Origin of the sequence: Pontimicrobium sp. SW4 (assembly GCF_039954625.1) — a bacterium.
Taxonomy (GTDB): domain Bacteria; phylum Bacteroidota; class Bacteroidia; order Flavobacteriales; family Flavobacteriaceae; genus Pontimicrobium.
Genome location: NZ_CP157199.1, coordinates 402716 through 460386, shown reverse-complemented (window position 1 = coordinate 460386; position 57671 = coordinate 402716). Strand labels below are relative to the sequence as shown.

General features: G+C 33.3%; 42 protein-coding genes, 3 tRNA genes and 3 rRNA genes (2 of these 48 running past the window's edge). 18 read left to right on the top strand and 30 right to left on the bottom strand.

Annotated elements, in window-relative coordinates; translation table 11 throughout:
• Positions 1-337, bottom strand: partial view of a mannose-1-phosphate guanylyltransferase gene (locus tag ABGB03_RS02145; RefSeq protein WP_347924451.1) — the beginning only. The gene continues 743 nt to the left of window position 1, outside the view; the window shows 337 of its 1080 coding nt (coding positions 1-337); the start codon lies at positions 335-337; the stop codon falls past the left edge of the window.
• A gap of 3 nt (positions 338-340) precedes the next feature.
• A complete protein-coding gene (locus tag ABGB03_RS02140) occupies positions 341-937 on the bottom strand; it encodes a SprT-like domain-containing protein (RefSeq protein ID WP_347926361.1) in 597 nt (198 codons plus the stop codon).
• Between the two features lie 82 nt (positions 938-1019).
• Here ABGB03_RS02140 and ABGB03_RS02135 point away from each other — a divergent pair, with 82 nt between their 5' ends.
• The 3 genes from ABGB03_RS02135 to ABGB03_RS02125 are packed head-to-tail and all read left to right on the top strand — an operon-like array spanning position 1020 to position 4736.
• Complete coding sequence (locus ABGB03_RS02135) at positions 1020-2195, top strand: MFS transporter (protein ID WP_347924449.1); 1176 nt, start codon at positions 1020-1022, stop codon at positions 2193-2195.
• A complete protein-coding gene (locus ABGB03_RS02130) occupies positions 2188-3285 on the top strand; it encodes an alanine racemase (protein ID WP_347924448.1) in 1098 nt (365 codons plus the stop codon). Before ABGB03_RS02135 ends, ABGB03_RS02130 begins: the two co-directional genes overlap by 8 nt.
• 2 nt (positions 3286-3287) lie before the next feature.
• Entirely contained in the window at positions 3288-4736 is a 1449-nt protein-coding gene (locus tag ABGB03_RS02125; protein WP_347924446.1) for a sulfatase, read from the top strand.
• Here the strand turns inward: ABGB03_RS02125 and ABGB03_RS02120 are convergent, their stop codons facing one another.
• The 7 genes from ABGB03_RS02120 to porU all read right to left on the bottom strand — a co-directional run bounded on the left by ABGB03_RS02120 (position 4737) and on the right by porU (position 14949).
• The gene (locus ABGB03_RS02120; protein WP_347924445.1) at positions 4737-5420 is read right to left on the bottom strand and encodes an SDR family oxidoreductase; all 684 of its coding nucleotides are present in this window, start codon (positions 5418-5420) and stop codon (positions 4737-4739) included.
• Positions 5413-6396, bottom strand: a complete 984-nt coding sequence (locus tag ABGB03_RS02115; protein ID WP_347924443.1) for a M28 family peptidase — start codon at positions 6394-6396, stop codon at positions 5413-5415. Before ABGB03_RS02115 ends, ABGB03_RS02120 begins: the two co-directional genes overlap by 8 nt.
• Before the next feature lie 130 nt (positions 6397-6526).
• Positions 6527-8146 carry a pyruvate dehydrogenase complex dihydrolipoamide acetyltransferase gene (locus ABGB03_RS02110; RefSeq protein ID WP_347924442.1) on the bottom strand — a complete coding sequence of 540 codons (1620 nt, stop codon included), beginning with the start codon at positions 8144-8146 and terminating at the stop codon, positions 6527-6529.
• A 3-nt stretch (positions 8147-8149) separates the two neighbouring features.
• Complete coding sequence (gene pdhA / locus ABGB03_RS02105; RefSeq protein ID WP_347924440.1) at positions 8150-9148, bottom strand: pyruvate dehydrogenase (acetyl-transferring) E1 component subunit alpha; 999 nt, start codon at positions 9146-9148, stop codon at positions 8150-8152.
• 92 nt (positions 9149-9240) lie between these two features.
• The gene (gene cdd, locus ABGB03_RS02100) at positions 9241-9723 is read right to left on the bottom strand and encodes a cytidine deaminase (RefSeq protein ID WP_347924438.1); all 483 of its coding nucleotides are present in this window, start codon (positions 9721-9723) and stop codon (positions 9241-9243) included.
• Between the two features lie 75 nt (positions 9724-9798).
• Positions 9799-11040: a type IX secretion system outer membrane channel protein PorV gene (porV, locus tag ABGB03_RS02095; protein ID WP_347924436.1), complete on the bottom strand. Its 1242-nt coding sequence runs from the start codon at positions 11038-11040 to the stop codon at positions 9799-9801.
• 63 nt (positions 11041-11103) lie between these two features.
• Complete coding sequence (gene porU / locus ABGB03_RS02090) at positions 11104-14949, bottom strand: type IX secretion system sortase PorU (protein ID WP_347924434.1); 3846 nt, start codon at positions 14947-14949, stop codon at positions 11104-11106.
• Between the two features lie 242 nt (positions 14950-15191).
• On the opposite strand from porU, the gene gldJ reads away from it, so the two are divergent.
• The 4 genes from gldJ to ABGB03_RS02070 all read left to right on the top strand — a co-directional run bounded on the left by gldJ (position 15192) and on the right by ABGB03_RS02070 (position 19224).
• Positions 15192-16874: a gliding motility lipoprotein GldJ gene (gene gldJ / locus ABGB03_RS02085; protein WP_347924433.1), complete on the top strand. Its 1683-nt coding sequence runs from the start codon at positions 15192-15194 to the stop codon at positions 16872-16874.
• A 67-nt stretch (positions 16875-16941) separates the two neighbouring features.
• On the top strand, positions 16942-18222 hold the full coding sequence (gene murF, locus ABGB03_RS02080) for a UDP-N-acetylmuramoyl-tripeptide--D-alanyl-D-alanine ligase (RefSeq protein WP_347924431.1): 1281 nt from the start codon (positions 16942-16944) through the stop codon (positions 18220-18222).
• A 20-nt stretch (positions 18223-18242) separates the two neighbouring features.
• Positions 18243-18569, top strand: coding sequence for a LytTR family transcriptional regulator DNA-binding domain-containing protein (locus ABGB03_RS02075; protein WP_347924429.1), 327 nt, complete (start codon positions 18243-18245; stop codon positions 18567-18569).
• Positions 18570-18684: 115 nt separating this feature from the next.
• Positions 18685-19224 carry a hypothetical protein gene (locus ABGB03_RS02070; protein ID WP_347924428.1) on the top strand — a complete coding sequence of 180 codons (540 nt, stop codon included), beginning with the start codon at positions 18685-18687 and terminating at the stop codon, positions 19222-19224.
• Between the two features lie 100 nt (positions 19225-19324).
• On the opposite strand, the gene ABGB03_RS02065 is transcribed toward ABGB03_RS02070, so the two are convergent.
• From ABGB03_RS02065 to ABGB03_RS02030, 8 genes are all read right to left on the bottom strand, one after another.
• Positions 19325-19399, bottom strand: a tRNA-Val gene (locus ABGB03_RS02065).
• Between the two features lie 62 nt (positions 19400-19461).
• A complete protein-coding gene (locus ABGB03_RS02060; protein ID WP_347924426.1) occupies positions 19462-20679 on the bottom strand; it encodes a folylpolyglutamate synthase/dihydrofolate synthase family protein in 1218 nt (405 codons plus the stop codon).
• Position 20680: 1 nt separating this feature from the next.
• Positions 20681-21529, bottom strand: a complete 849-nt coding sequence (locus ABGB03_RS02055; RefSeq protein WP_347924424.1) for an energy transducer TonB — start codon at positions 21527-21529, stop codon at positions 20681-20683.
• A gap of 12 nt (positions 21530-21541) precedes the next feature.
• Positions 21542-21937: a biopolymer transporter ExbD gene (locus ABGB03_RS02050; RefSeq protein WP_347924423.1), complete on the bottom strand. Its 396-nt coding sequence runs from the start codon at positions 21935-21937 to the stop codon at positions 21542-21544.
• Positions 21938-21940: 3 nt separating this feature from the next.
• Positions 21941-22645 carry a MotA/TolQ/ExbB proton channel family protein gene (locus tag ABGB03_RS02045; protein ID WP_347924421.1) on the bottom strand — a complete coding sequence of 235 codons (705 nt, stop codon included), beginning with the start codon at positions 22643-22645 and terminating at the stop codon, positions 21941-21943.
• 53 nt (positions 22646-22698) lie between these two features.
• A complete protein-coding gene (nhaD, locus tag ABGB03_RS02040) occupies positions 22699-24093 on the bottom strand; it encodes a sodium:proton antiporter NhaD (protein WP_347924419.1) in 1395 nt (464 codons plus the stop codon).
• Between the two features lie 18 nt (positions 24094-24111).
• Positions 24112-25338, bottom strand: coding sequence for a Glu/Leu/Phe/Val dehydrogenase dimerization domain-containing protein (locus ABGB03_RS02035; RefSeq protein WP_347924417.1), 1227 nt, complete (start codon positions 25336-25338; stop codon positions 24112-24114).
• 151 nt (positions 25339-25489) lie between these two features.
• Entirely contained in the window at positions 25490-26554 is a 1065-nt protein-coding gene (locus ABGB03_RS02030; RefSeq protein WP_347924415.1) for an anhydro-N-acetylmuramic acid kinase, read from the bottom strand.
• Between the two features lie 92 nt (positions 26555-26646).
• Between ABGB03_RS02030 and ABGB03_RS02025 the strand changes: the two genes are divergently transcribed.
• Complete coding sequence (locus ABGB03_RS02025) at positions 26647-27789, top strand: acyl-CoA dehydrogenase (RefSeq protein WP_347924413.1); 1143 nt, start codon at positions 26647-26649, stop codon at positions 27787-27789.
• Between the two features lie 55 nt (positions 27790-27844).
• Here the strand turns inward: ABGB03_RS02025 and ABGB03_RS02020 are convergent, their stop codons facing one another.
• The 7 genes from ABGB03_RS02020 to ABGB03_RS01990 all read right to left on the bottom strand — a co-directional run bounded on the left by ABGB03_RS02020 (position 27845) and on the right by ABGB03_RS01990 (position 37994).
• On the bottom strand, positions 27845-30277 hold the full coding sequence (locus ABGB03_RS02020) for a helix-turn-helix domain-containing protein (RefSeq protein ID WP_347924412.1): 2433 nt from the start codon (positions 30275-30277) through the stop codon (positions 27845-27847).
• Positions 30278-30391: 114 nt separating this feature from the next.
• Positions 30392-30499: ribosomal RNA gene (gene rrf, locus ABGB03_RS02015) — 5S ribosomal RNA — on the bottom strand.
• 155 nt (positions 30500-30654) lie between these two features.
• A 23S ribosomal RNA gene (locus ABGB03_RS02010) occupies positions 30655-33482 on the bottom strand.
• A 278-nt stretch (positions 33483-33760) separates the two neighbouring features.
• Positions 33761-33834 (bottom strand) — tRNA-Ala (locus ABGB03_RS02005).
• 99 nt (positions 33835-33933) lie between these two features.
• Positions 33934-34007: transfer RNA gene (locus ABGB03_RS02000), tRNA-Ile, on the bottom strand.
• A 90-nt stretch (positions 34008-34097) separates the two neighbouring features.
• Positions 34098-35621, bottom strand: a 16S ribosomal RNA gene (locus tag ABGB03_RS01995).
• The 16S, 23S and 5S rRNA genes sit together here with 2 tRNA genes alongside, the layout of an rRNA operon.
• A gap of 405 nt (positions 35622-36026) precedes the next feature.
• Complete coding sequence (locus tag ABGB03_RS01990; protein ID WP_347924410.1) at positions 36027-37994, bottom strand: putative porin; 1968 nt, start codon at positions 37992-37994, stop codon at positions 36027-36029.
• A gap of 142 nt (positions 37995-38136) precedes the next feature.
• On the opposite strand from ABGB03_RS01990, the gene ABGB03_RS01985 reads away from it, so the two are divergent.
• The 5 genes from ABGB03_RS01985 (at position 38137) to ABGB03_RS01965 (ending at position 45104) form a co-directional block, all read left to right on the top strand.
• Positions 38137-38736: a ribonuclease HII gene (locus tag ABGB03_RS01985; RefSeq protein ID WP_347924408.1), complete on the top strand. Its 600-nt coding sequence runs from the start codon at positions 38137-38139 to the stop codon at positions 38734-38736.
• 37 nt (positions 38737-38773) lie between these two features.
• Positions 38774-41137, top strand: a complete 2364-nt coding sequence (locus ABGB03_RS01980) for a ribonuclease HII (RefSeq protein ID WP_347924406.1) — start codon at positions 38774-38776, stop codon at positions 41135-41137.
• A gap of 145 nt (positions 41138-41282) precedes the next feature.
• A complete protein-coding gene (locus tag ABGB03_RS01975) occupies positions 41283-42839 on the top strand; it encodes an OmpA family protein (RefSeq protein ID WP_347924404.1) in 1557 nt (518 codons plus the stop codon).
• A 125-nt stretch (positions 42840-42964) separates the two neighbouring features.
• Positions 42965-44014 carry a nucleoid-associated protein gene (locus tag ABGB03_RS01970; RefSeq protein WP_347924402.1) on the top strand — a complete coding sequence of 350 codons (1050 nt, stop codon included), beginning with the start codon at positions 42965-42967 and terminating at the stop codon, positions 44012-44014.
• Between the two features lie 157 nt (positions 44015-44171).
• Positions 44172-45104: a hypothetical protein gene (locus ABGB03_RS01965; protein ID WP_347924400.1), complete on the top strand. Its 933-nt coding sequence runs from the start codon at positions 44172-44174 to the stop codon at positions 45102-45104.
• Positions 45105-45243: 139 nt separating this feature from the next.
• Here the strand turns inward: ABGB03_RS01965 and ABGB03_RS01960 are convergent, their stop codons facing one another.
• Positions 45244-45741: a hypothetical protein gene (locus ABGB03_RS01960; RefSeq protein ID WP_347924398.1), complete on the bottom strand. Its 498-nt coding sequence runs from the start codon at positions 45739-45741 to the stop codon at positions 45244-45246.
• A gap of 329 nt (positions 45742-46070) precedes the next feature.
• Here ABGB03_RS01960 and ABGB03_RS01955 point away from each other — a divergent pair, with 329 nt between their 5' ends.
• A complete protein-coding gene (locus ABGB03_RS01955) occupies positions 46071-46565 on the top strand; it encodes a hypothetical protein (RefSeq protein WP_347924397.1) in 495 nt (164 codons plus the stop codon).
• A 56-nt stretch (positions 46566-46621) separates the two neighbouring features.
• Here the strand turns inward: ABGB03_RS01955 and lipB are convergent, their stop codons facing one another.
• Positions 46622-47326, bottom strand: a complete 705-nt coding sequence (gene lipB / locus ABGB03_RS01950) for a lipoyl(octanoyl) transferase LipB (RefSeq protein WP_347924395.1) — start codon at positions 47324-47326, stop codon at positions 46622-46624.
• A gap of 112 nt (positions 47327-47438) precedes the next feature.
• Entirely contained in the window at positions 47439-47597 is a 159-nt protein-coding gene (locus ABGB03_RS01945) for a YqaE/Pmp3 family membrane protein (protein ID WP_136844972.1), read from the bottom strand.
• 143 nt (positions 47598-47740) lie between these two features.
• Here ABGB03_RS01945 and lysS point away from each other — a divergent pair, with 143 nt between their 5' ends.
• The gene (gene lysS, locus ABGB03_RS01940) at positions 47741-49435 is read left to right on the top strand and encodes a lysine--tRNA ligase (RefSeq protein WP_347924393.1); all 1695 of its coding nucleotides are present in this window, start codon (positions 47741-47743) and stop codon (positions 49433-49435) included.
• A gap of 132 nt (positions 49436-49567) precedes the next feature.
• Here lysS and ABGB03_RS01935 read toward each other — a convergent pair whose 3' ends face one another.
• Positions 49568-50131: a hypothetical protein gene (locus ABGB03_RS01935; RefSeq protein WP_347924391.1), complete on the bottom strand. Its 564-nt coding sequence runs from the start codon at positions 50129-50131 to the stop codon at positions 49568-49570.
• 386 nt (positions 50132-50517) lie between these two features.
• On the opposite strand from ABGB03_RS01935, the gene ABGB03_RS01930 reads away from it, so the two are divergent.
• The 3 genes from ABGB03_RS01930 (at position 50518) to ABGB03_RS01920 (ending at position 53008) form a co-directional block, all read left to right on the top strand.
• Complete coding sequence (locus tag ABGB03_RS01930; protein ID WP_347924389.1) at positions 50518-50928, top strand: nuclear transport factor 2 family protein; 411 nt, start codon at positions 50518-50520, stop codon at positions 50926-50928.
• A gap of 93 nt (positions 50929-51021) precedes the next feature.
• Positions 51022-52485, top strand: a complete 1464-nt coding sequence (locus ABGB03_RS01925) for a serine hydrolase domain-containing protein (RefSeq protein WP_347924387.1) — start codon at positions 51022-51024, stop codon at positions 52483-52485.
• A complete protein-coding gene (locus ABGB03_RS01920) occupies positions 52478-53008 on the top strand; it encodes a pyridoxamine 5'-phosphate oxidase family protein (RefSeq protein WP_347924385.1) in 531 nt (176 codons plus the stop codon). The genes ABGB03_RS01925 and ABGB03_RS01920 overlap by 8 nt, the downstream gene beginning before the upstream one ends.
• A 49-nt stretch (positions 53009-53057) precedes the next feature.
• On the opposite strand, the gene ABGB03_RS01915 is transcribed toward ABGB03_RS01920, so the two are convergent.
• Together ABGB03_RS01915 and ABGB03_RS01910 are read right to left on the bottom strand one after the other, a co-directional pair.
• On the bottom strand, positions 53058-55850 hold the full coding sequence (locus tag ABGB03_RS01915; RefSeq protein WP_347924383.1) for a M14 family zinc carboxypeptidase: 2793 nt from the start codon (positions 55848-55850) through the stop codon (positions 53058-53060).
• Positions 55851-55874: 24 nt separating this feature from the next.
• Positions 55875-57671 carry the 3' portion of a M1 family metallopeptidase gene (locus tag ABGB03_RS01910; protein WP_347924381.1) on the bottom strand. 198 nt of this gene lie beyond the right edge of the window, so the window shows 1797 of its 1995 coding nt (coding positions 199-1995); its start codon lies off the right edge, out of view — the gene reads right to left on this strand; its stop codon occupies positions 55875-55877.

Here is a 57671-nt window from a genome sequence, read left to right as displayed (position 1 = left end):
CCACTATCATAACAGCATCAGGATTTTCCTTTTGTATTTTTAATGCAGCAAATAAAATGCATGGTGCTGTATTCCGCATTGCAGGTTCTAATACTACTTGTCGTTTAGTCACTTTAGGTAATTGCTGAAATACCAAATCGTTGTAACGCTCGTTGGTAAGAATAAAGATGTTTTCTTCAGGAACGATGTTTGATAAACGACTAAAGGTTTTTTGAATTAAGCTTTCTCCAGTTCCTAACATATCGTGAAACTGTTTAGGAAATTCTTGGGTACTTACTGGCCAAAATCGCGAACCTACTCCTCCAGCCATTAAAATGGCATAATTATTTTTATTCATCTATTAATCTAATAATTCAACTTCTGCATTCGGATTGAAAAGATACAACTTTCCTGTATTAACCTCAATACATTCAAAACGTTTTACACGTTTATTCCCTTTTTTAAATATTCTCTTATTATGTAACTTAAAAGTGCTACCAAAAGGCACTTCAAAAACAAATGTTTTACCGTTAGGCTCATCAAAGTGTTTTAAAGCTAACGCTAAATTAGCATCAGTATCACTACTTGCTTTTGGATTTTTAAAATGCTTTGCTAAAAGCGGTAATAAACTGTTTGGAAAAATTTCAGGATTTAAAAAAGGTAACATTATATGTTGAAAAACGTATTTCCATTCTTTCCCATGAGGTTTTATATCTCTTCCATACTCTTTATATGTTTCAAAATGTGCAATTTCATGGAGTAGTGTGATTAAAAATCGATATCTGTTTAAATTTGAATTTATGGTAATTTGGTGTTTACCGTTAAGCAAACGTTTATAATCGCCATGACGTGTCTTACGTTCATTCTTCACTTTTACAACCAAATGATCATGTTCTAACAACCTAAGAACTTTAGGTAAAGCTGCACTTGGAATGTAATCTTTTAATTTGTCTCGCATCATGACAAAAATAAAAGTTTAAATTGCTCCAGCATAATAAAACACATATTTTAGTAAGCGTTAAAACCTTTATATATAACTAATGAAATCAAAAATAATTCTTCCAATAATTGTGTTTTCACAATTTTGTTGCACCTCATTATGGTTTGCTGGAAATGGTGTTATGGCAGATTTGATTTCAACGTTTAATTTAAACGAAAGTGCTTTGGGACACCTTACCTCAGCAGTTCAGTTTGGGTTTATTAGTGGCACATTCGTTTTTGCTTTATTAACTGTGTCTGATAGATTTTCACCATCAAAAGTCTTCTTTTTTTGTGCTTTAATTGCCGCTGTTTTTAATTTAGGAACCATTCTTGAAAACAACTCCTTTTTCTCTTTATTCATTCTTAAATATTTCACTGGTTTTTTCCTCGCTGGTATTTACCCTGTTGGCATGAAAATAGCAGCAGATTATTATGATAAGGGTTTAGGGAAATCGCTTGGATTTTTGGTTGGCGCATTGGTTGTTGGGACTGCTTTTCCGCATTTATTAAAAGGATACTCTTTTGGATTTTCGTGGCAATATATTATGGTTTTTATTTCGATATTAGCACTATTTGGAGGTCTACTTATGTTGTTATTTGTTCCTAACGGACCTTACAGAAAGGCAAGTCAGAAATTAAAAATAAATGCATGGTTAAAAAACTTTAAAGACTCAAAATTTAGGTCAGCTGCTTTTGGGTATTTTGGGCACATATGGGAACTGTATGCATTTTGGGCATTTGTTCCAGTGATATTAAGTCTTTATAAAGAAAACAATCTTGAATCTACTTTAAACATTCCGCTCTGGTCATTTATAATTATTGGTGTTGGAGGATTATCTTGTGTTATTGGTGGTTATTTATCTTCCGTTTTTAAAACTAAAAAAGTAGCGTTTACTGCTTTATTATTATCATGTCTTTGCTGTTTGATATCACCATTTATTCTTATAACGAATTCAGAATTCATTCTACTCAGTTTTTTAGTTTTTTGGGGAATGGTAGTCATCGCCGACTCACCTTTGTTTTCAACTTTGGTAGCACAAAATGCGATTCCAAAATATAAAGGTACTGCCTTAACCATAGTGAACTGTATTGGGTTTGCCATTACAATTATTAGCATACAATTATTAAATTATTTACATTTAAAATATAATTCAAGTTTCCTATATATGATACTAGGCATAGGTCCAATTTTGGGTCTTATAGCGTTATCTAGAAAACCAATAACACATGATTAGCAAACCCACTTTATTACTCGATGAAACAAAATGCAAAGCCAATATTGTATTTATGGCTGAACGTGCCAAACGATTTAATGTTGAACTACGCCCACATTTTAAAACACATCAATCCTTAGAAATTGGTAGATGGTTTAAAGATGCTGGCGTTTCTAAAATTACAGCGTCCTCATTAGATATGGCTAGTTATTTCTCTAAAGAGTGGAACGATATCACCGTAGCTTTTCCTGTGAATATTTTAGAAATAGACACCATCAATGATTTAGCAAGTAGAGTTACCTTAAATATTTTAATAGAGTCTAAAACAAGTTTAGAGTTTCTAAAAATCCATTTACAACATCCTGTTAATTTTTACATTAAAATAAACATTGGCAACAATAGAGCTGGATTATTGCACTATGATACCGAAAGTATTGATACACTATTAGAAATTTCAAAGAACAGTGATAAACTGAATTTTATTGGATTTTTAAGTCATGCTGGACAAACCTATAAATGCAGAAGCAAAGCAGATATTATTAGAGTGCATGAAGAAGCCAAAAAGAAATTGGTCACCTTAAAAAATCAGTATATAACAAACTATCCAGAAATCATAGCCTCATACGGAGATACACCCAGTTGCAGTGTTTCTGAAAATTTTGAAGGCATAGACGAAATCCGTCCAGGAAATTACGCATTTTACGATATGATGCAAGTACAAATTGGCTCTTGTAATGTCAATGATATTGCTGTGGCTTTAGAATGTCCTATTGTTGCTATCCACCCAAAACAAAGTGAAGTGGTTATTTATGGTGGAGGTATCCATTTATCGAAAGACCGAATGGAAGATGAGAGCTTTGGAACTATTTATGGCAACATAGCCAAAAAAACAAGTAATAGTTGGAATGAGCTTATAGCCAATACCTATGTTCGTGCCATTTCGCAAGAACATGGTATTGTAAAAGTACCCGAAAGTGATATTACAAAATACAAAGTTGGTGACACACTCTTGGTGTTACCAGTGCATAGCTGTATGACTGCCAATTTAATGAAACACTATACAACATTAGAAGGCAAGGGTATTACAATGATGAACAATCTTAACAATTAATTATGATGAAAAAATATTTAATTATAATACTCTTAACCGCTACTTACTTTTCATGTTCTAATGATAAAAGTATAACTAAGAAGCAAAATTTTGTTTTTATTCTTGTTGATGATTTAGGTTGGACAGATTTAGGATATTCTGGCAGTACCTTTTATGAAAGCCCAAATATTGACTCTTTAAGTACTCAAAGTATTCAATTTACCAATGCTTATGCATCGGGATCAGTTTGTTCGCCATCTAGAGCTTCAATAATGACTGGAAGACATCCAGCTAGAGTAAATATAACCGATTGGATTCCTGGAAATAATGCAAAAAAAGAAAAACTGTTAGGTCCAGAAGATTTAAACGAACTCCCACTTAATGAAGTAACATTAGCGGAAACCCTGAAAAACAATGGTTACAACACTTTTTTTGCAGGAAAATGGCATTTGGGTTCAGAAGGTTATTTTCCAACTGATCAAGGGTTTGATGTTAATATAGCTGGAGGACATATGGGACAACCACCAGGAGGCTACTATTCTCCTTATAAAAACCCTAAGTTAAGTGATGGCCCAGATGGTGAATATTTAACCGACAGGCTAACTAACGAATCAATTACATTTTTAGACTCTACATCAAACGATCCTTTCTTTTTATTCCTTACTTACTATACTGTACATACACCAATACAAGCAAATAAAAAGCATATTGAAAAATTTAATAAGAAAGCTGAAGCATTAGGAATTGAAGCCCCTAAGCAAAAAGAAGAAAGAGGAGGGCTTACTACATTAACTCAATTTAATCCTGCATATGCCTCAATGGTATACTCTCTTGATGAAAATGTTGGCAGATTAATAAAAGTACTAAAAGATAAAAACCTTTATGATAATACGACCATTATTTTTACTTCTGATAATGGCGGTCTATCTACATTAAAAAAGGAATACAATTTTATAGCACCAACAGCTGTAACTCCATTAAGAGGTGGCAAAGGATGGCTTTATGAAGGCGGTATTCGTGTACCATTGCTTATAAAACCTGCTAATTACAACAAAACAAATAACATTAATAATGAACCTGTAATTGGGCATGATTTTTATCCGACCATTATGTCGATTGCTGATATAAATTTAGATGAAAATCAAACCATTGATGGAAGGGATTTAACGCCTATATTAAAAAACAGTTCTCCTCTTAAAAGAGATGAGTTGTTTTGGCATTACCCGCATTATCATGGTAGTGCTTGGACTCCTGGAGCAGCCATAAGAAAAGGAGATTGGAAGTTAATTTCTTTTTATGAAACTAATACTTTAGAGCTATATAACTTGTCTAATGATGTATCTGAAACCAACAATTTATCTAAAGAGTTTCCTGAAAAAGTAAAAGAATTAAACACTCGTTTAAAAGAGTTGCAACTATCTATGAATGCAAATTCAGCAATACAAAATCCAGATTATATTGAAGAAAAATAACTAAGGCGTCGAACTAGAAACCTGTAGTATTTTTCCATTATAATACTTATTACCATTTAAAGCAAAATCATAAATATAATTTGCTATTTCTAATGCTGTAGTTGGTGCTTGATATCCTGGAAAGGCTTCTTCTAACATTTCGGTTTGTACAGCTCCAAGTGCCAGTACATTAAAAGATATTCCAGATTCTTTATATTCTTCAGCTAGCAATTCGGTTAAAGTAATCACAGCACCTTTACTTGAACTATAAGCAGCTAAACCTGGAAACTTCATACTACCTTGTACGCCTCCCATAGAACTGATAGTAACTACGTGACTATTAGCTTTCATAAATGGCAAGGTAACTCTAGTTAATTCAGCAACACCAAAAACATTGGTTTTATAAATGTATTCAAAATCATCAAAAGTCGTTTCAGCAAACGGTTTATTCAATAAAGCTCCTGCATTATTAATTAAAACATCTACTTGCTTCCAATTTTTCTTGACGAAACTGCTTACTTTTTTATAAGAAACCTCATTACTAAGGTCAAAAGACCAAGTGGTGACATTTTTTAAACCTAAATCGTTAACTGGTTTTTCGTTTCTAGATAATGCCAAAACATTATAACCTTGAGCAGCAAATAGTTTTACCAACTCAAAACCAATACCTCGACTTGTTCCAGTAATGATGATGTTTTTACTCATTTTTTAGCACAACTTCTCTGGTTGGAGCATTCATCATACCTTCAAATGCTGGAATCATTTTAATAATGAAATTGGTCATATGGTCATAGTCCATTTTTTCGGCTTCGTCATCAACATGGTGATAATATTCATAATTTGTAAAATCGAACGTTGAAATAGCATGTGCTGGGATATTTAGTGCTTTAAAAAACGGATAATTATCTGACCTCATAAACAAGTTCATTTCGCTGGCTTTATCAAAAAACCCAACTACTTCTTCACCAGCATATTTGTTGAGAGTTTCGGCAAAATTAGAACGTTTATAACCCGACATATATGCCATTGGTTCATCTTCGGCTCTAGGCACACCAATCATTTCAAAATTAACCATGTTGTAAACATTGGTTCCTTTGTCTTTTAATTTTTTAGCTAAATGATCAGAGCCTTTAAGTCCCATTTCCTCAGCAGCATACAACGTAATAAGAATACTTCTTTTATTGCTTTTTGATTTAGCAAAGTATTTACCCATTTCCATTGCTGTAATAGTTCCTGATGCATCATCATTGGCACCATTTGCAATAGAATCTCCATCTACCTCTCTGCCTCTTCCTATATGATCATAATGCCCACCAAGTATAATGTATTCATTTTTCAATTCTGGGTCGTTCCCTTCTATTAACCCAACAACATTAAATCCATTTACAGATCGCTCAACAATAGTATCACCTTCTTTTACTTTTCGGTTAAACTGAAAGTTATCGCGATAAGTTTCAAAATAAGGCTCAATATTATTTTGTTTAAAATAATCTTCAATATAAACAGCTGCCTTTTCTATCCCAGGTGTTCCGGTTGCACGCCCTTCCAATTCATCGGATGTTAAATATTCCATAGCTGTTTGTATATTTTCTTTAGTAACAACTTCAGAAGGGTTAATTGTTTTATTTCGACATGCCGTGAATAAAATAACTGTAATAAGTGATAGAATAATATTTTTCATATATATGTGTTTTAGCGCTATAATTAATATGTGTTAAAGATAATAAATACTGTCGAGTGAAAAAGTTCTCTTCATAAAAAAACCTGTCTCAGTAGAAACAGGTTTTAGTTATTTTTTATGCATTATCAAACTATACTAACATCGTTACTGGATTCTCAATGTATCCTTTTAATGTTTGTAAGAATAAAGCTCCTGTAGCACCATCAACCGTTCTGTGGTCACATGCCATTGATAATTTCATGGTATTTCCAACTACAATTTGTCCATTTTTAACCACTGGTTTTTCCACAATAGCTCCAACCGAAAGGATTGCCGAATTTGGTTGATTGATAATAGATGTAAAACTATCTATTCCAAACATTCCAAGATTAGAAATAGTAAAGGTGCTACCTTCCATTTCTTCAAGCGTAAGTTTCTTCTTTCTTGCTCTTCCAGCAAAATCTTTTACTGCAGCATTTATTTGTGGTAACGATTGTTCGTTTGCAAACTTAACAACAGGAACAACTAAACCATCTGGAACAGCAACTGCTACACCAATATGTACATGATTGTTCATTCGCATTTTATCATCAAACCATTGAGAGTTGACTTGTGGATGCTGTTTTAATGCTAATGCACAAGCTTTTACTACCATATCATTAAACGATATTTTGGTGTCTGGCAACGTATTGTATTGAGCACGAAACGCCATAGCGTTATCCATATCAAATTCCACATTTAAATAATAATGTGGCGCTGTAAACTTAGATTTTGCTAAATTTTTAGCAATAGCCTTACGCATGTTTGAGTTTGCTACTTCATCAAAATCTTCCTGACCAGATGGCACGAATTTACCTACTGTTGCTTGTGATGATGTTGATGGTGTGAAGTTTTCAATATCACGTTTTATAATTCGTCCGTTTTCACCAGAACCTTTAACTTGAGATAAATTAATTCCTTTTTCATCAGCCATTTTTTTAGCCAATGGTGATACAAATAATCTTCCAGAAATTATGTCACTAGATTGATTATGAGATTTCTCACTTTCGTTCGAAATGACATTTTTTTCTGTTTTTGCTGTATCAATTTGTTTCTCTTCTTTCTTTGGAGCGTCAGCTACATTTCCAGAAGGAATATCGGTTTTAAAATTTTTAGCAATATTAGCAACGTCAGTACCTTTTGGGCCAATTATAGCTAGTAATGAATCTACTTTAGCAGATTCACCTTCATTTAATCCTACATGTAACAATGTTCCAGATTGAAACGACTCAAACTCCATCGTCGCTTTATCAGTTTCTATTTCAGCAAGGATATCACCTTCTTCAACAGTATCACCAACATTTTTTAACCATGTAGCAACGGTACCCTCTTCCATAGTATCACTCAAACGAGGCATTGTCACCACAGTAACACCTTCAGGTATATCTATAGATTCTGTTTGCGTCACATCATTTGAATTTTTATTATCTTCCACTTCTTCTTCTTCTTTTACTTCAGAGCTATAATTATTTAACAAGGCTGAAACATCTTCTCCTTTTTCACCAATTATAGCTAGAAGTTCATCAACCTTAGTGGTTTCACCTTCTTTAACACCAATATGCAACAACGTTCCTTCATGGAATGATTCGAATTCCATAGTAGCCTTGTCTGTTTCAATTTCGGCTAAAATATCTCCTTCGGCTACGCTATCACCAACTTTTTTAAGCCAAGAAGCAACAGTACCTTCCTCCATAGTGTCACTCAAACGAGGCATTGTAATAATTTCTGCCATGACTTATAATTTATGTTGTAAAAATGGATAATCTTCTTGCTCATATACAGCATCATACATTAAACTCTTTTCAGGATAAGGAGATTCGTCTGCAAATTTCTCACATTCGCTAACTAAATCTTTAACACGCTTATCAATTGCTTTTAAATCGTTTTCTGTTGCATATTTCTTTTCTAAAATAATATCCTTTACTTGTGTAATAGGATCTATTTTTTTGTATTCTTCAACTTCGTCTTTCGTTCTATAATGTTGTGCATCACTCATGGAATGCCCACGATAACGATACGTTTTCATTTCTAAAAATGTTGGTCCATCTCCACGACGTGCTCTTTCAATTGCTTCATGCATAGCTTCGGCTACCTTAACAGGATTCATTCCATCTACTGGTCCACATGGCATTTCATAACCTAAACCTAACTTCCAGATATCTGTATGATTAGCGGTTCGTTCTACTGACGTTCCCATGGCGTAACCATTATTTTCACAAATAAATACTACTGGTAATTTCCAGTTCATTGCCATATTAAAGGTTTCGTGTAATGATCCCTGACGTACTGCACCATCTCCCATGTAACACAATGTTACAGCTCCTCTGTCATGATACTTGTCACCAAAAGCCATTCCAGCTCCTAAAGGAATTTGCCCTCCAACTATACCATGTCCTCCGTAAAAACCTTTTTCTTTAGAAAAAATATGCATAGATCCACCTAGTCCTTGAGAAGTTCCAGTTGCTTTTCCATACAATTCAGCCATAACACGTTTTGGATCAACTCCCATACCAATTGGCTGCACATGATTACGATAAGCTGTAATCATTTTATCTTTTGACAAATCCATTGCATGTAAAGCTCCAGCTAAAACAGCTTCTTGTCCATTATATAAGTGAAGGAAACCTCTAACTTTTTGCTGAATATATACTGCTGCTAATTTATCTTCGAATTTTCTCCAAAATAGCATGTCTTCATACCATTTTATATATGTTTCTTTAGTGATTTTTTGCATCGACTAATTTTGGTTTTAATTAAGCGAATTACAAAAGTAATACTTTAGTTATTAACCAAAAAACTGTTAAGAGTTAATTTTAAATGAAAACGTTATAGAACAGACTTATCAAACACTAATGGTAACAGATTTTTAATAGAGTTAGATTTTACAACTTTACCTATTTCTCCCATAAAATAGATTTCGATAGGAGATTCTTGATTTATTTCATACTCTACAATAGCTTGTCTACAAGCTCCACAAGGTGGGATAGGCTCTGACGTTTTATTAATTTGAGAGCCTGCTATAATTGCCATTTTTAGAATTTTGGCATTGGGATGCTTAGCTCCTTTATAATATATAGCAGTTCTTTCTGCACAAAGCCCTGAAGGATACGAGGCGTTTTCTTGATTACTCCCTATTATTACTTCTCCATTATCAAGAAGCAATGCTACACCCACACTAAATTTTGAATAAGGTGCGTAAGCTTTCTCTCTTGCTTCTACTGCTTCATTCATTAAGTTTTGAATAACTTTAGGTAATTCCTCTAAGGCATTATAAACATAAAGCGTAGATTCTATTTTTATTTCCTTCATTACTGACTTTTTTAGACAAAAAAACTATTGTAAAATACAATAGTTTTTTAAAAATCTTAAATATGTTGTTCTTTTCTAATATTCGTTATACTCACCATCTCCAAAGTTAAAGGTTAAAGAAAAACGTAATGTATTTTCTAATGGACTTTGTACTTTAGACGCTGAGAACAAATAAGACATATCTACATTAATAGTTGTGTATTTAAACCCTGCACCAAGTGCAAAGAATTTTCTAGCTCCTTTTTCTTCTGCTTCATTAAAAAAACCTGCTCTTAATGCAAAAGAATCTTGATATTGATATTCGGCTCCTAAAGCCCAAGTAAACTCTTTAAGCTCTTCACTAAATCCTCCTGGAGCATCTCCAAATGATTGAAAAACTCCTGAAATAAAACTAACATCGGTAGATTTACCTGAAACTATTACATTATCTGTTTCGCTAATTAAAGTATCTGTTCCTTCATCGTAAGTACCATTATCATTAGTGTCTTCAAATTCAACCTCTTTACCTAAAACTGGAGGTGTTGGCACTAATAGTTTTGTAAACTCTGCAGTTACTGCTAATTTATTGTATTGATCAAATATAAAATCGAACCCTCCACCAAGTCTTAAGTTAGTTGGAATAAAGTTTTCTCTACCTGCATCGTCATACTTTATCTTTGGTCCTAAATTTTGAATTGCGAATCCACCTCTCCAACGACCATTAAAGTCACTGTAAGCTTGTTCTTCTCCTTGATAGAAACCAGAAATATCAACACCAATAGTACTTGCAGGTGCTGGGTTTTGATCGACTCCAATAATTTTTAAGTCCGAACGCAAATAACGTAGTGCGACTCCCATGGCAAATTGATCTGCTAAACGTAATGTATAGGATAAGTCCATTGTCATTTCATTTGGCTTTGCTATTCTTGGCGTGTCATTTGGACCATCAACTAGTTCAATTTCACCAAGACTAAAATATTTAAAACTTCCTGCAAAGGCACTTCGTTCATTAAGTCTATTAAAATAAGTAACCTGTCCAATAGAAATATCGTTAACTAGCTTACTTAAATAAGGTGTATAGCTTATACCAATTCCAGATTTTGCAGTTGAAAAGGCATATTTTGAAGGATTCCATTGTTGCGAATACACATCAGTAGAAGTTGCAACTCCCATATCTCCCATACCTGCTGCTCTTGCATCTGCTGCTATCAATAAAAATGGGACTCCAGTTGTAATGACCCTACTATCTTGTGAGTAAGGAATAATTTCGGTTAATGTTTGTGCACTACCTTGAACGAAAAAACCTATTGTAATTAGGGCTAAAATGTAGTTTTTCATAAGTAAATGTTGATTTAAGTTGCTGTTTAAACAGCCATAATATGTTGGCAAATATAATTATTATTATAGTATCACAAGTTTTTCAAACTTTTCTACCTGTTTATTTAATTGCTTAGAACGCACTGTTAATTTATATACGTAAACGCCTTTTCCTATTTTTTCTCCAAAGTCATCTCGTCCATCCCAAACAATATCCTTAGATACCGAGCTTGTAGATTTAATTCCTCCACTAGTTTGACCATTTAAGGTCCTAACCAATTTTCCAGAAACTGTGAATACTTGTACTGAAACGTCTAAAACCTCAGAACTATTGTGATTGAACCAAAATTCTGTGTAATTAACAAAAGGATTTGGATAATTCAGCAGATTATCGATAACGAGTGACTCATTTTCGTCGTATACCACAAATTGTATCTCAGACGTCGATGAATTGTTATAAACATCCCATGCTTTAAGGGTTAATGTATGTAATCCAGGTTCTAAATCTCTGAAAGGATAGGTTACCATCCCATTTTGGTAATCATCTACATCTGTTGTATAATAATCATTTAACTTAAACGGATTTGTTTCGTCTCCGTCTAATATTGCTATAATATCGTGTCCTATTCCGCTAGCGGTGTTAATACCATTATCATCTTGTAATTTAGCCAATAATGTAGGTGATTCATTAGTAATTCCTCCAGAAACAAAGCTTTCATCATTCATGAAGAGATTAATAATTGGTCCTTCATTATCTTCTGGTGCATTGTTATTTATTCCTCCAATTTGTATATCAAAATTAGCACCTGCTTGATCTTGTAATGGATTGTCATTTTTAGCATAGAAGCTTATTTTACCATTCCCAACTGGAACACCAATATCTCTAGGGACTACAAAATCAAACTCAAAAATACCATTTGTAACGGTAGCTTGTCCTCTAAAAATGGTTTCTCCAAGGGTTTTATAATCCATAACCACTCTTTGACCTCCGTTTGTGGTTCCGTCGTTTGATAGAGTTTGCCTATCAATTTCTTTATCAAAAATTGTGGCTGTTACCACTCCATTATAATTGGTTAAAACATTTCCTAATTCGTCAACTACTTCGCCTTCAATTTTTGCACGACTAAGAGCTTGTAACACATCCATGTTTCCGGTAACAGGTACATCATTAACTTCGGTAAGTCTTACACTTGGTTTTGGTAACGCTAATTTCATTGCTGGATCGCCAATAAAAAAGACTAAGCGTCTTTGAGAAACTCCAGAAATTCTATTATCATTTTTTGTTTGGCGTAATGCCTCAGCCATTGAAAGATAATCATTAGTTCCAAAAGCAAACAAATACTCTTCTAAAACAACATTAAAAGATACACCAACACTAACAAAAATTTGACGCGTGGTTGTAATTAAACCAATAGCTCCACCTTTTTTATTCCAATATAAAAACTCTCCCGCTGTCTCTCTTAAAGGATTATCAAACTTTGTATATTCACAAGTTACAGTTACAAAACAATTTAGCTTACATATATTTTTAAGCTCTTGAACATTTATTTTATCAAAAATTCGTTCGCCTGCTAAACCATCTTCACCTCCATGTCCAAAATAATTAACTACTAAAGCCCCAACTTCAATATTATCAAAAATTGCTTTGTTTACAGCTGGATACCTTTCGCCTCCTGCTGTTGATTCTTGTACAAATGCATCTGAATGTACTTTTATAGCATTAATAAATGGCTTGTTTTGAGTAACATCATCAGCAATATCGTCGGTCGTTTGCTGTAAAATACCTTCCCATGACTCATCTACATCATCAGAGATAACCATAAAATTATTTCTCCAGCTACCATAAGCTTCTTCTTGATAATATGATTCTACTTTATCAACAAGCTCTCTCGCTCTTTGAGGTGTATCGGCTAAAATTCTTCCTACAGCAATATCTAATTTATCAGAAGAATGCATACTTCCTTCGTTTAAATCCATCATACCATAAAAATCATCAGACACAAAAGAACTTGACAAACTAAAACTATTTATAGAATACCACGATGGAACAACATTAGTATTGTTTGACACTCTATCTTTATAATCGTAAGATGCATCACCAAACAAACATAAATACTTCAATCTATTGTTAGGTGCACTTGCGTTATCGTAGACATATTTTACAAAATTTCTAATTCCAGATACGTCTTGATTTCCAGAACTAAACTCATTATATATATCTTGCAATGTGTAAACCTTGACATTTAATTTGTTTTGATCTCTATTTATTTGCGCTAAGCGCTCTGCTTGACTTAACATATCTTCACGCGCAATTATAATATAATCTACATCTTCAAATTGACCTTGTGCATTTTCAAAAATAGTCCCCTTAATGTTTTGATTTCTAACTCTGGATTTAGATTCACTCTTTGGCGCATAAAAATCTGAAGCATCTAGTGCAATATATTTCTTCTCTTCACCTAGCTGCCCTTTAAAACTCAAAGTAGCCGAAGCGTTATTATTTTCTATTGAAGTAATATTATACTTATCAGTAATATCCCAAACTTCAGTGATATTTGAAGCGTTAGATATATCGTACTGCCCAATTCCTGATAGCAATGGAACATTATTGTTTTTAAACCTGAATTGCTCATTTACACCTGACAAGTTTCTAGTAGCTTCAATAGAAATATAATCTAAAAATCCTTCAGAAGTTGGGTTTCCATTATTATTATAGGTAAGGTTTACCGAGATATTTCCTGATGATACATTAATATCTCCATCAAAAAAATCTTGCGTTGCTAAAATTGGATCATTAATTGCAGGAAAAGTAAAATTATCTACATCAGTACCATTTACTCTTAATCGCATACTTGTTTGCACCTCTCCTACTGCAGCTGCATATACCTTTAGAGTAACAGGTTCAGAGGTCACTATATTTGGTACTTGAAAGTCAAACACTTTATCTGGGTCAAAATCAAATCTATCTCCAAACCAACGTCTTCCTAATTTTGCTAAATTATATTCGTCTAATTCATGGAATTGATAATCATGAAAGGTATCAATGGTTGTATTTACGGCTCCTATAGGCTCAATATAATCCTGTACCTGCTTTGCATTACTTCCAGAATTCACATTTATAAAGTAATATGCCTTATCGGTATATGCATTAATATTAGTATTACTTTCACTATTATATCCTGTTGGTCCTTCTCCGTAAAATAATATATAGTCATTATTATTAAAAACACCATCCTCGCCTCCAACAACTTTTACAGGGTTCTCTGTTAAGTCTAAAGGATAAAATACCGAATTTTCCATTGGCAACATACTTCCTCCTTGTCCAAATACCCTAATAGATCTTGGGTCAATATTATTAGTACTAATACCTAAATCACTTAAAAAGTTTCTAGACAATTTAAATACACCTGTTTTTTCAATATAAAATTTATACCAATCACCTTGACTTAAAACAGAGTTAACAATTAATCTACTCGATGAACGATTTCTATTTGCTTGATTGTTTTTATAGGAAATAGTAAAACTTTTAATTTTTTTATAAACTCCATTATCTATGATAATTGGTGAAATCTCAAAATACACTGCACGCTTACCTCTACTATTAGTATTTTTTATTTCTGATTTAATTTTTTTAGGAATTGTTTCTAATCTTACATCTTTTAATTCACTTTTTGAAATAGTTATATATGATATATTAGAAATTTTCAAGGAGTTTTCATCTACAAAATCACTTGTTTCCCATTGATGAATGTATTTTAAACCACTAACATGATCAAAAGTAAAGTTAGAGTCATTAAAAGAAGGGACTTCTACTCTTGATGACGAAGTAGACAGTATTCTCGTACCATTCCAATCAATAGTAAATTGTTTTTGTTGAGAATAGTTTAGTAATGTGGTTAATAAAACAACTGAAAAAAGGAGTTTCTTCATAAAAGAATTAACGCTTGTTATTTGGGTATAGTATAGCAATATTAATTTTGTTCAAAGTTACAATAATAAATCATGATAAACTGCGTTTTAGAGTAACAAAATTGAGCAGAAACAAGGTTAAAAATCCGATATTCTGTATAAAAAATAGGATGAAATGCACATTTTTTTAGAAAAAACCTTGTGTTATTATCTTTAATTACTATATTGCAACACCAAATATTAAACTGACTTACTTAAAAAGTATGGATATGAAAAACGCCGCAACACTAAGAATAATGCTAGTTATAGCATTATCACTATCAATGTTTAGTTGTAAAAAATCATCTAATTCTAAGAACACTTCTAGAGGAACTGGATGGGCAATTAACTCCAAAGATGGAGGATTTCAATATAACACAAGCTTTAAAGAGCAAGCAACTGCTCCAGGTTTAGCATTTATTGAAGGAGGAACTTTTACTATGGGAAAAGTTCAAGACGATGTGATGCATGATTGGAACAATACTCCTAATCAGCAACACGTCCAATCATTCTATATGGATGAAACCGAAGTTACCAATATGATGTACATGGAGTACTTAGATTGGATTAAAAGAGTGTATCCGCCAGAAGACCCAAATTTTAAAGCTATTTATAATGGTGCGCTTCCAGATACATTAGTTTGGAGAAACCGTCTAGGATATAATGAAATGATGACCAACGAATATTTGCGTCATCCTGGATATGCCGAATATCCTGTAGTAGGTGTTAGCTGGATTCAAGCTGTAGAATATGCAAATTGGAGAACAGATAGAGTTAACGAAATGTACCTTGAGGAATCAGGATACTTAGTTCGTGGCGCTCGTAATACTGCTACTTCTGATGCAAATTTCAATACCGATACATATATTAACGCTCCTAAATTAACTTATGGAGGAAACGATAGTATAACAAAGCCAGAAGGTAGAAGAAAAAGAGTTCAAACAAATGCTGCTGGTGATACTATAAACGTATACGCAAACAGAGGCACAGGGGTTTTATCTCCAAAATACAGACTACCAACAGAAGTTGAGTGGGAATATGCAGCTTTAGGTTTAACCGAATTAAGAAGCTATAATGTATATAGAGGACGTAAAAAATATCCTTGGGATGGACAATACACTCGTTCTGGAAGTCGTAAAGTACGTGGTGACCAATTAGCTAACTTTAAGCAAGGCAAAGGTGATTATGGCGGAATTTCAGGATGGTCTGATGATGGTGCAGATATTACTGCTCAAGTAAAGTCGTACGAGCCTAACGATCATGGCTTATATGATATGGCAGGAAATGTTGCCGAATGGGTTGCCGATGTTTACAGACCTATTGTAGATGATGAGTTTAATGATTTTAACTACTATCGTGGTAACGTTTATACTAAAAATGCTATTAATGATGATGGAACAGTTAAAATAGTAACTGCAAACGATATTGTTTATGATACTTTAAGTAATGGTAAAGTCATTGCTAGAAACTTACCAGGAGAAATTGCACAAGTTGCTGTTGACGAAAATGAAACATACTTAAGAAACAACTTTGACACTAGCGACAACCGTAACTTTAGAGATGGTGACAAACGTTCGTCTCGTTACTTTGAAAGCTTCAATGATAGCGAAGAAGGTGAAGAAGTTTCAACCACTAAAAAAATGTATAACGCTCCAAGACATAATGTTGAAATAGATTCAGCTGGAAACTTGATAAGAGAATACGACAAAGGCAATAACAGAACGTCTTTAATTAGTGATGAAGTTCGAGTTTACAAAGGTGGATCATGGAGAGATAGAGCTTACTGGTTAGATCCTGCGCAAAGACGTTACTTCCCACAAGATATGGCTACAGACTATATTGGATTTAGATGCGCAATGTCTAGAATTGGATCGAAATCGAAACAAAAGAACAAAAAGAAAAATTAAACTTTTTAAGTTATAAAATTAAAGTCCTAACGGTTTCCGTTGGGACTTTTTTTATTACATTTAATCTATGAAGATTGAAGCACTACATAAGCTTTTTTTAAAGCACACAACGGTATGTACTGATACTAGAAAAATTACTAAAAATTGTCTGTTTTTCGCACTTAAAGGCGAGAATTTTAATGGAAATGCTTTTGCAAAAAGCGCCATAGAGAAAGGTGCTAAATACGCGATTGTAGATGAAAAAGAAGTTGCTTTAAATCAGAATTATATTCTAGTAGAGAATGTACTTAAAACGCTTCAAGAATTAGCAAACTATCATCGTCACTTTTTAGGATTAAAAATAGTAGCACTTACTGGCAGTAATGGTAAAACCACTACTAAAGAACTTATTAATTCTGTTCTGTCAAAAAAATATAAAACCACAGCTACCGTTGGTAATTTAAATAATCACATTGGAGTACCATTAACGTTGCTTTCAATGGACAGTGCTACCCAAATAGGTATTGTTGAGATGGGAGCAAATCATCAAAAAGAAATTGAATTTTTATGCGCAATCACTCAACCAGATTATGGATACATTACCAATTTTGGGAAAGCACATTTAGAAGGTTTTGGGAGTATTGAAGGTGTTATTAAAGGTAAGAGTGAATTGTATAATCATTTAAAAGCTAATGAGAGACTTATTTTTATAAATGATAATGATGAAACGCAGTTAAAGCAATTAAATGATTACAAGAACTCATATAGTTTTGGTAATAATACATCTAATTGCAATATTGAATTAGTAGAAGCTAATCCTTTTGTGATTGTAAAATATAACAATGAAACAATCGAAAGTCAACTAATTGGCAGTTATAATTTTAATAATATTTCTGCAGCAATAGCTATTGGAAACTACTTTGGTGTAACAACCATCCATATTAAAAAAGCCATTGAAAGTTATATCCCAGAAAACAATCGCTCGCAAATAATTCAAAAAGGCTCCAATAAAATAATACTTGACGCTTATAATGCAAACCCAACAAGTATGAAAGCTGCACTTGATAATTTTAACCAATTAAATGCTAAGTATAAAATAGCTATACTTGGTGATATGTTTGAGCTTGGTAAAGAAACAAGAATGGAGCACGAGCATATCGCTAATTATGCCAACAATTTAAATATTAACAAGGTGTTTTTAGTTGGCAATAATTTTTATGACACAAAGTTTAAGTCTTCAAAAGTTGTACTTTACAAAACTTTTGATGATTTAAAAAGTGAGTTAAATGTTTCTAAACTTAAAAATGCCACCATACTAATTAAAGGGTCAAGAGGCATGGCTTTGGAGCGTGTTTTAGAAATACTTTGACGAGCTACATAATCACTACAATGGAGAAACGAACATTCACCTTTATAAAAACAGATAAAAAATTAGTTAAACTTTTTTATAGTGATATCACTATAATTAAAGGTCTTGGAAACTATGTGAAAATTTACACCATCAATACAAAGAAATATATTTACTATAAAACTTTAAAAGATTTAATTGAAAGTCTACCTAACGAATTTATGCGAGTTCACAACTCATATATTATTAACTTAACCAATGTTGACCTTTTTGAAGGTAATCAAGTTTCACTAAAAGGATTAAAAATTTCTGTTGCAAAAAGCTATAGAGAATGTTTAAAAAATGCCTTAAATAAATTGATGCTTTAATCAACTTAAATAGAAACAAAGACATACTAAATAATAGTTTATTCTAACTATATAAAAAAGTTTCAACCAGTTTATCATAAATCTACTTTTACTGTTCATTATTAAAACTAGAACAATGAAAAAAGTAATTATTATGGCAATAGTATTAACAACAGTTACTTTATCAAGTACAAATGCCCAACAAAAGAACACAGCCAAAATCTCTTACCCTTTAAAAGAAGATGTATCCACCATTAATGGAATTATGAAGGCTACTTATGAAGCTGTATCAGGTGAAGCAGGAGAAATTAGGCAATGGGAAAGAGATCATTCCTTGCATAGTCCAAATGCCATATATTCTTTTCCTTTAAAAAAAGATGGAAAGTATGAATATGTAACAATGACTTTAAACGATTTTCATGGCGAAACAGATCAAATGGTCGCTACCACTGCTTTTTATGAAAACGAAATCAATAGAGAAGTTAGAATTTTTGGTAATATTGCCCATGTCTGGAGCACATACGAAACAAGGCTTAAAAAGAATGGTCCCGTTGAAAGAAGAGGAATAAACAGTGTACAACTATATTATGACCAAAATAGGTGGTGGATTATTTCTTGGACATTTGATCGAGAAACCGAGGTTAATAAAATTCCTAAAACTTTTGAAAAAAATTAAACTAACTTCAAAAATATATGATGAAGTCAAATTATTAAATAATTAGGTAAATTAATTTATAAAAAAACGCAACATTTTCATGTTGCGTTTTTTGTTTCTGTGGGCGCGAAGGGATTCGAACCCCTGACCCCTTGGGTGTAAACCAAGTGCTCTGAACCAACTGAGCTACGCGCCCTAAATATAGGACTGCAAATATAAGTCAGTTTTTTAATCTAACAAACATTTTTAAATAATTTTCTAAATAATTTCGGCAACAACAAATGTACTTCCTCCAACATAAATAAGGTCCTCATTTTTTGCCTGTTTTTTTGCAAACTCAAGTGCTTCATCTACCGATTGATATGCTTCTCCTTTGTAACTTTTCACACTAAAATGTTGCTTTAAAATAGTTGCATCTAAACCTCTTGGAATATTTGGCTTACAAAAATAATAAGTCGCCTCTTTTGGAAACAACTCTATAATAGAGTCTACATCTTTATCGTTTACCATCCCTATTACCAAATGTAGTTTGTTAAATTCTTCTTTTGCTAGTTGCTGCATTACATACGTAAGTCCTTCCCTGTTATGAGCCGTATCACAAATAATCTTAGGACCATATTGCAATGTTTGCCAACGACCTAATAAACCAGTGTTATTTACAACGTTATTGAAACCCTTAATAATTTGCTTTTCAGACATATGAATTCCTAATGGTTGTAAAACAGTTAAAACCTGAGTAACTGTTTTTATATTTTTTGCTTGATAGCTTCCTTTTAAATCAGATTCGTATGTTTTGTTTATAGTTTGGTCTGCAAAATAAATAGGAGCATTATTTTCTTTGGCTATTCTCCTAAAAATAGGCGTAGTCTCTTTTTGCATTTCACCTATAACAACAGGAATATTTGGTTTAATAACCCCTGCTTTTTCATATGCTATTAACTCTAATGTATCTCCCAAAAATTGTGTGTGATCGAGTCCAATATTCGTAATTACTGATACTTCTGGAGTAATAATATTGGTAGAATCTAATCGTCCTCCTAATCCAACTTCAATAATAGCGATATCCACTTTTTGTTTTGCAAAATAATCGAAAGCCATTCCAACCGTCATTTCAAAAAAAGACAAACTATGGTTTTCTAAAAACGTTTTATTACGCTTTATAAATTGAATAACAAACTGTTTACTAACAACATTGCCATTTACTTTTATACGCTCCCTAAAATCTTTTAAATGTGGAGAGGTGTACAAACCAACTTTATAACCAGCTTCTTGCAACACCGAAGCAATCATATGGCTAGTTGAACCTTTACCGTTGGTTCCTGCTACATGAATGGATTTAAACTTCTTTTCGGGATGATTTAGGTGTTTAGATAAAGCCAGCGTATTTGTAAGGTCTTTTTTAAAAGCAACCTTACCTTTATTTTGATACATTGGTAATTGGCTAAACATCCAATTTACAGTATCACTATAGTTCATGTTATTGTGTAACACTAAAGTTAATAACTACAAAACCAACTTGTTTTACAGGTGCCTTGGAATCGGCAGGCCATTTATAAGTCAAAGCTGTTTTTTTAGCAGCATCGTATAGACAACTTACTCCTGTAGTTCCTCTTTTACCAGGAATAGCATTAACTACGTTTCCTTGTCTATTTACATGAATTTCGACAACAACTTTACCTTCTTCATTACATTCAGGAAGTACTTTAGATTTAGATGGTCTTCCTCTACCTCGTAATCCATAACCACTTCCTCCTCCGCCAGCTCCAGGTTCACCAAAGTAACTTGGTGCATATGGGTCACCATTTAATTGTCCTTTATCTCCTGCTCTATTATCGTCACCTTCACTACCAGAATCTGTGCCATCCGATTTTCCAATACCTCCAATAAGGTCGTCTAATCGCTTCTTTTTAGCTTCTTGTTCTTTACGTTCCTTTTCAATACGTTCAGCTTCTTTTTTTGCTTTTGCATCTACTTCAGCTTTCTTTCTAGCTTCTTCAGCTTTTTGCTTTTTAATAGCGATAGCTTCAGCATCCTCACTCGTCATTACCTCTTCCTTAACTTCTTTTGGTTCAGAAGGAACTGGTTTTGACTCTTCAACTTTTTGAGGTGGTTTTTTGGCTACTTGCTCAGATTTTATAGGTTCTTTGGGTTGAATGCGACCACTACCAAAATCGGTAGTTCCAAAGTTTACAGCTACGCCATATTCCTCTGGTGGATCTAAATATGTTGGGCCAACAATAAAAATAACCAGCACCAAAATTACCGCAATAAGCGTCGTAATTCTTGCTGAATCTTTTTCATGTTTAGTTTTAAAATACAATTTCATTCAACTTCAATCTTAATTGTTCGGTTTTACCGCTAATATCACTTTAAACTTGTTACGATTTGCAATATCCATGACCTTTACAACATTGTCTACTGGTACCGATTTTTCAGCTCTTAAAACAATAGTTGGAGATTCTTCATTAGATAAAGCAGCTATTAATTGATTTTCTAATACACTTTCACCTACACGTTTTTGGTCTATATAATAGGTCAAGTCTTTTTTTATACTAACAGATACTGACTTTTTATTTTGCGTTTTTCCACTTGCTTTTGGTAATAAAATATCAATCGCACTTGTGGTAACCAAAGTAGACGCTAGCATAAAAAATATCAATAACAAGAAAACAATATCTGTCATTGATGACATATTGAATTCTGGTGTTACTTTATTTCTTCCTCTTATATCCATATACTAAATAGGTTCGTTTAGAAGGTCTAAAAATTCAACCGAATTAGCTTCCATTTGATGTATGACCTTATTCGTCCTAGCTACTAAATGATTATAACATATGTAACTCACAATTCCAACAATCAAACCAGCTACTGTAGTCGTCATCGCTGTATACAAACCACTAGCTAGAACATCCATTTGAATGGTTCCTCCTGCATTTGCAAGTTCGAATATTGCTAATATCATTCCAACAACTGTACCAAGAAACCCAATCATTGGTGCTGCTCCAGAAATAGTTGCAAGTACACTTACATTTTTTTCTAGTCCGTAAACTTCTAAACGCCCAGCATTTTCTATAGCCGTATTAATATCTTCTAAAGGTTTCCCAATTCTAGAAATTCCTTTACTAATTAATCGGGATACTGGTGAATTTACTTGTGCACATAACACTTGAGCTGAATCAATTTTACCATTAGATACATGATCTTTAATTTGATTCATAAAATTTGTATCTACTTTTGAAGCCGATTTAATTGCAAACAAGCGTTCAAAATAAATATAGCTTGCAACAAGCAGCAATACAAATAACAAAAGAATTATAATTTGTCCCGCAGTTCCACCGCTTTTAATAAGCTCTATAATAGACAGGGTCTTTTCGGTAGATTCGCCATCAGTAATTAGTTCTGCTCCTTCTTGAACAGTTTTTAAAATTGCTGTATATAACATATATTATATTGTTAGATTTTGAATAATAACGATTGATTTTTAAATAAAGTATTTTAAAACAGTGTTCTTGTAAAAAAGAAAACTGCAGCTCCAGCTAAGAATCCGAGTAGTGCTAACCAAGCTATCTTCTTTAAATACCAGAAAAAATCAATTTTCTCCATTCCCATAGCTACAACACCAGCAGCAGAACCTATTATTAACATACTACCACCTGTTCCTGCCGAATAAGCAATAAAGTGCCATAATTCGTTATCCATTGGCTCAGAGAACATACCTAAACTAGCTGCTACCAATGGCACATTATCAATAACTGCCGAACCAACCCCTAATAATAATACGACTAAATCTGAAACTCCTTCACTATGTAATTCTGTTCCCAACATAGGTGTTGTTTCTTGTAATGTGTTTGCGAAGCCAAATAAAATTCCCAATGATTCCAATGCTGCAACAGCCATTAATATTCCTAAGAAAAATAAAATACTTGGTAATTCAATTTTAGACAATGAATGATGCACAGGACTATGATGTGCATAATCTTCGCTTTCTTCATTATCTATAACAGTTAAACTAAACTTAGAGTTACTATATATTTCTGCAAAAATAGCCACAACACCTAAAGCTAACATCATACCAACATAAGGTGGTAAGTGCGTCACTACTTTAAAAATTGGTACAGAAACAATTGCAGCTAAACCTAAAAATAACATTGTTGAACTAAACTTGCTCTTAGGTTTATCTTCATCACTTTCCTCAATTTCCAGATGCCCTTTAAAAGCTGGTAAAAATGACGCAATTAGTGTTGGTACAAACATACAAACGAATGATGGCAATAATAAATACCCTATTAAATGACCTGTACTAACTTTATTTCCTATCCAAAGCATTGTAGTGGTTACATCTCCAATTGGAGACCATGCTCCACCTGCATTTGCCGCTATAATAATTAAGCCTGCATACCAAATACGTACGCTTCTATCTTTTACTATTTTTTGCAAAATTGAAATAAGTACAATTGTAGCAGTTAGGTTATCAATAATTGCAGAAAGAATAAATGCCAAACCTGCAAATATCCATAGGATTTTTGATTTCTTCTTTGTTTTAATAAAGCTTTTTATGGTAGAAAAGCCATCAAAGTAATCAATGATTTCAACAATGGTCATTGCTCCTAATAGAAAAACTAAAATTTCAGAAGTTTTACCTAAATGATGTAATAAGGTTTCTTCCATCAAATGCATCCTATTCTCATGATCTAGAGACGCATAGCCTTCAACTAGTCCGTGATTTGCAGAATCAAACCACTGTGGAAAAGCATCTATCCCTAAAGAAATAAGTGCCCAACTAATAGCCATCATGACTAAGGCTGGAATGAGTTTGTCTATTTTTATATTGTGCTCTAATGTTATTGCTAAATAACCTACTATAAATACAATGATAATTGCTGATTCCATATTGTTGCTAGTTTTTAATTACACAAGCTCACTTAATGCTAAAGTGAAAGCGGTTTTACTTAATTCTGTTTTATGATGATTGTGATTGTATATATTCTGAATAGCAGTTTTTATAATACTTGACGTATCCTCAAAAATAGCATCATCTGTCATCTCTACTCGTCGTTCCATAAAATACGCAAAAACTCTAGCCATTCCGCAATTAGAAATAAAATCTGGAATAAGACTTACCTTACTATCAGTAAATTCCATTATTGATCCAAAGAAAATCTCTTTATCAGCAAATGGCACATTAGCTCCACACGAAATAACTTCTAATCCACTTTCTATCATAGAATCTATTTGCTCTTTTGTTATTAATCGTGATGCGGCACAAGGTGCAAATATTTCTGTTTCGAGTGACCATATTTTACTGCTAACTTCTTCAAACGGAATTAAATTATCGCTTTCAAGTGTGTTTCCTGTTTTTTCAAGAAACAAGTTAGTGATTTCTTCAAAACTAAATCCGTTTTCATTTATAATACCTCCAGTAATATCAATAATTCCCACCACCTTTGCTTTCATTTGCGCTAAATAGAAGGCTGCTGCTGCACCTACATTTCCAAAGCCTTGTACAACTGCTCGCTTTCCAACTATAGATCCTCCATAAATTTCGTAATAGTGTTTTACTGCAATAGCGACACCAAAACCAGTAATCATATCTGCAACTGTCAATTTTCTTGAAACATCAGGAGAATAATCTGGGTTTTCAATAACCTTTATAACACCATGTCTTAATTGACCTATTCGATTAATTTTATCTGCTTCCGTTGGTTTAAAATATCCATTAAAAACCCCCTCTTGTGGATGCCATACACCTGATTCTTCAGTAATTGGAATAACTTCATGAATTTCATCAACATTTAAGTCACCTCCTGTTCCATAGTAACTTTTCAATAATGGAGAAACGGCTTTATACCAACGCTCTAAAACTCCTTTTTTTCGAGGATCTTTAGGGTCAAAATTTATTCCAGATTTTGCGCCTCCAATAGCTGGTCCAGAAACGGTGAACTTAATTTCCATGGTTTTTGCCAACGACAAAACCTCATTCATATCAAGTCCTTTACGCATTCTAGTTCCTCCACCTGCGGCACCTCCTCGTAATGAGTTTATTACTGTCCACCCTTCTGCTTCAGTTTCTGGATCTTTCCAATTAAATACTATTTCTGGTGCTTTATTTTCGTATTTGTTTAATAATTCTTTCATTTTTTATGTTGATGATTCTTTAACTTATTTTAATTTTTCTCCTATGTTTCTCTCTGCGTAGCTAAAGCTGATTCATCTTTAAAATGTTTTAATTATTACTGAATAACAAATATAAAAAACTAATATTCTTATGTATTAATTTAGCAAAAATTTATGGTATAAAAATATTACCTGAACTATGATTATGTTTAGCACCAGTAACACTACTCAAACAGTTATTTTCTCCACGTAATTTAAGAACTCCCAATAGACCAAAAATCAGTGCTTCCTTATATTCTATTATTTCGTCTGATGGTTTTGTAATTTTATTAAAGCTAAAGTGAGATATCCGCTTCATTAAAAATGAATTATAAACACCTCCTCCAGTAAATAGTACACTAGCATTTGTCTTTTGATTTAACTCATTATTTATTTGAATTGCTGTGTGCTCTATAAATGTTCTTAGTATATCTTTAATCTCTAATCCAAATGAATCAATTAAAGGAAAGACTTTAGAAATAACCCATTCTAATCCCAAAGATTTTGGAGCTTTTTCTTTGTAGTATTCTAGTTTGTTTAGTTGATCTAAAAGTTCACGGTTTAATTGTCCTTTTGAAGCCAAACTACCTTTGTCGTCATATCTTAACCCTAGTTTTTTAACATAATAATTAAGTACAATATTCACTGGGCAAATATCATAGGCAATCCTACTACCACCTACTTGATAAGAAATATTTGCAAAGCCTCCTAAATTGACGCAAAAATCATAGTCATGAAATAATAATTGATCACCAATAGGCACTAAAGGAGCTCCTTGTCCTCCAAGTTTAACATCTTGAATTCGGAAATCGCAGACTACTGTCTTTCCAATTAATTTACAAATTCCCTCTTGATTCCCTATTTGGTAAGTCAATCCATTTTCAGGTTGATGCAATGCGGTATGACCATGAGAACAAATTGCGTCTAAATTCCTAATACTGTTTTGCCTAATAAAATCGTTTATGGTAAAAGCTAAATACGAAGTGTATTTTTTATCAATCTCCTGCAATTCTTCCAACGAATTTGAAACAAGGTTTTTAAGTATGCTTTTCCATTCTTTAGGATAATCAATAGTTTCAGCTTTAATTATTTTAAAAGACCAAGATGCATTATAACAAAATTCGATATATGCTACATCCAAACCATCAAGAGAAGTTCCCGACATAACACCAATAATATTGTATTTCGATTTTATCATATATTGTAAAAATATGTATTCAAATTGAAAAAAATGTAATAAAACTATATCTTTGCATACATTTTTTATCAATTAAGCAATAATACATAATAATGAATTTTAGCCTAACCGAAGAACATATAATGGTTCGTGATGCTGCAAGAGATTTTGCGCAAACAGAATTACTTCCAGGAGTTATAGAACGCGATAACAAACAAGTCTTTCCAGATGAATTAGTTAAGAAAATGGGTGAGCTGGGTTTTTTAGGAATTATGGTGGATCCTAAATATGGAGGAAGTGGTATGGATGCTATTTCTTACGTATTGATTATGGAAGAATTATCAAAAGTTGATGCATCTGCCTCAGTAATTGTTTCGGTAAATAACTCGTTAGTTTGTTATGGACTAGAAGCATATGGTAATGAAGAACAAAAGCAAAAATACCTTACCAAATTAGCTACTGGTGAATTTGTTGGTGCTTTTTGTTTAAGTGAACCAGAAGCTGGTAGTGATGCAACTTCGCAAAAAACAACAGCAATTGATAAAGGTGACCACTATTTATTAAACGGAACAAAAAACTGGATTACTAATGGAGGAAGAAGTGATGTTTATTTAGTAATTGCACAAACAGATAAAGAAAAAGGTCACAAAGGCATCAATGCTTTTATTGTTGAAAAAGGTATGGAAGGATTTGATATTGGACCAAAAGAAGATAAATTAGGCATTCGTGGAAGTGACACACATACACTGCAATTTAACGATGTAAAAGTGCCAAAAGAAAATAGAATTGGAGAAGATGGTTTTGGTTTTAAATTTGCTATGAAAACCCTCTCTGGTGGTAGAATTGGTATTGCTTCTCAAGCACTAGGTATAGCTTCTGGAGCTTATGAATTGGCTCTTAAATATTCTAAAGAGCGTAAAGCTTTTGGTACCGAAATTTGTAATCATCAAGCAATCGCATTTAAGCTAGCAGATATGCACACAGAAATTGAAGCAGCACGTATGCTTGTAATGAAAGCAGCTTGGGACAAAGACCAAGGCAATAATTACGACATGTCTAGTGCAATGGCTAAGCTTTACGCTTCGCAAGTAGCCATGACACATACTGTTGAAGCTGTTCAAATTCATGGTGGAAACGGTTTTGTTAAAGAATACCATGTAGAACGTTTAATGCGTGATGCCAAAATTACCCAGATTTATGAAGGTACGTCTGAGATACAAAAGATTGTGATTTCAAGAGGCGTTATAAGAGGGTAAACTTTCAATAGATATAATATCTCTAAAAGCTTCAAATTTGATTTTGAAGCTTTTTTTATGTTTTTAAGTTCTCTAAAACTAGACGAATCTCTCCGTAAGAATATTTATCATCTAACTGATGCTTAAGGTCTGAAAGGTTTTCGAATTTAGTCTTAGGAATTAGCTCTTTCAATTCTTTATAATTTATTTCAGAAATTAAATCTGTAATTTTCACCTGTCCTGTAGAAATATAATTTGCCAAATGACCAGTAATTGTTGTAGGACTTAGATCTCGCTCATTAGCAATTTCCTCAACAGATTTTCCTTTTATAAACAAATCTAAAGACATTTTTTTGGTATCTCCCTTTTTCTTTTTTGGTTTTGTAGTTTCAAATACAAAAGGACTTTGAGAAACCTCAATATCGTTTTCATCGCAATACGAGTGAATAACATTTAAAATTTCTGATCCATACTTTTCAATTCGTGTTTTACCCATACCATGAATCTGCTTTAATTCTTCTTTGGTTGTTGGCAAGGTTTCGCACATAGCATACAATGATTTTTGAGTAAAAACTTGAAAATGCACTAAATCTTCACGCTTTGCAATTTGATTTCTTAGCTCTCTGAGCAATTCAAAGAGTTCAATATTTGTTGTACCATCTACAACAGTTTTACGTTGTTTTTTTAGTTTCTCTTTTCCTAAGAAAACAGATTTTGCTCTTAAAGTTAAAAAATCATCCGTTTTGAAGCCTTCTTTTAAACCTTTAAAATATGATAGTTTAGTCTCCAATAATTCCTCTAAAGTATCTAATTGCTTCTCTATATCTTTTTGAATTGTTTTGTTGTCCGTTGAAAAACTAATGTCCTTCAATATTATTTCTATGGTTGACTTAGTCTGTTCATTAAAATAAGTAATAGCTTTAATAAAACGTTCTTGAAGAATCATGTTAGCTTCAGGAATTTCTATATTACCAACTAACGTTTTTAGTTGGTATTTAAAACTATTACTAATCTTAAGTAAATTTGTTGTACTCTCCTTAATTCTATTTAATGATATTTCTATTGAGCCTTCAATACTCCCTCTATTTTTATAATAAATATCTAAAATTCGGCCAACTGGATACAGAAATTTATAAAAATCGAAAACTTCAGAAATTAAATTCAGTTGAAATTCTCGCTTAGACTGTTGTAAAACCTCTTCATTAGGTTGATTATCCTCGACATTTTTACTGAAGTCAATAACATGTTGATCACTTATAATTTGATTGGACTCAATCTTACTTTTTAAAACCAAGCCTTCCAAGGATTTGCATCTACTAAGTGCCACATAAGTTTGCCCATGAGCAAATGCTCCTTGAGCATCAATAATAGCTTTTTCAAACGTTAATCCTTGGCTTTTATGAATAGTAATTGACCAAGCTAAACGCAATGGGATTTGAGAATAACTTCCAATTTTATCTTCAGTAATTGCTTTCGTTTCAGAATTTACTGTATATTTTATATTCTCCCAAGTTTCTAATTTGGTTATAATATTGAAGTCGTCCTCTGGACAATTTACAACCACTTCATCTTTCTCTAATAAAATAACTTTACCGATCTTACCATTGAAATAGCGTTTTTCGGGAGAACTATCATTTTTAATAAACATGACCTGAGCACCTACTTTTAATTTTAATTCCTCTTTATTTGGATAGGAATGTTCTGGAAAATTACCTTCAACTATTGCTTTATATACTTGCTCTTTTCCTTCTAATTTTTCTAGTTCTTGCTTATTAGCTTGTCGTGCTTTATTATTATGTGTTGTTAATGAGATATATCCTTCTTCTTTGCTTGGTTGAAAATCAGGAATATATCGTTTATTCAATTCGCTAGCAGAGTTAATACTTAAGTTATTATTTCGTATTTCGTTTAAAATATTTATAAATAAAGGATTTTCTTGACGATATATATGCCTTAGTTCTATCGTTAGCGGGTTACAATTCTGATAAGCTTGACTACTAAAGAAAAAAGCATTTTTATAAAAAGGTTTCAATAATTGCCATTCATTCTCTTTAATTACTGGAGATAATTGTTGCAAATCGCCTATCATTAATAATTGTACACCACCAAACACTAGGTTTCTATTTTTATAACGTCTTAAAGTCTTATCAATTCCATCTAATAAATCAACTCTAACCATACTAATCTCATCTATAATTAAAAGATCTAGAGACTTAATAATATTGATTTTAGTTTTACTGAATTTCCTATTAAAATTAGAAGAAGAACCTAATTCATCATCTGGTAAAATCGGTCCAAAAGGTAATTGAAAGAATGAATGAATGGTCACACCTTTTGCATTAATAGCAGCAACACCAGTAGGTGCAACAATTACCATGCGCTTATGAGATTGCATTTTTAATCTATGCAAAAATGTAGTTTTTCCAGTACCTGCTTTGCCAGTTAAAAAAATATTTCTATTTGTATTATCAACAAAATCCCAAGCTAAGTCTAATTCCTTATTTTCCATTTACTAAAGCAATATATAGTAAATGAATATAAATAAAGAAGAATATATTCAGAAATATTTGGCGAAAAATAGTCAAAAAAAAATCCTCATTATCAAAAAGATAATGAGGATTAAAAAAGGCGGCGACCTACTCTTCCACGAATGTAGTACCATCGGCGCTAATGGGCTTAACTTCTCTGTTCGGAATGGTAAGAGGTGAGCCCCATTGCTATAACCACCTTAAGTTTTAAGTAATTAGTTGTTAGTAAAAAGTAATTAGTTTTCTCAAATTACTAAGGACTAATCCCTAAATACTGTTCCGCTTTGCGGAACCAATAAGTTAACATATTGAAAAAATTACATGAATATTGTATTTATACTCTATAAAAAAACAGGCGTACAATAAGCCTATGGGTTATTAGTACTACTCGGCTATGACATTACTGCCTTTACACCTATAGCCTATCAACGTGGTCATCTCCCACGACCCTTTAAAGAAATCTCATCTTGTGATGGGTTTCGCGCTTATATGCTTTCAGCGCTTATCCCTTCCAAACGTAGCTACCCAGCAATGCTCCTGGCGGAACAACTGGTACACCAGAGGTTTGTCCAACTCGGTCCTCTCGTACTAGAGTCAGATTCACTCAAATTTCTAACGCCCACAGTAGATAGAGACCGAACTGTCTCACGACGTTCTGAACCCAGCTCGCGTGCCACTTTAATGGGCGAACAGCCCAACCCTTGGGACCTTCTCCAGCCCCAGGATGTGACGAGCCGACATCGAGGTGCCAAACCCCCCCGTCGATGTGAGCTCTTGGGGGAGATCAGCCTGTTATCCCCGGAGTACCTTTTATCCTTTGAGCGATGGCCCTTCCATGCGGAACCACCGGATCACTATGCTCTACTTTCGTACCTGATCGACCTGTATGTCTCTCAGTCAAGCTCCCTTATGCCATTGCACTCTACGCACGGTTACCAAGCGTGCTGAGGGAACCTTTAGAAGCCTCCGTTACTCTTTTGGAGGCGACCACCCCAGTCAAACTACCCACCAAGCACTGTCCTTTCAGTGAAAGTTAGACTCTAGATAAGCAAAGGGTGGTATTTCAACAATGACTCCACAACACCTGGCGATGCCGCTTCAAAGTCTCCCACCTATCCTACACATTACTTATCCAAAGCCAATACTAAGCTATAGTAAAGGTTCACGGGGTCTTTTCGTCCCACTGCGGGTAATCGGCATCTTCACCGATACTACAATTTCACCGAGCTCATGGCTGAGACAGTGTCCAGATCGTTGCACCATTCGTGCAGGTCGGAACTTACCCGACAAGGAATTTCGCTACCTTAGGACCGTTATAGTTACGGCCGCCGTTTACTGGGGCTTCATTTTAGACCTTCGAGGTAAACCTCTAAGCCCTCCACTTAACCTTCCAGCACCGGGCAGGTGTCAGGCCATATACATCATCTTTCGATTTAGCATAGCCCTGTGTTTTTGATAAACAGTCGCCTGGACCTCTTCACTGCGGCCCATCCGAAGATGGGCGACCCTTCTCCCGAAGTTACGGGTCGATTTTGCCTAGTTCCTTAGCCATGAATCTCTCGAGCTCCTTAGAATTCTCATCCCAACTACCTGTGTCGGTTTAGGGTACGGGCTGCTTCACTCGCTTTTCTTGGAAGTCGATTCGCTAGATTATCACCTTGACCGTAGTCTCAGTGTACTATCGGGGTGTTACCACTCCCTTCAACGCACTATTCCGTCAGTGCGCACTAACTATTCGCCTCCGTCACTTTTAACGTGAGCAGGTACAGGAATATTAACCTGTTGTCCATCCACTACCCCTTTCGGGTTCGCGTTAGGTCCCGACTAACCCTCAGCTGATTAGCATAGCTGAGGAAACCTTAGTCTTTCGGAGTGCGGGTTTCTCGCCCGCATTATCGTTACTTATGCCTACATTTTCTTTTGTAGCTTCTCCAGCAAAGCTCACGCTTCACCTTCGACGACACTACAATGCTCCCCTACCACTTGTATTAATACAAATCCATAGCTTCGGTAGTATGTTTATGCCCGATTATTATCCATGCCGAACCGCTCGACTAGTGAGCTGTTACGCACTCTTTAAATGAATGGCTGCTTCCAAGCCAACATCCTAGCTGTCTAAGCAGTTCAACCTCGTTTATTCAACTTAACATACATTTTGGGACCTTAGCTGATGGTCTGGGTTCTTTCCCTTTCGGACATGGACCTTAGCACCCATGCCCTCACTGCATTACATCATTTTATAGCATTCGGAGTTTGTCAGGAATTGGTAGGCGGTGAAGCCCCCGCATCCAATCAGTAGCTCTACCTCTATAAAACTAATAATACGCTGCACCTAAATGCATTTCGGGGAGTACGAGCTATTTCCGAGTTTGATTGGCCTTTCACCCCTACCCACAGGTCATCCCAAGACTTTTCAACGTCAACGGGTTCGGGCCTCCACTATGTGTTACCACAGCTTCACCCTGCCCATGGGTAGATCACACGGTTTCGCGTCTACCGCCACTAACTAGTTCGCCCTATTCAGACTCGCTTTCGCTACGGATCCGCACCTGAAGTGCTTAACCTTGCTAGAAACGGTAACTCGTAGGCTCATTATGCAAAAGGCACGCCGTCACCCTAATGGGCTCCGACCGCTTGTAAGCGTATGGTTTCAGGTTCTATTTCACTCCCTTATTCAGGGTTCTTTTCACCTTTCCCTCACGGTACTAGTTCACTATCGGTCTCTCAGGAGTATTTAGCCTTAGCGGATGGTCCCGCCAAATTCATACAGGATTACACGTGTCCCGCACTACTCAGGATACTGCTATGGTTAATGATCTTTACTTATACGGGACTATCACCCTCTCTGGTTCCTCTTTCCAAAGGATTCTAATTCATTACACAACCAATATCGCAGTCCTACAACCCCAGTATTGCCGTAACAACACTGGTTTGGGCTATTCCGCGTTCGCTCGCCACTACTAGCGGAATCACTTTTGTTTTCTTCTCCTCCGGGTACTTAGATGTTTCAGTTCTCCGGGTTCGCCTCCTTACGGATAACATGTCTTCAACATGCTGGGTTGCCCCATTCGGATATCTGCGGATCAATTCGTATGTGCCAATCCCCGCAGCTTTTCGCAGCTTATCACGTCCTTCATCGCCTCTGAGAGCCTAGGCATTCCCCATACGCTCTTATTTAGCTTATTGTACTTTTTGCTTTTTTAATGAGTTACTATCTAATTCATGATTTTCAATTCATAATAATAAATTATTAATCCTTTACACCTCATAAACTAAATGTTCTTAGAATAATTAAAAGCTCGTAAACTCAATTATTCTAATATAAATTACTGAATTAAATGAATTTAATTCGTTATTTCATGTATCTTTTTCAATATGTCAATGAACTTTCATCTTAGATTTTTAGAACGTTAGATTTTTAGACAAATGTCTAATGGTCTAACTATCTAACCATCTAGATTTTGTGGAGAATATCGGAGTCGAACCGATGACCTCCTGCGTGCAAGGCAGGCGCTCTAGCCAGCTGAGCTAATCCCCCATATACTAGTAGTTAGTATATAGTAGTTAGTAGTTAGTACATAACTACTACTCAAACTTCTAGAATTTCCTTTATTTAAACTTCAAAAAAAAAAATTAGTAGTCTCAGGCAGACTCGAACTGCCGACCTCTACATTATCAGTGTAGCGCTCTAACCAGCTGAGCTATGAGACTCTACTTTTTTTCTAAGTTATAATATAATTAACAGCGTTGAGAATAAACAATCTCTTTCCTTACTTATTACCTCTAGTCGTCTTTCTCTAGAAAGGAGGTGTTCCAGCCGCACCTTCCGGTACGGCTACCTTGTTACGACTTAGCCCTAGTTATCGACTTTACCCTAGGCCGCTCCTTGCGGTGACGGACTTCAGGCACTTCCAACTTCCATGGCTTGACGGGCGGTGTGTACAAGGCCCGGGAACGTATTCACCGGATCATGGCTGATATCCGATTACTAGCGATTCCAGCTTCACGGAGTCGAGTTGCAGACTCCGATCCGAACTGTGATAGGTTTTATAGATTCGCTCCTGCTCGCGCAGTGGCTGCTCTCTGTACCTACCATTGTAGCACGTGTGTAGCCCAGGACGTAAGGGCCGTGATGATTTGACGTCATCCCCACCTTCCTCACAGTTTGCACTGGCAGTCTTGTTAGAGTTCCCGACTTGAATCGCTGGCAACTAACAACAGGGGTTGCGCTCGTTATAGGACTTAACCTGACACCTCACGGCACGAGCTGACGACAACCATGCAGCACCTTGTAAGTAGTCCGAAGAAATAGCTATCTCTAACTAATGCAACTTACATTTAAGCCCTGGTAAGGTTCCTCGCGTATCATCGAATTAAACCACATGCTCCACCGCTTGTGCGGGCCCCCGTCAATTCCTTTGAGTTTCATTCTTGCGAACGTACTCCCCAGGTGGGTCACTTATCACTTTCGCTTAGCCACTCAGACCGAAGTCCAAACAGCTAGTGACCATCGTTTACGGCGTGGACTACCAGGGTATCTAATCCTGTTCGCTCCCCACGCTTTCGTCCATCAGTGTCAGTTGATTATTAGTAATCTGCCTTCGCAATTGGTATTCTATGTAATATCTATGCATTTCACCGCTACACTACATATTCTAACTACTTCATAATAACTCAAGATAACCAGTATCAAAGGCAATTCTACAGTTGAGCTGCAGGATTTCACCTCTGACTTAATTATCCACCTACGGACCCTTTAAACCCAATGATTCCGGATAACGCTTGGATCCTCCGTATTACCGCGGCTGCTGGCACGGAGTTAGCCGATCCTTATTCTTACAGTACCGTCAAGTCTCTACACGTAGAGATGTTTCTTCCTGTATAAAAGCAGTTTACAACCCATAGGGCAGTCTTCCTGCACGCGGCATGGCTGGGTCAGAGTTGCCTCCATTGCCCAATATTCCTCACTGCTGCCTCCCGTAGGAGTCTGGTCCGTGTCTCAGTACCAGTGTGGGGGATCCCCCTCTCAGGGCCCCTACCTATCGTTGCCATGGTGTGCCGTTACCACACCATCTAGCTAATAGGACGCATAGTCATCTTTTACCGCCGAAACTTTAATTATCAATCGATGCCAATCAATAATACTATGAGGTATTAATCTTCATTTCTAAAGGCTATCCCACTGTAAAAGGTAGATTCTATACGCGTTACGCACCCGTGCGCCGGTCGTCAGCGGATTGCAAGCAATCCCTGTTACCCCTCGACTTGCATGTGTTAGGCCTGCCGCTAGCGTTCATCCTGAGCCAGGATCAAACTCTTCATCGTTAAATTTTAAGTCTTATCGACTATATTATTAACAACCAAAGGATATTAATTTGTACTCAAAATGGTTTATTCTCTGTAATGAATTTTATCGTTTCCAATAAAATCCTTACGCTGTCAATCAATATGTTTAATGAACTTTTTTCTTCTTTACTTAAAGTCTTTCCTCCTTAAGCGGGTGCAAATATAAAACCCTTTTTTTATTCCTACAATGCTTTTTGATTTTTTTTTAAATTATTTTTTCTAACTTAATCCAAATCAACTTTACTTATATGAACACCACAAAAAAAATTACCGTTTTTTGCGGCTGCAAACATACAACCTTATACAATCCTACCAAATGTTTTTTAAACTATTTTTTAACTTTTTATTACTCAAAAACCCTAAACACTATAAACCAATATATTATCACATGAAAAAATTCCATACCAAACCAAATCGTATCCCTAAATCTCGGTGAATAGCATTAGGTGTGGAATAATAATTGTAACCTGTAAACGGAGCATTGAAGTGTTCTAACTTAAAAAAGATACGTGTTTGTTTTACTTTAGCGTTTATAAAGAAGTCTAATCTGGGATATCCTCCTAGTTGTTTTTCATTTTGAATATAAAACTCAGCTAGAACAGGATCGTATCCATTCATATTATATTTGGAGAAGTAATTGAAGGTTATTCCAGTTTGAAGGAATAATGCTTTTTCGAAAAAATGATTAGTATAATAAAAAGTATTCCTAGTAATAATATCTGGAACATTTAAAACGTCTGCTCCATCTACAACTGTTTGGTAAAGCAATGTATTATTAAGGGCAAATTTTCCAAACTTCAGCTCTTTTTCTAATCTTGCTCTAAAATAATTAACTGTACCACTATATTGGTTTGGTTTTAAAAGTGATGGTTCAGTATCAGTTTTATTAAAATAGGTATAATTATTAATTGTTGTATAATCTAAGTTAAGATTAATTAGTTTGCTTGAACTTATATCAAACCCTAATTGTTTAGTTTGTATATTATCAAACGAGTTTTGCCAATTATAATTTATATAGTCACTTTGATATAATAGATAGTTATAATTGGGTGCTTTGGAACTTATATTAATTGTAGCACTAACTTTAGAATCCTCATTAATACTATACCCTGCTCTTCCATTTAAAAAATTCCCATCAAAGTCTCCTGAAAGATTCAATCCAAAATCTCCTTGAATTTGAAGTTTTCTAATGGTATTTTTATAGCCTCCTCCAACGGAAACCACATTCCCTTTTAAACGATTAGTAATATCATTACCATTTATAGACACTAAAGTGTTATAACCATAATTATATTGACTGTATCCTAAATTGAACTTTAACTCTCCTAGCGTATTGCTTCTATATCTTGTGTTCGCTTCAACATATACATTCTCTAAGGTGGTTTTGTCATTTAAATTGGAGCTTGGGAAAGAATCGCCAAAATAATCGGTGTAAGGAGATGTTTGTTCATATTGATAATACTTACTTTCATAAGACACTAGATTTCCAAGGCTTAATGTATTTTGGCTTGATGAGTCTTTTTGCTGAATAAGATTATAATAATGATCTAAGTGAAATCTTTTTCCTTTTAAAACACTTTCAGCATCTTCGAAAGCTGGATCAAAAACAGAACGATCTATAAATCTAGGATTTCCTGACTCAAACTCCTTGAGGTCTTTATCTAAAATCCCTCCATTTTCTTCATTCATTAAATCTTGTATTACTGAATGTGCTCTAACATTATATCTGCCGTTTTTAGTTTTATAATTTGTGGTAAATCTAAAATTCCCAGTACTTGTTAAAACGTGCTGATACTTTCCTAATGACCTAAGTCCCTTATAAGCTATTGAAAAGTTAAATTGTGGTGTTGTATTTACAGTAAAGAAAGCATCTAATAATTGCCCTTGTTCGAAAGCTGTTTTAAACATTAATTCTGTTAAAGGCGTTGGCACATAATAATAGTTAACATCCTCGACTTCTATAAAATTAAAATGCCTTGCACGAGCTCCAAAAACTGGTATTAAAGAATTGTTTTCGAAATCGTAACTTAAAGTATTATAGGTTTGTCCAATATTTGAAAAAGGTAATACAGTAAAATTATCTCTTCGTAAGTAGTTGAATTTATACTCCTTATATATAGTTAATGTTGTATCTACAAAAGTAGTATCATGTTCTTTAGAAATAATTTTATAAAGATCTATTGTCGCATTTTCATTTTTACGAATCCTTTTTGAATTATCTCTACTTAACGAATCATTTTCTTGAATACTAAATCTACCTGCTCCCTCAGCTTGTTTTATTGGTGGTTTAACCTGAGCAGTTAAAACTCCAACCATAAAAAAAGAAAATAATAATAAAACAATACGATTCATAAATATTTTATAATCTTGTAAATACAAGTTTTGTAATGTAAAAACTTCGTGCAAAAATAGCAATTATCAAATGTAATCACTTTTTTTATGCAAGAAAGAAAATTACTAAAAACCCTAACGGTTTTAACACTGATTTATTAAAATGCTTGAACTAAAATATTCAAAATTTGAATTTGAATGTGGCACAGACGAGGCTGGTCGTGGTTGTCTTGCTGGCCCAGTTACTGCTGCTGCAGTTATATTACCCTTAGATTTTGAGAATTCGATATTAAACGATTCCAAGCAACTATCGCATAAAAAAAGAGATCTATTAAAATCAATTATTGAAACCTCCGCTATTAATTTTGGAGTTGCTCATGTTTTTGAAAAGGAAATAGATAACATAAATATATTAAATGCATCTATTTTGGCGATGCATAAATCTATTAAAAAACTATCAACCACAACCGAATTTATTGCTGTAGATGGTAACCGATTTAAGCCCTTTAAAAATATTCCATATAAAACCATTATTAAAGGTGATGGTAAATATTTAAACATTGCTGCTGCTTCAGTTTTAGCAAAAACGTATCGTGATGCTTACATGCTAAAAATTCATGAAGAATTCCCAATGTACAACTGGAAACAAAACAAAGGTTATCCAACTATTGAGCATCGCGAAGCCATTAAAAAATATGGTATTACAAAATACCATCGAAAATCTTTCAAGCTCTTACCAGAACAATTAACTTTTGAATTTTAAGTTATACCTTTGCATAAAATTGCATTAATTAGTCCTGATGAAAAAGTTTTTTGTTTCTCTTATTATTCTCTCAATATACTTTAGCTGCAATAATTCTAAAGGAAACAAGACCAACATTACTCAGCTTATTCCAGATTCTACTTCAGTTGTACTAAAAATAAACACACTAGAAACATTTAAAAGTGACCTTAAAAACAGTGCTTTTTTAAAAGAGATTTCATCGACTGAATTTCACAAAATCCTCAACTCTTCTTTAGAAGTTCTTGAAAATTTCAATACAAATAATGAATTATTGGTATGTTTTAATAATTCTGGAGACTCTTTATACTATACATTTATCACTAAATATCATGATAGTTTGTTACAAAAAGGTGATTCACTTAAATTATATAACACCATAATAGATAGCATTTTTGTAGCCTCAAATTCGAATAGACTTGTTTCTAATTTAAATGTTCAAGAAAACACAAACTTCAATACTTTTAGCAACGCTTTAAGTGAGAACAAATCTTTCTCTATATTGCTTGACAACAAGAGCGTAAACAGCTTCGGAAAGGGTGTTTTTAGCACTTCAAATGATAGTTTTTCAAACAGCATAGCTTTTGATGCTGAAATTACTCCAGACCAAGTGGTCCTTAATGGTATGAGTATTAATAATGACTCTGTAAAGAAATTTACTGACCTCTTTAAAAATACAATTCCGCAAGAAAACACCATTCAAAACATTACACCCTCAAATAGTGATGGTTTTTTAAGTTTTACTTATAACGACTTTCAAACACTTCATAAAAACTTAGCAAGCTACAAACAGCAAACTATAGACAGTACACAACATTTTGAGGTTTTAGAAACTTTAACCGAAGCTGGGCTAATCTATTTTGAAGACAAAAGCGTTTTAGTTCTTAAATCTATAGATGCTTTTAGTACGAATGACATTTTAAACAGTAAAGAAAACACTATAGGAAGCTTTAGAAATATTGACATTTTTTCTTTTAATAGTCCAAGCTATTTTGAAAACATCTTTACACCTATTGCTTCATTTAAGGACGCTTCAAAATATATTAACATTGATGACTATTTTGTATTTTCTAATGATGAAGACTTGCTTAAAAGCATTATTACAAGCTTTCAAAATGGTAGCACCTATAGTAAAGATGCAAATTATTCAAACTTAAAACTATCTTTAAGTGATGAAGCTTCACTTTTAATAATTGTAAATTCAGAAAAATTAGAATCAATTATAGATAGTACTTTTAATGAAACAGCGAAGAGCCTCAACTTAAGCAATCATAAATTTTCAGGCTTTCAAATAGTGCAAGATGATGGTTTTGTTCATATTAATAGTGCTATAAAAAAGAATAAATCTAGAAGACAACAACATACAATATCTGAAGAATTTAATGTATCGCTTGATTCCGATATTTTAACCAATCCGCAGTTTGTAATTAACCATCGTACTAAACAAAAAGATATTGTTGTACAAGACATAAACAACAACTTATATTTAATTTCTAATAAAGGAAAAGTGCTTTGGAAAAAACAATTACAAGGTACTATTCTTGGTAAAATAGAGCAAGTAGATCTTTATAAAAATGGACGCTTGCAACTAGTATTTGCCACTTCAAATCGTGTTTATATTTTGGATAGGAATGGAAAAGATGTCAGTCCCTTTCCATTAAAATTTAATAATGTAATTACTCAACCTCTAAGTGTTTTTGATTATGACAATAACAAGAATTATCGTTTTGTTGTAGTTCAAAATAACATTCTTATTATGTATGATAAAAATGGAAAACGTGTTAATGGGTTTGAGTACAAAAACAACTCCAACGATATTATAACCCAACCAAAACACTTTAGAATAAATAATAGAGATTATATTGTTTTTGCAGTTGGAAATAGTTTAAAAATATTGAACCGTCGTGGTCAATCTAGAGTAGCAGTTAACGAGAACATCAATTTTTCTGGTAATGCTATTTACAACTATAACAATGTGTTTACTACGACAACGTCAAATGGCGATTTAGTACAAGTGAACTTAAAAGGCAATGTTAGTAAGCAATCGCTAAACCTAAGTAACAATCATTATATTACAACTACAAGTAAAACATTAGCTTCGGTTGATGAGAATAAATTAACCATTAGGCAACGCACACAAGAATTAGATTTTGGCAATTATACAGCTCCAATCATATTTTACATCAACGATAAAATTTACGTCACACTTACCGATTTACAAGCTCAAAAAGTTTACTTGTTTGACAGTCAATCAAACCCAATTGTAAATTTTCCAGTATATGGAACTTCTTTAATTGATCTTGCAAATATAGATGGCGATAGTAATTTAGAGATCGTTACCAAAGGCGAAAATAATTCGATAATAGTTTATCAAAAAAATTAATATATTCTTTTGATAGTTAATCATTTAATTCTACTTTTGAATTACTCTCTTATCAATAGCTATAATTAGTTGTTTATAGGCTAATTATTTACCCAAGTCTTCCATACATTAATCGAGAATATGTTAATAATAAACATTATTATTCATGAGATTAATTGCATTTATTTCGTTGTCAAAAATTACAGCATCTTTGCTTTTTTTACTGTTTTTTTTGTCAACTATTGATGCTCAAACTAAAGAAATTAAACGACCAAAAAGTCATGTGGGAGTTACGAGTATTGATAGATTTGTTCAAGAGTCTTTCGATCTATATGATAAAGTTTATATGTATGATGGTTATGCTACAGCAGGAACCCCTTTAGAAGATGACGATATTGATGTGTTAGAAGACGCACTCTCTGAATTAGATGTCATTTTAGAAACAGCTCCAGACATTGTTTCAGATATAAAAGGCATTAGTGTACTTAAACAAGCTAAAGCTACACTACAGGTTAATAGAGCAAAAAAAGCATTAAATTATAGTGTTAAAACTGCTAAAGAATTACTTCTTGGACAACGTGAACGTGAAGAACAAGAAACCGATTCTGAAGAAGAAACTGAATCAAGTGAAGACTCAAATTCGAACTCATCAAGTAATGAATCAGCGGAGGAACAAGAAGAAGCTGAACCTGAAAACATTTCAGACAAACTAGAAATCTATAGTAAATATGATTTTGTTCCTGGAGATAAACAACTGTTCTTTGATGATTTCTCTCAAGATTTTGTAGGTGATTTTCCAAGTAAATGGAATACCAATGCTTCTGGTGAAGTCGTTAGAGTTAATTCTAACGAAAATTGGTTTGAATTAAAGTCTGGTTATGGAGTGTATTTTATTCCTAATGTTAATGAACTTCCTGAAGATTACACAATAGAATTTGATCTTCTATCGAAAGGATTAGGAAAACAAACTTCTTCTACAGCTAGGTTTCATATAATATTAAGTGATAATAATAAATTTGATAATGGTACCGAACATTATGCCGAAGTATACATTCCACTTGGGCAATATGGTGCTTTTTCTCTTCGTGCAAATAATTATTTTAACAGAACCGGAGGCGATATAAATACAGATATTAGAGCAGATATAAGAGATGAAGTTTTAAACCAACCGCATATAGCTATTTCTGTTACTAAAAACCGATACAGACTTTGGATAAACCAAGTTAAATATATTGATATTCCTCGCTTTATTCAGGAATTAAATGTGCTTAATCATATCAAATTCCATATTAATAACTTTGCAGACGGAGAAGAACGCGTATTTATCCGCAATTTAAAAGTTGCTGAAGGAGGAGTTGATTTACGGAGGAAATTGTTATCTGAAGGTAAGATATCTACTAATGGTATTCTATTCGATTCTGGTTCTGCCAATATTCAACCACAGTCACTCGGTATCATACGTCAAATTTCGCAAGTATTAATGCAAGACGCAAGTATAAAATTAAATATTATTGGACATACTGATGCAGATGGTGGTGATGAAGTTAACTTAAAACTATCTAAAGATCGAGCCGAAGCAGTAAGAAATGCACTCATAAATATTTATAAAATTTCTAGTAACCGACTTACAAGTGAAGGTAAAGGAGAAAGTGAACCTGTTGGTGATAACAATACTGCCGATGGGAAAGCACAGAATAGACGTGTAGAATTTGTAAAACATTAACGATAACCAAATCGAAAGCCGAGTCTATTATGAGGTGCCAGGGTAGAAATACCTTGGCATTTTTTTATGGAAATCTCTTGCAATTTAGTAGTATTGCAATTAGATAAATAATCACCAAAAAATTCATGATAAAACGTACAAAAGCTTCCATTTCTAAATGTATATTACATAAAGTTGGTAACAAATTTAATGACACCAAAAATGCTTTTTCGGAGCAACCTATAGATTTTGATGAAGCTAGCTACGATTTAATACTCCCTTACTTGCTACGTCCTTTTAGTAGCGTTGTTGAAAGCTATAGGTTTAATCATCACTCCAACATCAATCTTAATGAAATTAACAGTTATGCAACTCAGTTATTAAATGATGATACTGATTTTGTGGATATTTCAAAACACATTGTTATGCATTTGTTCGAGCAATCAAACTCTGCTCAAATAAAAACTGGAGATGTTATTGTTTGTATGTTCCATGATATTCAATATGAAGACTATCTCACAGATGCCATTGGCATTTTTAAAGTTGAAAACAAATCACACTTTTTTCAAACACATTTAGAAAATAATAGCTACGATTTATATGTACAAAAAGGGATTCAAACAAAAAAAGTAGATAAAGGTTGTTTAATTTTAAATGCAACTGACGGTGAAGGCAATATTGTATTGAGTGTAGACCATAACAATTACGATACGCAATATTGGATTAAAAGCTTCTTAAATATTAAGTACCCTGATGACTCTAACCAACACACAAAAAATTATATTGAAATGTGTAGAGAGTTCTCCAAAGAAGTGATGCAACCACAATTCGGCATGCAAGAGCAGAGTTATTTTTTAGCAAAAACAGTTGATTTCTTTAAAGAAAATGAAGTTATAAATATTGAAACTTTTAAAGAGGACGTTTTTGAAGAAGAAGACCAAATACAACTGTTTGAAGATTATAAAAAAACCTACGAAAGTGATTATAATGTACTCATTAGAAATCAGTTTGATGTGTCGGAAGTCGTGCTAAAAAAACAAAAACAGAAGATAAAAACTGAAATAAAACTAGATACGAACATCCAAATAAAATTAGATGTGGATGCTCCAGATGCCTCAGCCGAATATCTAGAACGTGGCTACGACGATGAGAAAAAAATGCACTTTTACAAAGTGTATTTTAATGAAGAAGGTTAATTAAATATGTTATTGCGATGCTGACATTTACAGTCAGTAGAAAAAATATCTAGCTTCGTTTACTAGTACTGAACTAGCTTTAGTAATAGCTGATATAAAATTGTTACTGAGTTTGTCGAAGTATTAAAACGTGGTATATCATCACATTGGCAAAATCATGAAATGTATTCAAATAAAATTTATTTTACCAATAAATAAACCACTTGAATTTTGTGGAGAAAAAGTAATTTCATTAAAACTGCCAGAACAAGATGTGGATTTTAATGTAAACATAACTGAAAATGGAATTTATAAATTATATACTTTAAAGTCTAAGCCATTAAATACTAAAATTCAAGATTCTACAATCGAGAATATTAAGAATTCTCTTTATTTATCAAGTATTGATGTTCAAAGTGGAATCTTAATAAATCCAAACCTTGCTTCTGGAGGAATTTCAAATACTTTTAAAGAAACCCTTAACAAAATTGGAATAAAAAGAGAAAGTAATTTCGTTGGAATAAAGCTTGTCGATTGCGAAACCAAATTTATTAGTGCTAGTGGAGCACTGACAGTTGGAATTAATTCATCATTTTTTGAAAATTCGATTAATACTAAAATTAAAGAATATAGTTTAGTTGATGAAAAACTCTTAAGAGCTATAGAACTCTACAATTCAATATCTTACCTATCCAGAGTTAACAATTCTGCTAGATTTATTCTATTAATGTCAGCCATTGAATGTATAATTATTCAGAAAGAGATAGATGAACGAGCAATACATATTTTAGACAATGCAGAAAAAGAAATCAAGAACTTATCTTTGAACAAGACTGAAAAAGATTCAATTTTAAATTCAATAGAGTTTGCAAAGAAAAAGTCAATAAATAAAAGCGGAAAAGCAACAGTTCAAGAATTGTTTTTAAATTCAAGTATTGAATATAATGGTTTCAATCCAGTTGTCTTTTTTAGTAAAGCATATGACTTAAGATCTAGATTAGTTCACGATGGAATAACTAAAACAAAATTCTTAAATATTGAAAATTCGCAATTACAACAATTCACAATAGATTGTTTAAGTAGATACTATAAAAACTTTTGCCAACAATAGGTGTAATTTATGCTAAATTTAAACCCACAAACATCCAACAAACGATATACTACACCCAAAAATCTTCGGTTTTATTGTAGCACAAATCATAACTCTAAACCGTTAAACAAACCTTCAAAAACAACTCTCAGTTTAAGATTTATTCCAAAAAATAATGTCTAATTCCAACAAATCGTTTTTTTATAATTTGTAAAGAGTTGGTTCCAACTTTAAAATAGCGGGATAGATTATATATAGACAATAGTAACGTAAACCCAATAATCATTAAATTCCTTTTAAATCTAACATCTATATCAAAAATAACTTTGCCATCAACTTCAATTCTAAAAGGGTCTTCTTCTTGCTTATCTTCTCCTAAATAGAGTACAATTTCTTTACCGTATAAATTAGACTTTAAAAGCTCATTCCAATAATCCTTATATATATCAGAAATATAATATTCATGGTATTTGCGATCTGCAATAGTAATTATTAATCGCTCTCTAATAATATTCTTAAAGAGATAGTCTTTAGGTCTTCGCTCTTCATAGGTTTCTTTCTTAACAGAAGAGACCAACCCAGTAACAACTTCGAAGTCGTTTTTATTAAGTGAAAAATCTGGTAAAATATTATACCCAACTATAAATAATAGAAACATGTTTAGCAGGTAAAGTATTGTGTTTTTCAATATAGGAAGGGTTTATGCTTTTTTAACTCAGTTTCGTCAACTTTACTTTACCAAATTTTAATGAGATTACTGCTTTACCAAATATACTAAATGATTTAGAACGTAAAGTCAAACAACAACCTATTTCATAATCAAAGAATGTTTTTACATAAGTCACTACAAAACTCTTTAGCTCCTAATCTATTTATAATTAAACTTCTACAAGTTATATTTTGTTTTTATTTGTATAAAAAAAGAACTAATTTTAGAAAAGTTTCATTAAATATTGATCAACCCATTAACCAAAATTATTTTAATTTATGAAAGCTAAAAATATTACAACACTTGTCTTAGTTTTATTATTGTTTATCGCATGCAACACTACCACTAAAAATGAACTTCCTGTTCAAGAAGTAAAATTGACAGAAAATGAAGTTAGTCCAATAATTGACAAATGGCTAAAGTTATGGGAGACATATGATGTAAATATGCTTGATGAAATTTTCTTAGAATCCGATGAGCTAACTTACTTTTCTTCTGAAAAGGAAGGGTTAATGAAAGGGTATAAAGAGCTTAAACCTCATCATATAGGCTTTGGCTTTACCGAAGGAGGCAAAAAACCTGAAAAAGCATTATGGCTGGAAGACTTAGAAACCAGAATATATAATGGAAGTGCTATGGTTGGAGGAATTTGGTATTTTGGAGATAGATCTCTACCTAAAGACAGTATTTCTAAGGGTCCTGTAACTTTTGTTCTTATTAAAGATGAAAATGGGGCTACAAAAATTGCTCATACCCATTTTGCAAATTATTAAGTTTAAAAAAATAAAACTTAAAATTTCTGTAAACTTTATTTAAAACAAACGAGTGTTTATTCTTTAATAAATTCTACCTCAAAAAGCACTTTAAAATGCTTAAGTAATTTTGCCTTTACCTCGGCTTCGTCTACATGTTTTTTACCAAGCTCTACATTAAGCGATGTTACAGCTTTACCACGAATTCCACAAGGAATCATCAAATCAAAATAGCCTAAATTAGCATTTACGTTAAGTGCAAAACCATGCATCGTTACCCAGCGACTTGCACGAACGCCCATAGCACATATCTTACGTGCAAAAGGGGTACCTACATCCAACCAAACTCCTGTTTCTCCAGGACTACGCTCTGCCTTTAAATCATATTCAGCAAGTGTTAGAATAATCATTTCTTCTAGCAAGCGTAGGTACTTATGAATATCTGTAAAGAAGTTTTCTAAATCTAAAATAGGGTATCCAACTATTTGTCCAGGACCATGATAAGTAATATCGCCGCCACGATTCACTTTATAAAAAGTAGCTCCTTTTTCAGCAAGTTGAGTTTCATCAACTAGCAAGTTACTCATATCTCCACTTTTACCTAAAGTATATACGTGCGGATGTTCTACAAATAAAAAATAATTGTCAGTGTCTAGATTAGCATCTTCCCTTCTATTCTTTATTTTAGTATCAACTATTCCTTTAAACAAGGCCTCTTGGTAATCCCAAGTTTCCTTGTAGTCTTTAGCACCTAAATCCTGAAGCTTAATTTTCTTATTCATAGAGGGCAAAATTACGACTTTTTAAAATTAACCTTTATGTCAGTTCGAGTGTTTTTCTGAAATATAATGGAAGAAAAATGTATCGAGAATACTAAAAATTATCTGCTGCAAATTACCTCTCTGGATTATTTAAAATAACCAAGGCAGCAATAACACCTGGAACCCAGCCACAAAGCCACAATAAAAAGACAATGAAAATAGAACCACAACCTTTATCTAAGACAGCTAAAGGTGGGCAAAAAATAGAAAGTAAGACTCTCCAAATACTCATAAGATTGATTTTTTTAATGATTGATGATTACCTATCTGACGTTAATAACGTGCATTTGTTACAATTATATATGCTTAGTGTTAAGTTTTAATAAATAGTAATTATCTTTGTGCGTTTTAAATTTTATCACACAAATAACAACCATGTCGCAATTATCAGAACAAGAATTAGTACGACGCGAAAAGCTTAAAAATTTAAGAGCTTTAGGTATCGATCCTTATCCAGCAAATTTGTATCCTGTAGACCATACGTCTAAACAGATAAAACAAGATTTTGCTGAAGGTAAACAGGTTGTTATTGCTGGCAGATTAATGTCTAGACGTATACAAGGGAAAGCATCGTTTGCTGAGCTTCAAGATAGCGAAGGTCGCATACAAGTATATTTTAATCGCGACGAGATTTGTCCTGGAGAAGACAAAACATTGTATAATGACGTTTACAAAAAATTACTAGATATAGGTGATTTTATTGGTATAGAAGGCGAATTATTTACGACGCAAGTTGGTGAAAAAACAGTCATGGTAAAAAACTTTATTGTTTTAAGCAAATCTTTAAAACCATTGCCTTTACCAAAAACTGATGCTGAAGGAAATACGTTTGATGAGTTTAACGACCCAGAAATGCGTTACAGACAGCGTTATGCCGATTTGGTTGTAAATCCAAAAGTAAAAGATACATTTGTAAAACGTACACAAATAACAAATACCATTCGTGAGTTTTATAACGATATGGGATTTCTGGAAGTAGAAACACCAATTTTACAACCAATTCCTGGAGGTGCTGCAGCAAGACCGTTTACGACGCATCATAATGCATTAAATATTCCTTTGTATTTACGAATTGCAAACGAATTGTATTTAAAACGATTGATTGTTGGTGGTTTTGATGGTGTGTATGAGTTTGCAAAAGACTTCAGAAATGAAGGTATGGATAGAACACACAATCCAGAATTTACAGTTATGGAAATGTATGCCGCATACAAAGATTACAACTGGATGATGGATACCACTGAAGAATTACTTGAAAAGATTGCCATAAAATTACATGGTACTACTCAAGTTGAGTTTGATGGAAAAACTATTGATTATAAAGCACCTTACAAGCGTATTGGAATTTTAGACGCAATTAAAGAACATACTGGGTTTGATTTATACCAAAAATCGGAAGATGAAATCCGTGAAGCTTGTAAAGCATTAGAAATTGAAACAGATGAAACTTTTGGAATAGGTAAAATGATTGATGAAATTTTTGGTGAAACCTGTGAACCACACTACATACAACCAACATTTATTATTGATTATCCAACCGAAATGAGTCCGCTAACCAAAAAACATCGTTCAAAAGAAGGGTTAACCGAGCGCTTTGAATTGATGGTAAATGGAAAAGAATTGGCGAATGCCTATTCTGAGTTAAACGATCCAATCGAACAACGCGAACGTTTTGAAGACCAATTAAAATTATCTGAAAAAGGAGATGACGAAGCAATGTTTATAGATCACGACTTTTTACGTGCTTTAGAATACGGAATGCCTCCAACATCTGGTATTGGGATTGGAATAGATAGATTGACCATGTTTATGACTAATAATCCATCGATACAAGAAGTATTGTTCTTCCCTCAAATGAAACCAGAGAAGAAAGCTATTGAAATGAGTGATAACGAAAAAGCAATTTTCGAGATTTTAAAAACTCAAAAAAGCATGAACCTCAGCGATCTTAAAATACAATCTGGTTTAAGTAATAAAGGTTGGGATAAAGGAATTAAAGGGTTGGCTAAACATGGTCTTACCAAAGTAACTAAAACTGATGATGCTTTAATTGTCGAAGTGATAGAATAATAATGGCTAACATAAACTTGTTTTTGCATTACTAATATTCCATTAGTTAAGAAACTTCAATATATTTTAAAAACAAAAAACCAGTAATTATATAATTACTGGTTTTAAGGATTCTTTTTCAAATAGATTTTACTAGTTAACTACAACGTCAACAGTGTTTTTTATCATGCCTTTATAAGGATCGAAACCGCAAGGTAAATAGTCCTTAGTATCAAAATTAATTTCTATTTCTTCTTCTATTTCTATTAATTCGATAGTATTCCAATCTAAATCGTTTTTCCCTTTTAAAGCATTGAAGTTCTCTGGTAAATACTTTGCAGTATCAAAGCCTAATTCAACATCTTCTTCTAACTCAACAAGTTCGATTGCATTCCAATCTAAATCGTTTTTTCCTTTTAAAGCATTGAAGTTCTTTGGTAGATACATTGAAGTATCAAAGCCCAATTCTACTTCCTCTTCTAATTCAATAATTTCAATCTCATAGATTTCTAGATCTTCTGTATTTGAATCTTCTGTATTAGTAAAAAGCTCTTTTTCTAATTTGTGCTTTTCAGTGCTCAAATTATCATTTATTGTGTCACCTTCTATATTAATCTTAGCAGATATATTTAATATAAATAATACACTAAGTAAAAAAGTTAATAGGTATTTATTAAAACTTTTTATGTGGTTTTTTTTTGGTTCAGTTGTTTTCATTATTTCTGTTTTTAAACTTGATTGATACCTAATAGACGACAATAAATTAAATTTGTTACAGTACTATGCATTACATAATAGTTAATTAACAAACTTTAACACTTAACTCACACATATAGAGAAACTTTAAGTACAAATACAATTCAAAAAAAAGATTAGATAGGCATCATAATATTTAATTATAGAGCTAAAAAAAAGTATAAATCTTAGCGATCTTAAAACGTAATCGAAATTAAGTAAGCCCTTTTTATCAATTCTAATCAGATATACTACAGTCCTAATCCCATTAAGTACTTTAACAAAACATTAGCTTCCATATTTTTAATAATACATAGACATAAAATACATTTACTTTAAGTTTATTAATCATAAAAAATTGAATCACAATGAAAACCTTATCTCTTCTCCTAATACTACTTTCTGTTAATACAATAGTCGCTCAAGAAATGAATGATGAAAGCGCCATAAGACTAACCATAAATAATTATTTTGAAGGTTCGAGAAGTGACAATCCTGATTTATTAAAAAAGGCTTTTCATCCTGATGCAACACTAAAATACATTAAGGATAATGAGTATAATGTGACTCCTATTCAAAAGTTTTTTACTTATTTCACAAATACAAAAACTAGAACTTTTGAAGATAAGATTTTTTATATAGATGTTACAGGGTTAGCTGCTAATGTGAAACTTTCTACTAAATATGAAACTTATCAATATACAGATTATATGAATATGCTAAAAACAAAAGATGGTTGGAAAATAGTAAGTAAAATTTCCTATCGAGAGAATTTTTAATTACAAATAAACAGCATTTTTAATCTAAAAAAGGAGTCATGTAAATGATTCCTTTTTTTGTATTTTTAAACATCAATCACTAAAACAATAATTATGTTACGCAAAATTTCTTCATTATTTACTCTATTAGTTTTACTTGGTTCTTGTAAAAAAGAACAACAAGAAAATAGTGAAGACCATATAGTTGCTATAGAAAATGGTTTATTAAAAAGTATACAAGTAGAAGGTGAAGCTCCTGCAACTTTTAATATAGAAGAACGCATGAAAGTTCATAATGTTCCAGGAGCTAGTATTGCTGTTATTATTGATGGCAAACTACAATGGGCTAAAGGATATGGTATTGCAAACACGAATACTAATAAAAAAGTGGATATAAATACGTTATTTCAAGCTGGCTCTATTAGTAAACCTGTTGCCGCCCTGGCAGCTTTAAAACTTGTAGATGAAGGCAAGCTAGATTTGGATGAAGATGTAAGCACGTATCTTAAAAGTTGGAAAATCCCAGACTCTAAATTTACTGAAACTGAAAAAGTAACGCTTAGGCGTTTGTTAACTCATACTGCTGGAATGACTGTTCATGGTTTCCCTGGTTATACCCAAAAAGATTCATTCCCAAGTATTAATACCGTACTAAATGGAAAAGGAAATACAGCAGCAATACTATTAGATACTATTCCAGGGAGTCTTTGGAGATACTCTGGTGGTGGTTATACAATTATGGAAAAAATAGTTGAAGATGTTAGTGGATTATCTTTAGAAGATTATATGTCTAAAAATATATTACCGCAAATGGATATGACTAATAGTACTTATAGTCAGCCATTAGAAGAAAGCATGAATAGTAACGTAAGTGCTGCATATTATGGTGATGGGGAAATTATTGAAGGGCTTTGGCATAATTATCCTGAACAAGCTGCTGCTGGATTATGGACAACACCTTCGGATCTAGCGAAATACCTCATTGAGATTCATAACATATATGTAAACGATTCTGATGGAGTTCTTTCAAAAGATATGGTGACTAAAATGTTGACAAAGGATATGAATGATTGGGGTTTAGGTCCATCACTTCGTTGGGATAACGATTCATTAATTTTTGGACATGGAGGTAAAAATGCAGGATTTACAAACGATATGATGGCTTTTGCTAAAAGTGGGAATGGTGTTATTGTAATGACGAGTGCTGATAATGGCGGTAGACTTATTGGCGAAGTACTTCGTTCTATTTCTAAATACTATAATTGGGGAACACATAATACTAGAGAAGTTGCAGTAATTAAAATACCTCAAGATGAACTTGAAAAATTTGCAGGAAAGTATCAGTTAGATTTTCAAGTACCAGATATAGGAGATTATAATATTGATGTTACCATACGAGATGGTAAAATACATGTAATAGACCCAAATAATAATGATGAAAACTTATTTACTCCTCAAGAAGAAACGAAATTTATTGACCTTGATAAAGGTGATCGTATTGAGGTTAAAACCGACGATTCTGGAAATATTAGCTTCTTATGGAATGGACAGTATAATTTCAACAAAATAAATGAATAAAAAAATAACGATTGTCTTTGCTATATTCTTTTCAATTTATGGATGTGCTCAGCAAAAAGAAAATTCTCCAAACAATGACGCAACGTTAATTAGTGTTGCAAAAGAAATTATGCAATCTGCCAAAACTTGTGCTCTTGTTACTTTAGATGATAAAGGAAGACCTAGAGTAAGAACTATGGATCCATTTCCTCCCGAAGAAGAATTAACTGTTTGGTTTGGGACGAATAGCAACTCCAGAAAAGTTAATCAGATTAGAGAAAACCCTAAAGTAACTTTATACTATTTAGATAGTGATGATACAGGTTATGTTATGATACATGGTATTGCGAGCATAGTTAATGATAACGCTGAAAAAGAAAAACATTGGAAGGTGAAATGGAAAAGTTTCTACCCAAATTACCCAGATGATTATATGCTCATTAAAGTTAAACCGGAGTGGCTAGAAGTTATTAGCGAAACTCGTGGTATTCTTGGAGATGAAAAAACATGGTTACCACCAATTGTAACTTTTAGTGAGAATTAAAAATAAAAAAAGCCAACACAATGTGTTGGCTTTTTTAATATAATAAGGTTTATTCTTTTGGCTTAACATCCCAATTAATAATAGCATTCCAAAGCATTGGTGCATCATGATGATTTAAATATCTATGTAGTGGATTAAACGTAAATGCAACTACGTGCCCTTTTCCAACAGGTATATCAAAAATGGCTCCTTGACCTACAATTTTATCTTCATTTTTAACCATTCCCGAAAGCACATATTTATGTTTTGACTTTTCTTTTGATTTTGCAACAGCTATTGAATCTGGCTTATAGTCTACCATTCCCATAATTTCTCCTTCATATACTTTTTCATCTTTTAATTGACTAGTTCCATATTGCATTACCATATGGTCTCTTTGATATTTCCCTACTTGATACATTTGTAAATTACCTCTAAAAACATGTGTGATTTCTGGATAACCATTCATAATGTGATGTCCTTTATTTCTAACTTTAGTAGTTACTAAAGACCCTGGATGGTATAAATTGCCTGTGCTTAAAGGCGTTAATTCTCTAGTAATACCAGTTTCTGCTGCCATTCTAGTTGCATTAGCAAGTGTTATTAATGTGCCTCCATTCTCTACGAATTTTTTTAGATTATCCATCCCATCAAAACCTGGACCTCCAGTCATATCATCTGTAGCATCTGGATAACCATGGTGTGGAAATTCGTCTGTTTTTGTATAAGGCATTGGTCCCCATTTTGTATCAATACCATGAATCATAGTTTCAACATTTCCTGAGGTATGTGGAATTAAAACAACATCGAAACGATTATTTAAATTCCCATTCTTTAAATCGTCCTTATCTATTGAGGTATATGGAATACTTCTATTTTCGAAAGTAAATCTAGCCCAACCTTCAGCTTGAGTATTATACCACGTATGATAAATAGCTATACGCGGTAATTTTATTGTTTTTGTTGATTCATTAGAAACTGATGAAGCCTTTACAACATCTAACCCCATATCTTTTATAAGATTTACCGTATTCTTATCTGCTCCCGAAATTATAATACTTCCGCTTCCTAAAGGTTTCTTCTTTACCGTTATTGGCTTAGTAGTAATATTTATTTTCGCCTCTTTACTAGATGATGCTACTTTATAAAGTAATGGTAGCACCTCGTTTTGAGCTTTATAATTAATAATTAAGTTAGATCCACTTCCAGAATCTGAACCTTTAACAGAAACATCCTCTGTAAGCAATTCTAAATTGCTAGTTGAAAAACCATCAGCCTTAGCAACAGTCTTCACATCTACACCATACATTAACCCATAAGTCCAAGCAATATCATCATAAGGATTATGCTTTGCGGTTTTTGGATAATTTTGCTTTGATAGTAGCGCATCTGCGAAGCCACTATATGGTTGATTAAGAAGCACTACATATTCTCCTTTGTTATCTCCCTTATTTCTAAGATGTACATCAATCCCTTGCACTCTTAACTGGTTTACCAAATAGGCAGTCATATTAGGATCACGCTGGTCTTTGCTGATTACATAAGCATATTTCCCTCCATGTTTCCATTTATTAATATTATTTACACCTTTTTGGTAGAAATTTTTAAGCAACTGATTTCCGTTATTAGCAGCATAACTTAATGAAGCCACAACACCAGACTGCATATAATTAATATTATTTCTTGAAGACCATAACACTTTCTCAGTTGGTGGTACAGGACGATACCATTGTCTTGAATGCACAGGATCGCCAGCATATCTTGTATTAGAAAGATCTCTCATAAAAGTATTTCCTCCTCCATTTCCAAAAGTTTCGTAAAAACGTCCCGTGGCATTGTGGTTGTTAGCAACCCAAATACCATATCCTGGCCACCAACCATTGTAAAATGCCCAAGTAAAAACACCTGGCAGCCCTTCTGCCGTTACTTGTGTTAAATCATGATTTCCCATTACCTGCCATTCACCAATAGTAATTGGATCTATGTAGGTATTATAAGGGCCTGTTCCTGTTGAAATATATAATAACGCTACCGATTCGTGCAGGTCTAACATTCCAACTGGATGATACTCATAAAACACATCAAAAATTGCTTTTGTTAGTGCTTGTGAAACTTGTAGACCATCTCTGTTATTGTCATGAAACACATATTTACCCCAATATGGTGAAGAACCACGCATACCATCATCAAACTCTTTTTTAGATTTTGTATAGCGATAATACCAATCTACTTGTTTATCTCTTCCGTCAGGTTCAGATACAGGATTAATTAAGGTAATAACATTGTCTCTAATATTATCCATTTCACTACTTTCTTCAGCAAGTAACCTAAAGACCAATTCCATTAGCATTTCTGGTGATCCCATTTCAGTAGAATGAAGCCCTCCATTAAGGTAATACATAGGTTTAGTTTTTAAAACTAAACTTTCTACTTCATTCTCCTTTATTGTTCTAGGGTCAGCTAACTTATTTAGGTTTTGCTTATAAGTTTCAAGGTTTTTTAAGTTTTCAGGACTTGAAATAATAAGCAAGTGAATTGGTCTTCCTTCTTCCGAATTAGTAATAGTTACCATTTCCATCCTATCGGATTTAGAGGCTAAAATTTTATAATAATTATAAATATCTTTTGTATGATGCATCACACCTGGAGCACCTATAATAGTCCCGAAATGTTCTAATGGTGAAGGTAGTATTGATGATGCTGGAAAAGTTTGCATTGATCTTGGTAAAAAACGCTCATCAGTAGTGTGTTTTTTTATTAAATCTGCATACGCTTTATCAATATTTTGCGCAAATACTTGAGTAAAGGCTATAGTGCATAATAATAGTACCATAACCTTTTTAAGGTTGGTTGGATTTTTCATATTGGTTAGCTAATTAGTTATAATTTACTCTCTTGGCCAAACATTATCCTTAGAATCCTTATCAGGAAATCTTCTGTTTGGATCAAAAGTTATTTTCTTGATTTTTCGAGATCCAAAATTCATTTTCGCTTCAAAAACTCTATCTCTATTAAACCAAACATCTACAGGCCATGTAACAATAGCTGTGTTCTCGTCTACCATTTTAGCATTAGATATTGCATTAATTGGCAGCTCTCCGTCTGCAAACTCAACTTTAAGTACTACTGGTGATGGCATTTCTCCAGCTTGGTGTATTGTTACCACAGTTTCATTTCCATTAGTTTTTACATCTTGTATAGAGGCATTTACAGACTCTGTAGTCCATAACCAATAGTACCAAAACCATCCTAAATCCTGTCCTAATTCATTATTCATAAAGTATATATAATCCCATGGAGAAGGATGCTTAAAAGCCCAAGCTTTAGTATAATTACTCATTGCTTTTTGAACAGCTTCATCTCCAACAATACCACCAAGCATAGACAGCATTAAAGGTGCTTTTCTATAGGTTTGGTAGCCATAACCATTACCAGCATAATTAGCGCTCCACATCATAGTTGCTTCATCTTCATTTCCACTTTGAAATCCATAACTTTGTCCTAAACCATCCAAATTAGCAAGTTCGCCTCGTCTATGCGCTCCAGACAAAATATTCATATACGAATTAAATCCTTCATCCATCCATCCATATCTAGCTTCATTTGTCCCTAACATCATAGGCCACCATTGATGAGCCGTTTCATGATCTGCTGCTCCTTGATTTGAATTAATAACCATTGGATATTCCATTCCAGCACTTGGACCATCTTGAATTGTCAATTGAGGAAATGGATAAGGTGCCCACAAATCTGAATAAAATTCTAATGCATGGCGTGTACGTTCTATCGCTTCAACAAATCGATTAGCACGTTCTGGCAAATACACCATATGTATTGGTATTGGTCCCTTTGTTGGAATTGTAGCTCTACTCGCTTTCCAAATAAAATCATTTGATGTAGCCCACGCAAAATCGTTTACCTTATCAGCTTTAAAATGCCAAATTAAGCTTTCGCCCTCTGCAGTAGCTTTTCCAGCACCTCTCTCCTCTTCTCCAACTATAGTAATTTCATCATTGGAATTTAATACTTTAGACAAACGCTCTCTTGCAGTAGATGTTAAAACTTCTTCTGGATTTTGCAAGATTCCTGTTCCACTAACTATCCAGCCAGCTGGAACATCTATCTTTACATTAAAAGTTCCAAAATTATTGAAAAATTCGGCAGGCCCTAAATAGACATCTCTTTGCCAGCCTCTTAAATCATCAAACTTAGCCAAACGCGGGAACCATTGTGTTGGTTGAAACAATCTATCTTGCCAACGTTGAGTCATCCTATGACCTCTTCCATTTTCTCCTCCTGGTAATTTTGTGTTCCATTCAATATATACTTCTGCCTTACTTTTAGACTGTATTGGCTTTTCTAAAGTAATTGTTGCTACTGTTTGCTGTAAGCCAGATACTGATAATCGAGGTATTACTTTTTCTCCTCTTCGTCTTGGTTGTGGTCTAGCATATAAATCTACTTCATTTCCATTTACCTTAAGCTTGGTTATTACCATTCCTTCAGTAGTTTCTGCTGGAACTGATGAACCTCTAGGTACATCTGCTCTAAAAATATTATGATCAAGCCTTAATACAATTTGTGTTAACTCTGTATTACTATTATTATGTACTAAAATAGTTTCTGAACCAGAAAGCACTTGTGTTCTTGGATTTAAGCTTACATTAATATTGTAATCGGTCTC

Bases quoted from the DNA above. Each gene is read 5' to 3' on its own strand.
- ABGB03_RS02140 (WP_347926361.1), bottom strand. From the start codon at position 937: ATGCGAGACAAATTAAAAGATTACATTCCAAGTGCAGCTTTACCTAAA.
- ABGB03_RS02135 (WP_347924449.1), top strand. From the start codon at position 1,020: ATGAAATCAAAAATAATTCTTCCAATAATTGTGTTTTCACAATTTTGT.
- ABGB03_RS02130 (WP_347924448.1), top strand. From the start codon at position 2,188: ATGATTAGCAAACCCACTTTATTACTCGATGAAACAAAATGCAAAGCC.
- ABGB03_RS02125 (WP_347924446.1), top strand. From the start codon at position 3,288: ATGATGAAAAAATATTTAATTATAATACTCTTAACCGCTACTTACTTT.
- ABGB03_RS02120 (WP_347924445.1), bottom strand. From the start codon at position 5,420: ATGAGTAAAAACATCATCATTACTGGAACAAGTCGAGGTATTGGTTTT.
- ABGB03_RS02115 (WP_347924443.1), bottom strand. From the start codon at position 6,396: ATGAAAAATATTATTCTATCACTTATTACAGTTATTTTATTCACGGCA.
- ABGB03_RS02110 (WP_347924442.1), bottom strand. From the start codon at position 8,146: ATGGCAGAAATTATTACAATGCCTCGTTTGAGTGACACTATGGAGGAA.
- pdhA (WP_347924440.1), bottom strand. From the start codon at position 9,148: ATGCAAAAAATCACTAAAGAAACATATATAAAATGGTATGAAGACATG.
- cdd (WP_347924438.1), bottom strand. From the start codon at position 9,723: ATGAAGGAAATAAAAATAGAATCTACGCTTTATGTTTATAATGCCTTA.
- porV (WP_347924436.1), bottom strand. From the start codon at position 11,040: ATGAAAAACTACATTTTAGCCCTAATTACAATAGGTTTTTTCGTTCAA.
- porU (WP_347924434.1), bottom strand. From the start codon at position 14,949: ATGAAGAAACTCCTTTTTTCAGTTGTTTTATTAACCACATTACTAAAC.
- gldJ (WP_347924433.1), top strand. From the start codon at position 15,192: ATGGATATGAAAAACGCCGCAACACTAAGAATAATGCTAGTTATAGCA.
- murF (WP_347924431.1), top strand. From the start codon at position 16,942: ATGAAGATTGAAGCACTACATAAGCTTTTTTTAAAGCACACAACGGTA.
- ABGB03_RS02075 (WP_347924429.1), top strand. From the start codon at position 18,243: ATGGAGAAACGAACATTCACCTTTATAAAAACAGATAAAAAATTAGTT.
- ABGB03_RS02070 (WP_347924428.1), top strand. From the start codon at position 18,685: ATGAAAAAAGTAATTATTATGGCAATAGTATTAACAACAGTTACTTTA.
- ABGB03_RS02060 (WP_347924426.1), bottom strand. From the start codon at position 20,679: ATGAACTATAGTGATACTGTAAATTGGATGTTTAGCCAATTACCAATG.
- ABGB03_RS02055 (WP_347924424.1), bottom strand. From the start codon at position 21,529: ATGAAATTGTATTTTAAAACTAAACATGAAAAAGATTCAGCAAGAATT.
- ABGB03_RS02050 (WP_347924423.1), bottom strand. From the start codon at position 21,937: ATGGATATAAGAGGAAGAAATAAAGTAACACCAGAATTCAATATGTCA.
- ABGB03_RS02045 (WP_347924421.1), bottom strand. From the start codon at position 22,645: ATGTTATATACAGCAATTTTAAAAACTGTTCAAGAAGGAGCAGAACTA.
- nhaD (WP_347924419.1), bottom strand. From the start codon at position 24,093: ATGGAATCAGCAATTATCATTGTATTTATAGTAGGTTATTTAGCAATA.
- ABGB03_RS02035 (WP_347924417.1), bottom strand. From the start codon at position 25,338: ATGAAAGAATTATTAAACAAATACGAAAATAAAGCACCAGAAATAGTA.
- ABGB03_RS02030 (WP_347924415.1), bottom strand. From the start codon at position 26,554: ATGATAAAATCGAAATACAATATTATTGGTGTTATGTCGGGAACTTCT.
- ABGB03_RS02025 (WP_347924413.1), top strand. From the start codon at position 26,647: ATGAATTTTAGCCTAACCGAAGAACATATAATGGTTCGTGATGCTGCA.
- ABGB03_RS02020 (WP_347924412.1), bottom strand. From the start codon at position 30,277: ATGGAAAATAAGGAATTAGACTTAGCTTGGGATTTTGTTGATAATACA.
- ABGB03_RS01990 (WP_347924410.1), bottom strand. From the start codon at position 37,994: ATGAATCGTATTGTTTTATTATTATTTTCTTTTTTTATGGTTGGAGTT.
- ABGB03_RS01985 (WP_347924408.1), top strand. From the start codon at position 38,137: ATGCTTGAACTAAAATATTCAAAATTTGAATTTGAATGTGGCACAGAC.
- ABGB03_RS01980 (WP_347924406.1), top strand. From the start codon at position 38,774: ATGAAAAAGTTTTTTGTTTCTCTTATTATTCTCTCAATATACTTTAGC.
- ABGB03_RS01975 (WP_347924404.1), top strand. From the start codon at position 41,283: ATGAGATTAATTGCATTTATTTCGTTGTCAAAAATTACAGCATCTTTG.
- ABGB03_RS01970 (WP_347924402.1), top strand. From the start codon at position 42,965: ATGATAAAACGTACAAAAGCTTCCATTTCTAAATGTATATTACATAAA.
- ABGB03_RS01965 (WP_347924400.1), top strand. From the start codon at position 44,172: ATGAAATGTATTCAAATAAAATTTATTTTACCAATAAATAAACCACTT.
- ABGB03_RS01960 (WP_347924398.1), bottom strand. From the start codon at position 45,741: ATGTTTCTATTATTTATAGTTGGGTATAATATTTTACCAGATTTTTCA.
- ABGB03_RS01955 (WP_347924397.1), top strand. From the start codon at position 46,071: ATGAAAGCTAAAAATATTACAACACTTGTCTTAGTTTTATTATTGTTT.
- lipB (WP_347924395.1), bottom strand. From the start codon at position 47,326: ATGAATAAGAAAATTAAGCTTCAGGATTTAGGTGCTAAAGACTACAAG.
- ABGB03_RS01945 (WP_136844972.1), bottom strand. From the start codon at position 47,597: ATGAGTATTTGGAGAGTCTTACTTTCTATTTTTTGCCCACCTTTAGCT.
- lysS (WP_347924393.1), top strand. From the start codon at position 47,741: ATGTCGCAATTATCAGAACAAGAATTAGTACGACGCGAAAAGCTTAAA.
- ABGB03_RS01935 (WP_347924391.1), bottom strand. From the start codon at position 50,131: ATGAAAACAACTGAACCAAAAAAAAACCACATAAAAAGTTTTAATAAA.
- ABGB03_RS01930 (WP_347924389.1), top strand. From the start codon at position 50,518: ATGAAAACCTTATCTCTTCTCCTAATACTACTTTCTGTTAATACAATA.
- ABGB03_RS01925 (WP_347924387.1), top strand. From the start codon at position 51,022: ATGTTACGCAAAATTTCTTCATTATTTACTCTATTAGTTTTACTTGGT.
- ABGB03_RS01920 (WP_347924385.1), top strand. From the start codon at position 52,478: ATGAATAAAAAAATAACGATTGTCTTTGCTATATTCTTTTCAATTTAT.
- ABGB03_RS01915 (WP_347924383.1), bottom strand. From the start codon at position 55,850: ATGAAAAATCCAACCAACCTTAAAAAGGTTATGGTACTATTATTATGC.